We start from the raw sequence: 56587 nt of genomic DNA on the forward strand, positions 1-56587 counted from the left end.
GAGGCCCGTTTTCATGCATGGGTCATCGAAGACCTCGGTGAAATATATTGGTATGCCATAATACAGAATGCAAAGGTTTTCTTCGACAAAGAATATTTCAAGTCAATACGTAAAACCCAACAATCTGATTTTGTTCATTTATTTCCGGTGAGGATCGATTACCGAACGCACCGGGGCAGCGCTTGCGGCAGACGACTCATTGCCGGAATTGGTTTTTGGTATTATGGTATACCAAAATCAGGAACCGGATCCGACCGGACCCGTCACAACGAGGAGAGCGCAATGAGCTTCGAGATTCGCAAGATCGTCACCTACCGGGAAACCACCTACATCGAGGCCGGCAAAGCGGGTGACAAGCCCGTGACCATGGTCGGCGTGGCTGCGGTGGTGACCAACCCCTGGGCCGGGCGCGGTTTCGTGGAGGATCTTTCGCCGGAAATCCGCGGCGGCTGTTCGGAGCTGGGCGAGCTGATCGTCAAGCACGTGCTGGACGAGATCGGCGGGGAACAGGTCGAAGCCTACGGTAAAGCCGCCGTCGTGGGTGCCGAAGGCGAGATCGAACATGCCTCGGCCATCATCCACACCCTCCGCTTCGGCAATCATTTCCGCGAAGCCGTGGACGCCAAGAGCTACCTGAGCTTCACCAACAAGCGCGGCGCGCCGGGCACCTCCATCCAGGTACCGATGATGCACAAGCACGATGAGGGCTTCCGTTCCCACTACATCACCCTGGAAATGCGCATCGAGGACTCGCCCCGCGCCGACGAGATCGTGGTGGTGCTGGGCGCCGCGGACGGTGGCCGCCTGCACCCGCGCATCGGCAATCGCTACCAGGACCTGAAGGAACTGGCTGAAGAAGCCGAACAGGCCGCTCAACAGTGAGCGGCGCGGGAGGACAGATGCAGCTCAACGACGCACACATCAGCCCTTCCGGCACCCGCTACTGGCGCGCCGGCCGGGGCGAACCGGTGGTCCTGATCCACGGCGTCGGCCTGGACGCCACCATGTGGCAGGCGCAAATGACGGCGCTGGCCGCAGATTACGACGTGATCGCCTACGACATGCTGGGCCACGGTGAGAGTCCTCTGCCGGCGGAGAACGCCACCCTGGACGACTACGCCGACCAGTTGGCGACGCTGCTCGACGAGCTGGCGGTTCCTGCGGCAACGGTGGCGGGTTTCTCCATGGGCGGACTGGTGGCGCGGGCGTTTGCCCTGCGTCACCCCAGGCACCTGCGGGCGATGGTGGTACTCTCCAGCGTCTTCGATCGCAACGAACGCCAGCGGTCGGGCGTGCGTCAGCGCCTGGCCCAGACTCTTGAGCAAGGGCCGGCGGCCAACGTCGACGGCGCCCTGGAACGCTGGTTCAGCCCGGCTTTCCGCCAGGCCCAGCCGGAGTGCATTGCCGCGGTCCGCGAACGGGTCACCAGCAACCACCCGGACGGTTATTATCGCAGTTACGCTCTGTTCGGCACCGAGGACGATTTCGGAGCCGACAGGCTGGCGTCGATCCGCGTCCCGGTACTGGTGGCCACCGGCGAGCTGGACCCGGGATCGACGCCCGACATGGCCCACAAGCTGGCGCGGCAGTTGCCCGACGCCCGGGTATACATTCTGGAAGGACAGCGGCACATGGCACCGGTGGAAGCGGCGGATCAGGTCAACGACCTGCTGCTGGACTTCCTCGACACCGTGCACCGCCCTTCCCTGCAAAAGGAGCGTCTTGGATGAAAGAGTCTCGGATGAATCTGGATACGCTGACGATGTTCATCGACGGTGAGTGGCGGGGCGCGCGCTCCGGCGCCACTTTCGACAGCTACAACCCGGCCACCGGCGAAGCCTGGTGCCGCGTACCCAACGCCGACGCCGACGACGTCGAGGACGCGGTCCAGGCGGCGCACCGGGCGTTCGAAGGCCCGGAATGGTCGGGCCTGACCGCCACCGCCCGGGGCAAACTGCTGTACCGGCTGGGCCAGGTGATTGCGGAGAATGCCGAAACCCTGGCGCAGCTGGAAAGCCGCGACAACGGCAAGCTGATCCGCGAAACCCGGGGCCAGGTGGGCTACCTGCCCGAGTTCTTCTATTACAACGCCGGCCTGGCCGACAAGGTGGTGGGCGAGACCCTGCCGCTGGACAAACCGGACCTGTTCGGCGCCACCGTGCGGGTGCCGCTGGGCGTCGTGGCGGCGATCATCCCTTGGAACAGTCCGCTGTACCTGACCGCCATCAAGCTGGCCCCGGCCCTGGCGGCGGGCAACACCATCGTGATCAAGCCGTCCGAACACGCCTCCGCCAGCCTGATCGAGCTGATGCGGCTGGTGGAACGGGCCGGGTTCCCCAAGGGCGTGGTCAACCTGGTGACCGGCTTCGGCCCGTCCACCGGCGCGGCCCTGACCGCCCACCCGAAAGTACGCAAGATTGCCTTCACCGGCGGCGCCGGCGCCGCTCGCCACGTGGTGCGTAACAGCGCCGAGAACTTCGCCAAGCTGTCCCTGGAACTGGGTGGCAAGTCCCCCAACATCCTGTTCGAGGACGCCGACCTGGACAGCGCCATCAACGGCGTGGTGGCCGGCGTCTTCGCCGCCTCCGGGCAGAGCTGCGTGGCCGGCTCCCGTCTGTTGGTGCAGCGCAGCATCCGTGACGACGTGGTGCAACGACTGCGCGAGCGCGCCGCCAGCATCCGCATTGGCGATCCCGCGGATGCCGAAACGGAAATGGGCCCCATCGCCACCGAGGCGCAACTCGGCCAGATCGACCGCATGGTGACCCAGGCCCGAACCGACGGCGCCCAAGTGCTCTGCGGCGGAGAGCGTCTGGGCGAGCGGGATGGCTGGTACTACCCGCCCACCATCCTGGCGTGCGATTCCCACCAGATGCCCATCGTGCAGGAGGAAGTCTTCGGCCCGGTGGTGGCGGTGATCCCCTTTGATAACGAAGCCGAAGCCCTGCGCCTGGCCAACGACACCGAATACGGCCTCGCCGCCGGCATCTGGACCCGCGACGTCGCCCGTGCCCATCGCCTGGCCCGGGACGTGCGCTCCGGCATCCTCTGGGTGAACACCTACCGCGCGGTCTCGGCCATGGCACCGATCGGCGGCTTCGGTGCCAGCGGCTACGGCCGGGAATGCGGTATCGACGCGGTGCGCGACTACACCGATCTCAAAACCCTGTGGATCAACCTGTCCTCAGATCCCATGCCCGATCCTTTCATCATGCGTTAATACGGGAGAGAGCCATGATCGACACACAAGACTACAAGCAGGTCCTGGGCGCCTTCCCAACCGGCGTCACCGTGGTGACGGCCCTCGATGACGACAACCGTCTGGTGGGCTTCACCGCCAGCGCGTTTTCCGCCGTCTCCATGGAGCCGCCGCTGGTGCTGATCTGCCCCAGCCTCAATTCGGATTCCTACCCGGTGATCAAGCGCAACGGTCGTTTCGCGATCCATATCCTGGGGCACGACCAGCAGGCCATCGCCTACCGCTTCGCCGGCAAAGGCCGTGACAAGGGCGAGGGCATCGACTGGCACCGGTCCGAGCTGGAGAACGCCCTGATCGACGGCGCCGCGGCCTATCTCGAGTGCCGCGTCTGGGAGGACTACCCCGGCGGCGACCACGCCATCCTGGTGGGCGAGGTGGAAAAGCTCTGGTGCGGCGGCAACGAGATTGATCCGCTGCTCTATTGCCGCGGCAAGATGGACCAGTTGCCGGAAAACCTGCGCGCCCTGGCGCGCGCCTCCTGAATCCAACGCGACGAGGACATTTCCATGCCGAACGAACGTTTTGACCGCGGTCTGGCCAAGCGCCGCAAGGTGCTGGGCAACGAACACGTCGAGCGCTCCATGCAGAACGCCGACGACTTCACCCAGCCGCTGCAGGAACTGGTCACCGAATACTGCTGGGGCAACGTGTGGCAACGCGACGGCCTCAGCGACCGGGATCGCAGCGTGATAAACTTGGCGATGATTACAGCCCTGAACCGCCCGCACGAGCTGCGCCTGCACGTCCGGGGCGCCATCAACAATGGCATGAGCGTCGACGAAATCCGCGAGGTACTGATGCAGACGGCGATCTACTGCGGCATTCCGGCCGCGATCGACGCCTTCCGCCAGGCCCGCGACGTGCTCAGTGAAATGGGCGAAATCTAGCGAACACGGGTGCGGCCGAAGCACAGGCGGCACCCGCAACAGCCTGCAGCCAGGAGATGAAATGCAACGGACCCCGTTGGACGACAGCCTCAAAGTCACGCGCAACCAGCCGACACTGCGGGAAATGGTGCTCGACAAGCTGCGCCAGGCCATCATGAGTTTTCAACTGCTGCCGGGCGATCGTCTGGTGGAACGTGACCTGTGCGACAAGCTCGGCGTGAGCCGGACCTCGGTGCGGGAAGCTCTGCGCCACCTGGAAGCCGAAGGCCTGGTGGAAAGCGAAGGCGGGCGCGGCCCGCGGGTGGCGGTCATCACGCTGGAGGACGCGCGCGACATCTATGAATTGCGCACCGTCCTGGAAAGCATGGTGGTCCAGCTCTTCACACAGAAGGCGACGGTCCAGCAGATGGCGGAATTCGACCACGCCTGGGAGATCCTCAAGGTCAGCCTGCGCAGCGGCGACACCGTCAGCATCGTCAACGCCGTCAGCGACTTCTACGGCGTGCTCTACGAAGGGGCCGGCAACCGCATCGCCGGCCAGTTCCTGAGCCAGTTGCAGGCGCGGGTGAACTACCTGCGCGCCACCTCGGTGTCGCAGAAGGAACGCTACGTGGACAGCTTCCAGGAAATGACGAAGATCGTCGAGGCCATCAAGGCACGGGACGCGGAAGCCGCCCATACCGCCTGCGTGGAGCATATCCTGGCCGCCTCCCGGGTGGCCCTGGCCGCCCTGGCCGACAAGCAGGGCGAATCGGTCGAACCCGTCACGCCACCCCTGAGCGCGGCGCAAAGCCTGCAGTGAGGCCGCCATGCCGAACCCTGGCCCCCGCTACTGCGCCCAGTGCGGCCACGGCCCGCTAACCCGGGACGTACCCGCCGGCGACACCCACGAGCGCGACATCTGCCGTGCCTGCGGCGGCATCGTCTACGACAATCCCCGCGTCATCGCCGGCGCCATCATCGAACAGGACGGCCGCCTGCTGCTGTGCCAGCGCGGCATCCCACCTCGGGTGGGCACCTGGACCCTGCCGGCCGGTTTCATGGAACGGGGGGAAAGCGTGGAGGAAGCGGCGCGTCGGGAAGTCTGGGAAGAAACCGGCATGGACGTGGACGTCACCACGCCCTACTCCATCTTCAGCGTCCCGCCCACCAACGAGTTGTACATCATCTACCGCGCCCGGATGCTGGCGTGGGACGACAGCCCCGGCCACGAAACCCAGGCGGTGGACTGGTTCCTGCCGGAACAGGTGCCCTGGGAGCTGATCTTCTACCCGGCGATCCGCCAGATACTGGAGCGCTACATCGCCGAGCACGCTGGCGGCAGCTACGGCATCTACACCGGCAGCATGGAGCACGGCACCATTCATTTCATGCGGTGAACGAGCGTTGATCCGGCGGGGCGGCCGGCCATCGCCGCCCCGCACCCACTCATCCGCTCAGGGCTGGACAATGTCCACCACTTCCAGATCAAAGCCCGCCAGGCCCTTGTAGTTCAGCGGCGCGCCCATCAGGCGCAGCTTGCGGATGCCCAGGTCGGCGAGGATCTGGGAGCCGGTGCCTACCCGCGAGTAGCGGATCGACGAGGCGTCCGGCGGCGGCGTGTCCTGCCGTGTCGCCCGGGACAAGAGGCTCTGGGACGACTCCTGGCTGGCCAGGATCACCACCGCGCCACGCCCGGCGCTGGCCACGTTCTCCAGCGCCGACCACAGCGACCAGGCACGCGGCCCCTGGTAATCGGCCCCCACCAGGTCGCGCAGTGGATCCACCGAATGCACCCTCACCAGCGTCGGCGTATCACCGCGCACGTCCCCCATGGTCAGGGCCAGGTGCGCATCGCCGGTGATCAGGTCCTCGTAGGTGTGCAGCACGAACTCCCCATGCGCGGTGGACAGCGGTTGCTGGCCGGTATGTTCGACGGTCTGCTCCCGTGCCAGACGGTACTGGATCAGATCAGCAATGGTCCCGATACGGATGCCGTGGCGGCGGGCGAACGCTTCCAGCTCCGGCCGGCGCGCCATACTGCCGTCCTCGTTCATGACTTCCACGATCACCGCCGCCGGCTCCAGCCCCGCCAGTCGGGTGAGATCGCAGCCCGCTTCGGTATGGCCGGCCCGGCTCAGCACACCGCCGTCCTTCGCTCGTAGCGGAAAGATATGCCCCGGCTGCACCAGGTCCCGGGGATGGGCGTCCGGCGCCACCGCCGCCTGCACCGTGATCGCCCGATCGGCCGCCGATATGCCGGTGGTCACCCCTTCGCGGGCTTCGATCGACACGGTGAAGGCAGTGGCGAAGCTGGCGCCGTTGTTGGTCACCATCGGCGTCAGCTCCAACTGGTCACAGCGCTCGCCGGTCAGGGTCAGGCAAATCAGGCCACGGGCGTGGGTGGCCATGAAATTAATGGCCTCGGGCGTCACCTGTTCGGCGGCCATGACCAGGTCACCTTCGTTTTCCCGGTCTTCGTCGTCCAGCAGGAGCACCATGCGCCCCTGGCGGATATCGTCAATCAGGCTCTCGGTGGAATCGAAATTCGTCATCGTCAGCACTCTTGTTTGTCGGGACTGTTGTTTGTCGGGACTCCTGTTTGTCCGCACTCTGTTTGTCAGCACGTTTGTTTGCCAGCACGCCTGGTCGTCAGCGTTCCCGGTCGTCACCGCTTTCGGGTCGTCGGCCGTCCCGGAGCCCGGCGCTTTGGGTGGTCAACGCGCTGTCCGTGGTTACCGCCGGGCAACGCGCAAGGATTCCCGTTCTTTCACTTCTTGATTTTGGTATACCATAATACAGAATGCCAAGATAAACGAGGAGAGCAAGCATGGCAAAAGGCTACTGGATCGCCCACGTCACGGTGACCGCCCCCGAGGCGTACGCCGCCTATCAGGCCCTGGCCCCGGAGGCCTTCCAGGCCCACGGTGCCCGCTTTGTCGCCCGTGGCGGCCACAACCAGGCGCTCGAAGGCCGGGCAACGCCCCAGCGCACGGTGGTCATCGAGTTTCCCAGCTACCAGCAGGCACTGGATTGCTACCACTCGGACGCCTACCGCAAGGCGCGAGCCGCGCGCCAGGATGCGGCGGAGGTGGATATCGTGATTGTGGAGGGAGTGAGCTAGAGCAACAGGTCGTCAAACGGCGTTGTCAGCAGAGTATCCAGCAAGGCCTGGCCGGCCACCGACAGTCCCCGCTCGGAAGACTGAAGCACCCCGATCGGCCGCTCGATGACGGGATCGCGCAGCGCCAGGCAGCGGGCGCCCAGCTCCCGCATCTGGCCGATACACAGGGCCGGCACAACGCTGACACCGAGGCCGCTGGCGACCATCCGGCCCACCGTCGAGAGCTGGTGGCTCTCGAACTCCACGGGCAGCGTCTGTTCCCGGGAAGCCAGGGCGTCTTCCAGCATGTAGCGCACTGCAGACGGCCGTTGCAGGGCAATGAAGGGGTATTCCAGCAGCTGGCTCCAGACGATGTCACGCGCCGCCGCCAGTGGCGAATCCGCCGGCACCACGGCCACGAAGCGGTCGACGTACAGCGGCGTGAAGGACAAACGTGCGGCGGCCGGTGGCTCGAAGGCCAGGCCCAGTTCCACCTGGCCGATCTGCAACAGGTCGATCACATCTTCATTGATGACGTCCTGGATGGTGACGCCAATCTTGGGGTAGCGCGCCCGGAAATCCTTGAGGATATCGGGCAGCCGGTTACCGGCGAACGAGGGCATGGCGGCCACGGTTACCCGTCCCAGTTCCAGTTCGAAACGCTGGCGTATTTCGTCCCGGGCATTGTCCCAGTCCGCCATCAGCCGACGTGCCAGGGGCAGCAGCGCCTCGCCCTCCGGCGTCAGCCGCACGTTGCGTGTGGTGCGGCTGAACAGGGCACCGCCGAGGCTCTCCTCCAGCGCCTTGATCGACAGGCTCAGGGCCGACTGCGACAGGTGCAGCCGCTCGCAGGCCTGGGCAAAACTCAGTGTCTGGGCCACCGCCAGGAAGGCCCGCAACTGTTTAACGGTCATGACTCATTCCCGGGCTGATTCAACCGGTTAGCGCTTGCGCCTCATAATTATTTTATTAAACCAATTAATTTATCGAAAATACAAACTTAACAAATAAGAAGCCGGCCGCGAGACTCTGGTCAATACAGCAACAACAACACAGAGGAGACGGCACTATGGCCGGATTCGATAAGCGCGTGAGCTCCTACGAAGAGGCCATGGCGGGCCTGGAAGACGGCATGACCCTGCTGGCCGGCGGCTTCGGGCTGTGCGGCATCCCGGAAAACCTGATCGCCGAGATCCAGCGCAAGGGCACTCGCAACCTCACCGTGGCCTCTAATAACTGCGGCGTCGACGGCTTCGGCCTGGGCCTGCTGCTGGAGGACCGCCAGATCCGCAAGATGATCGCCTCCTACGTGGGCGAAAACGCCCTGTTCGAGAAACAGCTGCTCGACGGCGACCTGGAAGTGGAACTTACCCCGCAGGGCAACCTGGCCGAACGCATGCGCGCGGCCGGCGCCGGTATTCCCGCCTTCTTCACCGCCACGGGCTACGGCACCCGCATCGCCGAGGGCAAGGAGACCCGCCGGTTCGGCGACCGCCACTATGTGCTGGAAGAGGCTCTCGGCGGCGATTTCGCCATCGTGAAGGGCTGGAAGGCCGACACCTACGGCAACGTCATCTATCGTCACACCGCCCGTAATTTCAATCCGCTGGTCGCCATGGCGGGCAAGGTCACCGTCGTCGAAGTGGAAGAGATCGTGGCCCCGGGCGAACTGGACCCCGCCGCGATCCATACCCCCGGCATCTACGTCGACCGGCTGATCTGCGGCACCTTCGAGAAACGGATCGAGAAGCGGACCGTGCGCGGCTGAACGCCGGATCATTCCATCGTCCGCCGACCTAATCAGAACAAGAGGAACAGACCATGGCACTGACCCGCGAACAGATGGCGCAACGTGTCGCCGCCGAACTGGAAGACGGCTTCTACGTCAATCTGGGAATTGGCATCCCGACCCTGGTGGCCAATTATGTCCCGACCGGCATTGATGTCATGCTCCAGTCAGAGAACGGCCTGCTCGGCATGGGGCCCTTCCCCACCGAAGAGCAGGTCGATCCGGACATGATCAACGCCGGCAAGCAGACGGTGACCGCGCAGGCCGGCGCCTCCATCGTCGACTCGGCCGACTCCTTCGCCATGATCCGCGGCGGGCACGTCGACCTGACGGTGCTGGGCGCCTTTGAAGTGGATGTGCAGGGCAACATCGCCTCCTGGATGGTACCGGGCAAGCTGGTGAAGGGTATGGGCGGCGCCATGGACCTGGTGGCCGGCGCAGAGAACATCATCGTCACCATGACCCATGCCTCCAAGTCCGGGGAACCCAAGCTGTTGCAGGCATGCACCCTGCCCCTGACCGGGGCCGGCTGCATCAAGCGAGTGCTGACGGATCTGGCCTACCTTGAGATCGAGGGCGGCCGCTTCATCCTCAAGGAACGCGCACCCGGGGTGAGTGTCGAGGAAATCATCGAGAAAACCGGCGGTGAACTGACGGTCCCGGACCATGTGCCGGAGATGACCGTCACCGGATAAACCGGTTGCGGAAGCCAGCGAATCACACCAGCCCCGGACTCCGGGGCTTTCGTGGTTACATTGCCCACATCGCGGCAATGCTGGCGTGTCGCCCCAGCTTTGCGAATCCGACAACGATACAAACACAATAAACGGAGTACCCGACCCATGCTCAATCGCGCATCGAAACCCTTCGTCCGGCTGGTGGAGCGCTACCTGCCCGACCCGTATATTTTTGTCCTGCTGCTCACCCTGGTGGTCTTCGTCGCCGCCATGGGCGTGGAAGGCCAGTCGCCGACGGCCGTCGTCGGCATGTGGGGCGATGGCTTCTGGAACCTGCTGACGTTCTCCATGCAGATGCTGCTGGTGCTGATCAGCGGCTACATGCTGGCCAATACCCCGCTGGTGAAAGGCATCCTCGACCGGATCGCCGCGCTGGCCCGTTCGCCGGGTCAGGCGATCATCCTGGTGACCTTCGTCGCGCTGGTCGCCAGTTGGATCAACTGGGGCTTCGGCCTGGTCGTGGGCGCGCTGTTCGCCAAGGCGCTGGCCCGACGGATCCAGGTCCACTATCCGCTGCTTATTGCCAGCGCCTACTCCGGGTTCATCGTCTGGCACGGCGGCCTGGCCGGCTCAATTCCTCTGACCATCGCCACTGAAGGCCATTTCGCCCAGGACATGATCGGCGTCATCGGCACCGGCGACACCATCTTTGCCTTCTTCAACCTGGCCATCGTCGTCGGTCTGTTCATCCTGGTGCCCGTAGTTAACCGCCTGATGCTGCCGCCGCAGAGCGAGAGCATTTTCGTCGATCCCGGAAAGCTGGACGATGGCCGCGCCGAGAAGCCCACCATCACGCGCCCGGCGGAACACCTGGAGAACAGCCGCATCCTCGCCTGGCTGGTGGGTTTTGCCGGCCTGGCGTTTGCCTTCCAGTACTTCACACAGGGCGGCGGCCTCAACCTGAACATCGTCAACTTCATGTTCCTGTTCCTCGCTATCATCCTGCACCAGACACCGCGCCGCCTGCTGACCAGTCTGAACGAAGCCATCAGCGGCGGTGCCGGCATCGTCATTCAGTTCCCGTTCTACGCAGGCATCATGGCGATCATGACCCAGTCCGGCCTGGCGGGCACCATCTCCAGCGGCTTCGCGTCCATCGCCAGCGCCGAGACCCTGCCGTTCTGGAGCTTTATCAGCGCCGGCGTGGTCAACATTTTCGTGCCCTCCGGTGGCGGTCAATGGGCGGTGCAGGCCCCGGTCATGATACCCGCAGCCCAACAGCTCGGCGCCGACATCCCGCGCGTGGCCATGGCCGTCGCCTGGGGCGATGCCTGGACCAACCTGCTGCAGCCGTTCTGGGCCCTCCCGGTGCTGGCCATCGCCGGCCTCAAGGCCAAGGACATCATGGGCTACTGCCTGTTACTGCTGTTCATCACCGGCGTGCTGATCAGCCTGGGGCTGACGTTCCTGTAGAACGGCCCGAGCCGTTCGCGCCGGGCCTCGCGCCAGCGGGGCCCGGCAGCGTTTCCGGCACTGTGTCCATTACGGGCCGACAACCGTTCATTCGGCCCGCAGCAGTGCCTGACCGGTTTTGGAAGCCGGTTTACGACCCAACTCGCCGCTGATCCAGTGCCCCACCTCAACCAGTTGTGGCAGGCCGACACCGGTGGTTACGCCCATCCCGTTGAGCATGTACACCACGTCCTCGGTGGCGACGTTGCCCGACGCGCCCCTGGCGTAGGGGCAGCCCCCCAGTCCGGCGACGGCGCTGTCCACCGTGGCAACACCCAGTTGCATCACCGCGTAAAGATTGGCCAGCGCCTGGCCATAGGTATCGTGAAAATGTGCCGCCAGGTGCTCAATGGGCACATGGCCGGCGACGGTTTCCACCATCTGCCGGGCTTTCAGCGGGGTGCCTGTACCGATTGTGTCTCCCAGCGATATTTCATAGCAGCCCATGCGGTAGAGTCGGTCCGCCACCTCCGCCACGGCCATGGGGCTGATCTCGCCCTCGTAAGGGCAGCCCAGCACACAGGAGACGTAGCCCCGCACCCGGACACCCGTCTCGCGGGCCGCCTCCACCACCGGTCGGAAACGTTCCAGGCTCTCGACGATGGAACAGTTGATGTTTCGCTGGGAAAAACTTTCCGACGCAGCGCCGAATACCGCCACCTCCTCAACTCCGGCGGCACGCGCCGCCTCGAAGCCCTTGAGGTTGGGCACCAGCGTGGGATAGGACACCCCCGGCCGACGCCGGACCGCTGCAAACACCTCAGCGCTGCCCGCCATCTGCGGCACCCATTTCGGAGACACGAAGGCCCCCGCCTCGACCACCGACAACCCGGTGTCGGCCAGCCGCTCGATCAGCGCCACTTTCACATCCGGGCCAATGATCCCGGCTTCGTTCTGAAGGCCGTCGCGCGGGCCGACCTCCACAATCTTGACCGTCTCTGGAATCGCCATGATATCCCTCTCTCGGTACCCGTTCTGCCGCTGTTCAGGACTGGTTGGCGTACAGTGGTGTGCCTTTGGCAAAGCCGCGGACGTGGAAGATCTGCGACCCACGGCCCTGATCCCAATCGTTGGTAAAAATCAGTAACTCGCTGGTTCCGGGGCGGAACGCCATGCTGGTGGATCGCAGGTTGTGGCCATCGTCCCGCCCCGGAAGCAGAATCTGACCAATAGGCATGCCGTTGCGGTTGAACACCAGAATACGGCCCTGGCCATACATCGCGACGTAGACATTGCCGTCCTGGTCGGTTCGGATCGAATCCGGCGCCGGGCCGGTAAACTGGTAGGGTACCGCCGTGCCGAACGGAGCAATCGTGGTGGCGTCGCTCAAGCCGATACGGTGCAGCCGGCCGGCGCTGAATTCCGTGGTCCACAATACCTTGCCCTGCGGTCCCAGCGCGATACCGTTGGCGATGGCCATGTCAGGCAACACCGGCGTGATCGTGGACCGATCCGGAGAAACGTAATAAACGCCACCGATCTTCTCGGTGGACGTACCCCGGAAATCGGTAAAATAGAAACCACCCTGGGCGTCGAATACGAGGTCGTCCGGAAGATATCCCTGCTCCGGGCCGACCACCGTTTCCATGTCCGAGCCATCCGGCCGGATCGAGACCACGCTACCAGTGTCCCTGAAGTTACCTAACCCGGCGATATAGAGTCGGCCGTTCCGGTGGATCGCTACCCCCGCCGGTGCCAAGTCGTTCTCCCCCAGGATCGTGGACAACTCCCGTTCCGGCGTCAGCTTGAATACGCGACCACCGAACACTTCCACAAAATACAGATTGCCGGCGCGGTCAAATGCCGGGCCTTCCAACTGCAATCCTTCATCCGACACCTTGAACCAGGGCTCGGCGGTAATGGTTTGTAGTCCGCGCTCGCTGGGCGGGATTGGCGCCGGTCCCTGATTACTCGACTGATACGACAGGGTCGGATAGGCCGCATGAGCCACGGCCACGGCACCGACAAGCACCGCGATGACGGCAATCTGAATAATTTTTCGCATGCTGCAGTCCTCTTTCTTTTTGTGGTTTACTCTGCGCCGCCCGGCCCCGCACCGCCGCCAATCGAGCAGCGGTGCAAGCGCGCCTCAGCCGCGCAGGGACTTGAGAATCGCCTCGGCGACGTTCACCCGCACCTTGCCCTGGGCCACCAGTTCCTGGGCCACCTTGTCGACCTCGTCGCCGGTGGCGCCGACCATGACCGCGATGTTCTTCGCGTGCAGGGCCATGTGACCTTTCTGAATACCGGTGGTCGCCAAAGCCTTAAGGGCGGCGAAGTTCTGGGCCAGGCCGACGGCGGCGATGGTGCAGGCCAGTCGTTCAGCGGTCTGGATGCCCATGATGTCCAGCGCAATGCGGGCCGTAGGATGCGAACGCGTGGCGCCGCCGATCAGTCCCACCGCCAGCGGCATCTCGATGGTGCCGGTAAGGTTGCCGTCGGCATCCACTTCCCAGCGAGTCAGCGAACGGTACTGGCCGGAGCGGGCGGCGTAGGCATGTGCCCCCGCTTCCACGGCGCGAGTGTCGTTGCCGGTCGCCAGCACCACCGCGCTGACGCCATTCATGACGCCCTTGTTGTGGGTCGCTGCCCGGTAGGGATCGATGTCGGCGAAGTCGTAGGCCGCCAGGATGCCGTCCCGAACCTCAGCACCGCCGATGTCCTCCAGCGACCAGGTGGCTCGGGCCCGCGCCAGGCGACGATCCGCCAGGTTGGACAGGATGCGCAGGTAGGTACGCCCGCCGGTCCATTCCGCAACCCGCGGTGCCACCGCCTCGGCCATGGAATTGACGGCGTTGGCCCCCATCGCGTCACGGGTGTCCACCACCAGGTGGGTGACCACCATAGGGCCGTCGCGCCCCTCCAGAACGCGCACTTCCACGTCGCGAAAGCCGCCGCCGTGTTTCAGCAACACCGGGTCGGTGTCATCGCAGATCGCCTGAATGTCGGATTTGTGCTCCAAAATCTGCAAGCGGGCAAACTCAGGATTGGTGACGCCCACCAATTGCACCTGGGCGATCATCAGCGAACCGGACATGGCGGTGGTGAACCCGCCGCTGCCACGGCACTGGCGGGCGGCATTGCAGACCGCGGCGACCACCGAGGACTCCTCGGTCGCCATGGGCACCAGCACCTCCTGCCCGTCAACCACCATGTTGGTGGCCACTCCCAGGGGAATGTTGAGGGTGCCGATGACGTTCTCGATCATGGAATCGGCGGTGGCCGCATCCAGGTTGCCGGTATCCGCCAGATGGGCGATGGCGTCGTCACCCAGACCGGCGGTTTCCGCCACCTTCTGCAGGCGCTCCCGGGGGGACAGTTTGTGCAGCCCGGGAATGCGGGATGTGGTCGTAGTCATGGTCAGTCTTCTCCTGTAATCAGGGCCGTGCGGGCTGCGCAATCTGCTCCGGCAGCCAGGTCACGATGTCGGGGAATAGGATGAACAGCGCCAGGGCCAGCAGCTGCAGGATCAGGAACGGCACAATCGCCCGGTAGACGGTCTCCATGCCGATGCCGTCGGGTAGCACGCCCTTGATGTAGAACAGCGTGTAGCCGAAGGGCGGCGTGATGTAGGCCATCTGGGCGGTGATCAGGAACAGGACACCGAACCAAAGCGGATCGAAATCGAAGGCATGGATGATCGGCAGGAACACCGGCACGCACAGCAGGATGATGCCGATCTCATCCAGGAACAGGCCCAGGAACACCAGCACCAGCATCATCGCCAGCAACACCAGCCAGCGGTTGACCTCCAGGTCCTGAATGAACTGCAGCAGGGAATCGGCGCCGCCGGTGCCGGTAAAGATCGACACGAAGATCTTGGCGCCGATGGTGATCCACATGATCATGGTGGTCACCCGCAAGGTATCCATCGCCGCCGCCCGCAGGTTGCCCAGGTTCAGCTCGCGCTGGAAGGCCGCGGAGATCATCGCGCCCACCACACCAACCGCCGCGGCCTCTGTGGGCGTGGCAATACCCGCGTAGATACTACCCAGCACCGCGAACACGATCAGCGTCGGCAGAATCAGCGACTTGAGGGAGGCGAACATCTCGCGCAGGTCGACCGTGCCGTTCAACTCACGAGGGGCCTTATCTGGCTGCAGGGTGGCCCGCAGCACGATGTAGGCCACGTAGAGCCCGGCCAGCACCAGACCCGGAACGATGCCGGCGGCAAACATCTTGCCCACCGAAATCTGCGCCGTGGCCGCGTAGACGATGGTGATGATCGACGGCGGAATCAGGATCCCCAGCGTGCCACCCGCGCATATCGTGCCCAGGGCGAGACGCTGGTCGTAGCCACGCTGGAGCATCGACGGCAGCGCCAGGATGCCCATCGCCGCCACCGCCGCGCCGACGATCCCGGTCATCGCCGCCATCACCGTGCAGATGGCAACGGTACCTACGGCCAGGCCGCCGGGCAGGCGCCGGAACCAGAGTTCCATGGCCCGGTACAGGGCCTCGATGATGCCCGAACGCTGCAACACGCTGGCCATCAGCACATAGAGTGGAATCGCCAGAAGTATGTCCGAGGTCATGGCATCGAAGGTCTGCAGCACCGTCAGGACCAGGGCGTCAGTGCCCCAGAGCGCGATGGTGAAGAGGACCGCCAGCGACGACAGCACGAATGCCAGGGGCATGCCGCTCAACAGTAGCACCAGCAGACCCACGAACATCATCGACAGGACCAGGGTGGAACTCATACCGCCACCTCCCGGCCCAGTGCACGACGTGCCGCCAGTACAGTTTCCGCCAGGGCCTGCAGGAGCAGCAGTCCGAAGGCGACGGGAATCAGCGCCTTCACCGGCCAGATCGCAGGGTTCCAGGCGGTGAAGGAAGTTTCACCGCTGTTGTAGGCGTTCATCGCCACAGGCAGGCTCTGATCGATGAAAATCACCGCGATGACAACAATCAGCGGATAGGTCAGGCAATCGATGGCTCCAGCCATGCGCGGGGACAGCTTGCCGTAGAGGATGTCGACGTTAACGTGCCCCGCCGTGTGCAACAGGTAGGGCCCGGCCAGCATGAAATAAGGGCCGAACAGCAACGTCGACAGCTCCATGGCCCAGACGGTGGGCGCGTCGAAGAAGTATCGGGCCACCACTTCGTAGCTGATCACCGCCACCATGACAAAGACCAGCGCGGAAACGGCACCGGCCACCCAGCGGTTGACCGCCGTAATGCAACGGCAGTAGCCAAGAAGAACAGGCATAGTAAACCTCAGCAGGGGATGGCTGCCCGGCCGGCAGGCCGGGCAGCTACGTCAGTAACGGATGCGATCAGTCGATCAGATCGAGCTCTTTCATGAAGGCGATCTGGCTGTCCAGCACCCGGTTGGCCAGCTCGTCGTCACCGGCAGCCTTACGCCAGGCTTTCATCGCGGTGGGACGGCCCTCGGCGACGATTTCCGGGCTCAGGTGAATCACTTCGACACCCTGCTCCTCGAACTTCTTCAGCGCCACCGCGTCCTGGGCCAGGATATGCTGGCGCAGGGACGAGGAGATTTCCCGTGCAGCCACCGCCAGCGCCGTCTGGTAGGACTCCGGCAGCTTGTTATAAGCGGCCTGGTTGGCCACGTAACTGGTAGCCGTGGTGGGCTGGTGGAAGCCGGGCACCACGACGTAGTCCGCCACTTCCCCCAGACCCGCTTCGAGGTTGGCGGTCAGGTCGCCGCGGTCGGCAAAGTCGATGACGCCCTTTTCCAGGGCCTGATACACCTCGGCAGTGGGCAGGCCGGTGGTGGCAACGCCGAATTCACCCATCACCGCGCTGGCCAGCCCCACGAAACGCCCTTTCTTACCCTTCAGATCGTCCAGGGAGTTGAGCGGGAACTTGGCGTGGATGGGCTCCTGACCGTAGACGGTCGGCGCAATGTAGAACAGACCCGCCTTGGCGTATGCTTCGCGCGCCATCTCCAGACCGCCCTTCTCGTAGAACCAGGCCTCGTACTGGTCCGGCTCGGGGAAACCGAAAGGCACGGTACTGGTGAAAGCAAAGGCCGGGATGGAACCGGCCTCGTAGCCGTCAAAGGTTTTCATCATTTGGAAGGCGCCGGCTCGCACAGCTTCGAACGCCTGGGCCGACGGCGCCAGCTGGCCACCGGCGAAGAGGCGAATCTGGAATTTGCCATCGGTCAGGTCGGCAACCCGCTGGACGAACTGTTTCTCGTACTCGTAGGGCGTGGTCCCGGCGTCCCACAGTGCCTGCATGCGCCAGTTCACGCTGGGCAGCTCGTCGGCTGCAGCCAGTCCCGGCAGGGCCGCGCTCGCGGCAACGAGCAGGGACGCGGCCATCGATTTAAGAAAACTGCGACGGTTGTTATTGGCCTGTAATTTCATGACGTTCTCCGTTGTGAGTGGCGACGTCCTCCGTTCAGGGAATGGCGGACGCGCCACATTTTCTTATCGAACCTGATCTTTTATAGAAGCTGTTTTCCGGTCGCTCCGGGTTGTCCCGGGTGTCCGCCACTGCAGCGACGACCTCCGGAACCCGCGGCCCGACTCGCCCATCGTCTCCGGAGATTATTTCCGGCTGGACTTCTGTGCGGATCCTGTACAAAACTTAGGACAGTGACAAAAACTGAACAAGGTACAATTTGCCAAATTGTCCCATGCACTGTACCCAGAAAAATAAGGGTACAATCCAGGTGAAGGTATGAATCAGCAACCCGCGCGAGCCCAGCAGATCGCGGACACAATCGTCAGCCAGATCGAGAAGGGAGAACTCACCGCCGGCACCCGACTGCCATCGATTCGCAGCGCCGCACAGGGCTTTGGCGTCTCCAAGAACACCATCATCGACGCTTACGACAGACTGGTCGCCACTGGCTATGTCACGCCGCGGCGAGGTTCGGGCTTCTACGTGGAAGCGGCCCGGCCGGCCCATCCGGACATCAAGCCCGAGCACTTCACCGAAGCGGTGGACCTGATCTCACTGTTGCGCGAGCAGTTGAACCAGCATTACGAAGTGCGCGCCGGCGATGGACGTTTGCCCGCCAGCTGGATGGAAAACGCCGATATCCGGCGTCAGTTCAAGCGCATCGCGCCCACCAACGACAACGGTGACGAGTTCGAGTACGGCAACCCACAGGGACTGCTGGGACTGCGCGAAGACATCTCCCGCACCCTGACGGACCGCGCCATCAGCGCTCACCCGGATCAGGTGCTGCTCACCTTCGGTGCCAATCACGCCCTCGACCTGATCGTGCGGCACTTTGTCGACGCGGGGGAACCGGTGCTGGTGGAAACACCCGGCTATTACCCGATGTTCGGCAAACTCCGCCTACAGCGGGCCAGGACCATCGGCGTACCCCGCGGGCCCGCGGGCCTGGACCTGGAACGCCTGGAACAGGCCATTCGCGAGCACAGGCCCCGCTTGCTGTTTGTCCAGCCCATGGCGCACAACCCCACCGGCACCTCGATGCCCCTGCAGAACATGCACGCCGTGCTGCGCATTGCGGAACAGCACGACCTGACCATCATCGAGGACGACCCGTTCGGCGACATTCTGCCCCGTTCCGCGCCCCACCTCGCGTCGCTGGATGCCCTCAACCGCGTGATCTACGTCGGCACCTTTTCCAAGACCCTGTCCGCGAGCCTGCGCTGCGGCTACGTTGCCGCCAGCCGCAAACTGATCCGGTCACTGACCGACATCAAGATGCTGACGGTGGTGAACGGCTCCAGCGTGATCGAGCGAATGATCCACGAGATGATCGTGCGTGGCCGCTACCGCCGCCACATGACCCGACTGCGGGACCGCGTTGCCAAGGCCGGCGCCGAAGCGGTGGCCGCCCTTCAGCAGGCCGGTATCGACAACATCCAGCCGCCAACCGGCGGTTACTACGTCTGGTGCCCGCTACCAGCGCATGTGGACGGCATCGAGCTGGCCCACAAGGCTTCAAACCAAGGCATCTTCCTGGCGCCAGGCCATCTGTTCACGCTGTCGGATCAGGACGCCGGCTCGGCCCTGCGAATCAACATCGCCCACGCCCGGCATCCGCGGCTGCTCGACTTTCTAAGGGAGGAGATCGTCGGACCGGGGCGCCGTTCGTGATGCCCCGGACGATCAGTTAGGACTGGAAAACCGCGCCCGGTAATCCGTTGGCAAAATGGCGAGGTACTTGCGGAAGGTGCGACGCAGCTGCTCATCCGACGAAAAGCCGCAGCGGAAGGCAATGCTTTTCAGGGGCAATTCCGTGTCCTGCAGCAGGCGACGGGCCTTGTCGAGACGCGAGCGCTCGACAAATTCCAGAGGACTCATACCGGTCTCTTTCTGGAACAGCCGCGTGAGATGGCGCAGGCTCATGGCGGCTTCCTCCGCCAGTTCGCTGGACGTGAACGGCGTCTCCAGGTGATCCATGATCCAGGCCTGAATGCGTCGCACGGCGGAGGACTGGGACATCTGACTGGCGAGATCCGCACTGAACTGGGATTGCCCGCCCGGGCGCTTGAGGAAAATCACCAGATCCCGCGCCACCTCCAGCGCCAGCTTGTGACCGCAGTCCCGCTCGACGAAGGCCAGCGACAGGTCGATGGCAGCGCTCACCCCGGCCGACGTCCAGAGGTTGCCCTGCTGGATGAAAATGGCGTCCACGTCCACCTCAACCGCAGGAAACCGCTCCTCCAGTCGTTTCGACATGCGCCAGTGGGTGGTCGCCCGCCGGCCGTCCAGCAAGCCGGCCTGCGCCAGGAAGAAGGTGCCGGTGCACAGGGCGGCAAAGCGTTTGATCCGCGGTGCGGCGGATGTCACCCAGTCGATCACGCCCTGGGCGTTGGCCATGGACCCTTCAATGTCGTGGGCGCCGGCCACCAGGGCGGTGTCAGGCAGATCGTCCGGGTCCAGGGATTGGGCGGCGTCGAGCGTCATCACCGTATCGGACGTCACCGGCCCGGCCACGGCGGCGGCCACGCGGATGTCGTAGAACGGAGCCATTCCCTGGCTTTCCAGGTGCTTGTTAGCATAGGTGAACACCGTCAGCGGGCCGATCGCCTCCAGTGATTTGAACCCCGGATAGATGACCAGATCGACGCGGTGTCTCTGGCGTTCGGACATGCAGAACCTCTTCACTGAATGGCGGATGGTGCGCCGTGTCCAAATTTACAGGCGATGTGTCCCTGATCCGGGGCAATTCGACGGGCAGAGCGCGGCGGCGTGCATTATCCTAATCGAATTGCATGGCACATCGAAATTGAGGAGAAGCTACTGATGAAATCCCGCGCGGCCGTGGCCTTTGGCCCCAACAAGCCTCTGGAAATCGTTGAAGTCGACGTGGAACCGCCCAAGGCTGGCGAGGTGCTGGTGCGCATCGTCGCGACCGGCGTGTGCCACACCGACGCCTACACCCTGTCCGGCGCCGATCCGGAAGGCCTGTTCCCGACCATTCTCGGTCACGAAGGCGGCGGCATTGTCGAAGCCGTCGGCGAAGGCGTGACTTCCCTGGAAGTCGGTGATCACGTGATCCCGCTCTACACCGCCGAGTGCGGCGAGTGTAAGTTCTGCACCTCCGGCAAGACCAACCTGTGCGGCTCCGTGCGCGCCACCCAGGGCAAGGGCGTCATGCCGGACGGCACCAGCCGCTTCAGCTACAACGGCGAGCCGCTGTACCACTACATGGGCACCTCCACCTTCTCCGAGTACACGGTACTGCCGGAAGTGTCCCTGGCCAAGATTCCCAAGGAAGCCCCGCTGGACAAGGTCTGCCTGCTGGGTTGCGGCGTCACCACCGGCATCGGTGCGGTGCTGAACACCGCCAAAGTCGAAGAGGGCGCCACCGTGGCCATCTTTGGTCTGGGCGGCATCGGCCTGGCGGCGATCATCGGCGCCAAGATGGCCAAGGCCGGGCGCATCATCGCGATCGACATCAACCCGTCCAAGTTCAAGATCGCCGAAGAGCTGGGCGCGACCGATTTCGTCAACCCGAAGGACCACGACAAGCCGATCCAGGAAGTCATCGTCGAGATGACCGACGGCGGCGTCGACTACTCCTTCGAGTGCGTGGGTAATGTCGAGCTGATGCGTTCCGCTCTGGAGTGCTGCCACAAGGGCTGGGGCGAATCCATCATCATCGGCGTCGCCGGCGCCGGCGAGGAAATCAGCACCCGTCCGTTCCAGCTGGTCACCGGCCGGGTCTGGAAAGGCTCCGCTTTCGGCGGCGTAAAGGGCCGCACCGAGCTGCCCGGCTACGTGGAAAAAGCCGAGAAAGGCGAGATTCCGCTGGATACCTTCATCACCCACAACATGAAGCTCGAAGACATCAACGAAGCGTTCGAGCTGATGCACGAAGGCAAGAGCATCCGCACCGTCATTCACTACTGATGACGCATCCCCCAGGCCCTCCCCGGGCCTGGGGGCATTTCCCTCAGACCAGCTCCAGCAGCGCAGGCAACCGCCCCAGCGCCGTTCGCCGCTCCTCGTCCCAGGCGTGGGCGAAACTGATCCGCAAGCCGTTCGAGAACGCCCCAACCGCCGAGAACAGTGACCCCGGCGTCAGCACGATGCCTTCCTGCAAGGCCTTCGAATAAGCCGTCAACGTATCCACCCCCTCCGGCAATTCCAGCCACACTGCCAGCCCGCCCTGCGGCTGCGTCATCCGAACCGGCACCCGCCAGTCCCGAAGCATCGAAAGGAGTCGGTCACGGCGTTCGCGCAGCAGCCCGCGTTGGCGCCGTAAGTGGGCCGCATAGCCACCATCTTCCATGAACTCCGCCACGCCCTGTTGCAGGTAGCGACTGCTGGCCAGTTGCGTGACCAGCTTGAGGTGCAGGATCTGACGATGCCAGCGGGCGCCGGAGATCCAGCCCAGACGCAGGTCCCGCGACAGGGACTTGGAGAACGAGCCGCAGAGGATCACCCGGTCGTCCCGATCCAGCGCCTTGAGGGGGTCGGGCACCTGGGCAAAACCGGTCTCGGCGTATATGTCGTCTTCGATGACCGCCAAGTCGTGGCGTCCGGCGAGGTCCAGCAGTTGCCGCCTTGCCGCGTCGGGCATAAGTGCTCCGCCCGGCGTGGCAAACGCCGGGGACACCACACAGGCGCGCACCGGCCAGCGCTCCAACACTTCTGCCAGCGCGGCCATGTCCATGCCGGTTTCCGGCGAGGTCGGCACCTCGACCACCCGCAGATCCAGCTGCTCCAGCAGCTGCAGGACGCCGTAGAAGCCGGGCGACTCCACCGCCACCACGTCGCCGGCCCGGCAGGTTGCCATCAGCGCCAGAAACAGCGCGTGCTGACAGCCGGAGGTGATGCACAGCCGGTCCGGGCTCACCCGCCACCCCCGCCTCGCCGCCTGCGATGCCAGCTGCTCCCGCAGCGAAAGATGTCCCATGGGCTCATCGTAGTACTGGAACTGACCGTCCCGCTGCCGTCGCAGGGCGCGACCGATGGCGCGATTCAGGGCCACGATTCCGGGCGGCGGTTCGCCGGAAGGTGCGTCCGGCAGCAGATCGAAGGCGGCACTGCGCCGCATGATGTCGAGAAACAGATCACTGACCGTCACCGGCAGCGGCGCGCTGATCTGCCCTGCTGCCTGGGGCCGTGGTGGCGCGTCGTCAGGCGTGGTGGTCACAAAATAGCCGGCCTTGGGATAGGCCTCCACCACGCCGCGCGCCTCCAGCCGGTGCAGGGCGTGGAGCACCGTGACCTTGGATCGCCCCTGCTGAGCACACAGTGCCCGAATAGAAGGCAGGCGATCGCCCGGTCGCCATCGGCCGGCACGAATTTGTTCAAGCAGCCAAGTTTCCAGCGCCTCGTAGTGATAGGGAGCCTTTCGCATGGTATCGGGTTCCATCGAATCTGTACCCATTCAGTATTAATTTTTTATACCTGATCCTATTCCCGATGGACAGGTAGGCTTGCCCGCGATGTCCCCGCTCACCCGGAGTGGGTTGTGCTCGTGAGGAACCTCCATGCAAGAAACCGCCATACTCCTGGCCCGCATCCAGTTCGGCTTCACCGTCTCTTTCCACATCGTTTTCCCCGCCATCACCATCGGCCTGGCCAGCTACCTCGCCGTGCTTGAAGGCTACTGGCTCAGGACGCGAAAACCGGTGTACCGAACCCTCTACCGGTTCTGGAGCCACATCTTTGCGCTGAACTTTGGCATGGGCGTGGTCTCAGGCCTGGTCATGGCTTACGAGTTCGGCACGAACTGGAGCGGGTTCTCCAATTTCGCCGGCGGAATCACCGGGCCGCTGCTGGCCTACGAGGTGCTGACGGCCTTCTTCCTGGAAGCCGGCTTCCTCGGCGTGATGCTGTTCGGCTGGAACCGCGTGGGCGAGAAACTGCATTTCTTTGCCACCCTGATGGTGGCCATCGGCACCCTGATCTCCGCCACCTGGATCCTGGCCTCGAACAGCTGGATGCAGACTCCGGCGGGGTACGAGATCGTCGATGGCCGGGCCGTGCCGGTCGACTGGCTGGCCATCATATTCAACCCCTCGTTTCCTTATCGACTGGTCCACATGGGCCTGGCCGCCTTCCTCAGCACGGCCTTGATGGTCGGTGCCAGCGGCGCCTGGCACCTGTTGCGTGGTAACAACACCCGCGCCGTGCGCAAGATGCTGTCGATGGCGGTGGTCATGCTGGCCCTGACCGCGCCCCTGCAGGTCTTCGTCGGCGATCTTCACGGCCTAAACACGCTGGAACACCAGCCCGCCAAGATTGCCGCCATGGAGGGGCACTGGGAGAACGATCCGTCGGACGCGGGCGTGCCGCTCCTGCTGTTCGGATGGCCGGACAACGAGGCGGAAACCACGCACTTCGCGATCGGCATCCCCCATCTTGCCAGCCTGATCCTGACCCACACCTGGAACGGCGAGATTCCCGCCCTCACAGACTTCCCCGCCGACGAACGCCCCAACGCGGCCGCCGTCTTCTGGAGCTTCCGGGTCATGGTTGGCCTGGGCGTGCTGATGCTGGCTCTGGGACTACTCGGCCTGTGGAGACTCCATCGCGGCACCCTCCACGACAGTCGGGGCTACCTTCGTTTTGCACTGGCCATGGGGCCCGCAGGGCTGATCGCGCTGCTGGCGGGCTGGTACACCACCGAACTGGGACGCCAGCCCTGGGTGGTCTATGGCCTGCTGCGGACGGATGATGCCGCCAGCGCCCACGGCGTGCCCGAACTGACGTTCTCACTGGTGCTGTTCGTTGTGGTGTATGCGCTCATTTTCGGATCGGGCATCAAGTACATGCTGCGCCTGATCAAACGGGGGCCGGATCATGGCTGACATTCATCCACACCGTCTCCGCATCGCATCCTTGCTGTTCAACCTGATCCGGGAGTTGTCTGACCATGGGCGTTGATACCGCGTTAATCTGGGCCATGATCATCCTATTCGGCGTCATGCTTTACGTGATTGCTGACGGGTTTGATCTGGGCATCGGGCTGCTGTTTCCTTTCATCCGCGACAAGCGTTCCCGAGACCGCATCATGCACAGCGTGGCCCCGGTCTGGGACGGCAACGAGACCTGGCTGGTGATGGGCGGCGCCGGTCTGCTGGCCGCTTTCCCCCTGGCCTACTCCACCATCCTCAGTGCGCTCTACATCCCGATCCTGCTCATGCTCACCGGTCTGATCCTCCGCGGCGTGGCGTTCGAAGCGCGCCTGAAGGCCCGTGACCGCAGCCTTCACCTGTGGGATAAGGCGTTCTCTGGTGGCTCCCTGCTGGCCACGTTCTTTCAGGGCATCATCCTCGGCGCCTACATCGAGGGCATTCCCATGGAGGGCGACGCCTTCGCCGGCGGCCCCTGGGACTGGATCACGCTGTTCGCCCTGTTTTGCGGCGGGGGCCTGGTGGTGACCTACGCGCTGCTGGGCTCCACCTGGCTGATCATGAAGACCGAAGGTGAGCTGCAGGCCGTCGTCCGCAACGTCAGTCGACCGTTGACTCTGGTTCTGGTCCTGTTCATGGCCGGCGTGTCGGTGTGGACACCGCTCGCGCATCCGAATATTGCCGAGCGCTGGTTCACGCTGCCCAACCTGTACTGGCTCGCCCCACTTCCCGCCGTCACCGGTTTGGCCTGCGTAGGCCTCTACCGCTCAGTACGACATGCCGAAGTGATGCCATTCGTGATGACACTGGTCGTCATCGCCCTGGGCTACCTGGGTCTGATCGTCAGCCTCTGGCCCAACGTGATCCCGCCCGACGTCAGCATCTGGGAAGCGTCATCCCCCGCCGCCAGCCAGGGCTTTGCGCTGGTGGGCACGCTGCTGATCGTCCCCATCATCCTGGTTTACTCGGCGTGGTCCTACTACGTCTTCCGCGGCAAGGTACAAGACGATGAAGGCTACCACTAGGCACACCCTCGGCCGCTGGCTGTGGCTGGTCGGTATCTGGTCGGTGAGCGTGCTGTCGGTGTTCATCGTCAGCGCCCTGCTCAAACTACTGATACCGGGATAATAGGCTATCGCTTCGTGATGTTTGGTAACCACCGGCTCCGGAGGCCGCCATCCGCTCTATAATGGCGGCGAGTGCATCAAGGAAGGTGATTATGAAAGCGTTCACGATTCTGTGCCTTGCCCTGTTGGCAGCGGGCTGCGGCGGCTCTTCGTCTGACAGCAGCGCCTCGGCGTCGACCGGTGATCAAGCCGGACCCGCCCCCGTTACCGGCGGCGACTGGTATCAGCCGGTACCGCTGACCACCTGGCAGTGGCAACTGCAAGGGACCGTCAACGAAAGCTATGCCGTTGAGATGTACGACATCGACCTGTTCGATGCGGACATCTCAGTGATCCAGTCACTCCAGGCCAGCGGCAAGAAGGTGATCTGCTACTTCTCCGGCGGCTCCTACGAAAACTGGCGCGACGACGCCGGGGCGTTCGACGACGCGGATCTGGGTAACGCCCTCGACGGCTGGGACGGCGAACGCTGGTTGGATATCCGCAACCAGAACGTGCGCGACATCATGGCCGCACGGCTGGATGTCGCCGTCGACAAGGGCTGCGATGGCGTGGAACCGGACAACATGGACGGCTACACCAACGATCCGGGGTTCGATGTCACCGCCGCCGACCAGCTCGACTACAACCGCTGGCTGGCCAACGCGGCGCATACACGGGAATTGGCCGTCGCCCTCAAGAACGACCTGGCCCAGGTCGGAGACCTGGTCGACTATTTCGATTTCGCCGTCAACGAGCAATGCTTCGAGTACGACGAGTGCGACAAGCTGCAGCCGTTCATCGACGCCAACAAAGCCGTTTTCAACGCCGAGTACCTGGACGCTTACCGGACCAACACAGCCCAGCGCAACGCCCTGTGCACGGCCAGCGTCAACCGCCAGTTCAGCACCCTCATTCTCGACCTGGAGCTGGACGACAGCTATCGCGAAAGCTGCAACTGAACGCGGAGCCACGTTGACCCCGGCGGCCACCAATCGGACAATTCAACGGCCATCCGCCTTTTACCGACGACGTCGACCGACACAGGCCCTTCGCGATGCCGACCCAACGATTCCGGGCCCCGCTGCTGCTGGCTCTCTCCGCCAGCCCGCTGCTGGGCGCCGCGCAAACCACCGAACTGAACAGCATCACCGTGACCTCCGGCCGCCTGGAGCGGGAACTCTACGACACGCCCGCCGCCACCTCGGTGGTCGAAGAGGACGCCATCGCCCAGGGCCAACAGCGGCTCAAGCTGGACGAATCCCTGGGCCAGGTGCCCGGCGTATTCCTGCAGAACCGGGAGAACTACGCCCAAGGGGAGCGGGTATCGATCCGCGGTTTCGGCGCCCGGGCGGCGTTCGGGGTCCGCGGCGTGACGGTGCTGGTGGACGGCATCCCCTACACCCTGCCCGACGGCCAGGCGCAACTCGATGCCATCGACCTGAACACCGCCGAAAGCATCGAGGTGATCCGCGGTCCGGCGTCGGTGCTCTACGGTAACGCCGCCGGCGGTGTGCTCAGCGTCACCACGCCCGACGGTCGCCGCCAGCCGGATCACACCACCCTGCGACTGGAAGGCGGCAGCGACGGCTATGGCCAGTTTGCCGCCGGCAACAGCGGCGAAAATGGCCCCTGGTCGCACAACCTCAGCGTCTCGGCCCTGAATACCGACGGCTACCGTGATCACAGCCACGTGGAGAAGTACCTGCTCAACGGTAAGCTGCGACGCGATCTGGGCGATGACCGGGCGCTCACTGCCGTATTCAATCTGCTCGACAACCCGCGCTCGGAGGATCCAGGCGCCCTGACCGCCGAACAGGTCGAGGAAGATCGCGAGCAGGCCGGCCGTTTCACCGAGGAGTACGACACCGGCCAGAGCGTCGACCAACAGGTGCTGGGGCTGCAATACCAGGACCTTTCCGCCGGCCCGGGCGAATGGTACGTCAAGACGTTCTACCTGCGCCGTAACTTCAAGCAGCAGCTGCCCTACCCCGGCGACAGCCTGATCCATTACGACCGCGACTACTTCGGCGCCAGCACCGAGTACCGCCAGTCGTTGGCGCTGGGCGGACGGCCGCTGCGCTATGTCGCCGGCGTGGAAGCGCGCCGCCAGCGCGACGATCGCGGCCGCCGCGAGGTCTCCTTCGCCGGCGACATCGGCGGGCTCACCGCCGACGAGGTGCAGACCGCCACCGCCGTCGGCGCCTTCGCCCAGACCGACCTGGACCTGACCGACAAGCTGACCCTGTCCCTGGGCGGCCGTTTCGACCGCGTCGAGCTGGCCGTGGACGACCACTTCCCCAGCGACGGCAACCAGAGTGGTGAACAGACCTTCCGCGAGTGGAGCGGCTCGGCCGGGCTGAGCTACCGCTACCGGCCGTTCCACCAGGTGTACGCCAACGTCAGCACGGCTTTCGAGACGCCCACCTTCTCGGAATTCGCCAACCCCAGCGGCGTGGGCGGCTTCAATCCCGACATCGAGCCGCAGCAGTCGCTCAACCGCGAACTGGGCCTGCGCGGCGATCTCGGCTACGGCGTGGATTACGACGTCACCCTGTTCTGGGTGGACGTGCGCGACGAACTGATCCCCTACGAGCTGCCCGGCGACAACGACCGCACCTTCTACCGCAACGCCGGCGATACCAGCCGCAAGGGCGTCGAGCTGGCTCTGGGCTGGCGCTTCGCGCCCCAATGGCGAGTGGAGTCGGCACTGACGCTGGCGCGCTACCGCTTCGACGACTACACCGCCAACGGCAACGACTACGACGACAACCGCATCCCCGGTCTGCCGGAGCGGACCTGGAACACCGAGCTGCACTGGAACGGCGCCGGCGAGCGTTTTGCCGCCCTCGAGACCCGCTACGTGGGCGATATGAAAGCCGACGACGCCAACACCGTGGAGGTCGATGACTACTGGTTGCTGGGTCTGCGTGGCGGGGATGGCTGGTACGTCGGGCGCGACACCTTACTCAAGGCGTACGCCGGCATCCGCAACCTGCTGGACGAGGACTACTTCGCCAACGTACGCATCAACGCCAGCAACGACCGTTATTTCGAGCCGGCGTCTGGGCGCACCTGGTACGCCGGGATTGAACTGACGTTCTAGTAGTGTCCCGTTAGCCCCTCCAGGCCTCCATCCGCGCCTCCAGTTGCCGGAACCGGCGCGTGTAGTGGATCACCCAGCCACCGATCCAGCCGATCACACTGCCCAGCACGATGTCGAAGAAACGGTCCGAAGAAACGGGTCAGAGCGAGATTATCGGGGGAGGCGGCCGCAGGTGTTGCCAGAGACCAGCCCGGAGCGGACCAGCCGCTCGCCCTGCCGTCGTCGGTGCCCGGAGAATACCCCATGGCATCGACGGATTTGTCGAAGCGCCCTTCACGGAGCGCTGATCGATTTGTATACTGAAGTCGCTTTGCGAACACAAGTTCGTTATTCGAACACGGCAAGCCGTTCAACAACACAACAAGGCCGGAGCCACCCATGAACAAGAAACTCAAGCAATACGTACCCTACGCCCTCGCCCTGTCGCTGGCCGGGACCGCGCTAAGCGCCCAGGCGGCCACCACCCTGCGCGTCGCCCATTTCTTCCCGGCCGCGTCGGACGTCAACCAGAACCTCTTCAAGGCCTGGGCCAATGCCGTCGAGGAAGACTCCAACGGCCAGCTGCGCGTGCAGATGTTCCCATCAGGCACCCTGGCCAAGGCCGACGCCATCTATGAAGCGGCGGCCAACGGCATCGCCGATGTCGGCATCACTGTCCAGGGCTACACCGCCGGACGCTTCCCGCTGACCCAGATCGTCGAGCTGCCGGGCATCGCCCCCACCGCCGCGGCCGGCGCCTGCGTGCTGCAGACCCTCTACGACGAGGGCCACCTGGACGACGAATACGCCGATACCCATCCGCTGTTCATGTTCACCACCGGCCCTGGCTTCGTACACACCAAGGACACCCTGGTGGAAACGCCGGAAGACCTGGCCAGTCTGCGCATCCGCCGGCCCACGTCCCTGGTGGGCGACATGCTGACCGATATGGGAGCCACCCCGGTAGGCATGCCGGCGCCGGACATCTATACCTCCATGCAGCGCGGCGTGATCGACGGTGTCAGCCTGCCCTGGGAAGGCATCAAGACCTTCCGCCTCAATGAGCTGGCCACCCAGCACACCCAGGTTCCGTTCTATTCCCTGGGGCTGATCGCCACCATGAACCAGCGCACCTACGACCGCCTGAGCCCGGAGGAAAAAGCCGCCATCGACGCCAATTCCGGCATGAAGTGGGCGGAGAATGCCGGCGAGGTGTTCAATGAACTGGACCGCCAGGGCAAGGAAGAAGCGGTCGAAGCCGGCCACACCATCCTGGAAATCGAGGAACCGCTGGAGAACCCGGACTGGCAGGGCCCGCTCACGGCGGGCATCGAGAGTTACCTGGGCAAGCTGGAAGAGCGCGGTCTGCCAGCCCGCGAGGTCTATCAGGCAGCCCAGGCCGCCAGCAACGCCTGCACCAGCGGTCAATAACGCACCGCTTCGGAAAGGGGGCGCCCCGCGCCCCCTTCCGTCACGCGTTGCGCCTCCGTGCCGGAGGCCGCGGCGCGCCCTTGTATTCACCCGCCGCCTCTCCTTTATTGAAGGATACCCGACGAGCGTCCGGCGCCGGACGGCTATGACATGTACGTGCCAGCGGCCCGGCCATGGCACCGCCCGACAAGGCCGACGTGGATTTCGAATGGATAATAAGGAAGCATACGATTAGGCGACGTGCGATCCGGGTCGACAGTTTTGTCAATGCGCTCTTCACGAAACACTGAACGATTTGTATACTCGAACTCGGCTTGCGAACATAAGTTCGTTATTCGAACAAAGACAGACCAAACTATAAGAGCAATCTACAAGACCAAAAGGCCGGAGCCACTCATGCATAACAAACTCAAGAAGTACCTACCGTTTGCCCTCGCCCTGTCCGTAGCAGGCGTATCGGCGACCGCCCAGGCGGCCTCCACGCTGAGAATGTCCCATTTCTGGCCCGCCGCATCGGGCATCAACCAGGACATCTTCGAGCAATGGATCGACGCCGTGGAAGCCGACTCCAACGGTGAGCTGCGCGTCCAGAACTTCCCGTCCGGCACCCTGACCAAGGCCGACGATGCCTACGAGGGCGCGGTCAACGGCATCTCCGACATCGCCATCACCGCCCAGGGCTACACCGCGGGCCGTTTCCCGCTGTCCCAGATTGTGGAACTGCCGGGCGTGGCCAGCACCGCCAGCCAGGGTGCCTGTGTGCTGCAGACCCTGTATGACGACGGCCAGATCGCCAGCGAGTACGAAGACACCCACGTGCTCTTCATGTTCACCACCGGTCCGGGCTACATCCATACCCGTGACACGCTGGTCGAGAAGCCTTCCGACCTGGACGGCCTGCGCATCCGCCGTCCCACCGCCGTGGCCGGGGATATCCTGGAGAACATGGGCGCCAGCCCGGTGGGCATGCCCGCGCCGGATATCTACACCTCCATGCAGCGTGGCGTCATCGATGGCCTGAGCTTTCCCTGGGAAGGCATGAAGGTGTTCCGTCTCAACGAGCTGGCCGAATACCACACCGAAGTGCCCTTCTACTCGCTGATCTTCGTGGCCACCATGAACCAGCGCAGCTACGACCGCCTGAGCCCGGAACAGAAGGCTGCCATCGACGCCAACTCCGGCATGAAGTGGGCGGACAAGGCCGGCGCCGTGTTCAACGGTCTGGACAAGGCCGGCAAGCAGGCCGCGAAAGACGCCGGCCACACCATCAAGGTGGTGGAGAACCCGCTGGACGACCCGCAGTGGCAGGCTCCGCTGAAGAAAGGAATCGAAGACTACCTCTCAGGACTCGAGGAGCGCGGACTGACCCAGGCCCACGACGTTTACCAGGCCGCGCTGGCAGCACGCCAGAGCTGCGCCGACTGATATTCCGGAGATAGTCATGCAACGACGGATTGAAAGCTTCAGCCGTCAGCTCGCGACCCTGTGCTGGATCATCGCCGGCATCGCCCTGGTGGCCCTGCTCGGGGTCACCATCGCCGATGTGGCGACGCGCTACCTGTTCCGGCTCACCGACGGCGCCATCGCGCTGCGGGTGACCGGCAGCGTCGAGCTGGTCAGCTACCTGCTGTTGTGTTCCCTGTTGGCGTCCATGGCGGCCAACGTGGAAAAAAGCCAGGTGGTGGTCGAAGCCCTGACACATAACCTGTCGGAGGCCATCAAGTCGCGCCTGCACGGGATTTACCTGCTGGGTTTTGCGGCCCTGGGCCTGGTCATTTTCATCGGCCTGCTCAACTCGGCCGAAGGCGCCGCCAAGCACGGCGAAGTGACCCAGGACCTGCGCCTGCCGATGAGTCCGATCTACTACGCCGCCGCCGCGATGAGCTTCCTGCTGGGTCTGCGCGCGTTGATCGAGTCCATCCTCAGTGTCGTTTTCGGTACCCACGCGGAGGTGTCCCATGGCGAGTGAAATGATTGGCGCCATCGGCCTCGGCGCCCTGCTCGTACTGATGGTGTTGCGGGTCCCCGTTGCACTGACCATGCTGATTGTCGGCTTCGTCGGCTTCGCCCAGGTGATCACCTGGGACGCGGCGATCGCCCAGCTCAAGACGGTACCGGTGGAAGTACTGTCCAACTACAGCTTCAGCGCCATTCCCATGTTCATCCTGATGGGCGTGCTGGCGGCGCATTCCGGCATGGCCGGCAAGCTGTTCCATTCCACGCGCACCATCTGCGGCGGCTGGAAAGGCGGCCTGGCGATCGCGGCCGTGGGGTCGTGCGGAATCTTCTCCGCCATCTCCGGTTCCTCCCTGGCCACGGCCAGCACCATGACCCGCGTTGCCTTGCCGGAAATGGAGCGCTACGGCTATAACCGTGGCCTTGCCACCGGCGCCCTGGCGGCGGGCGGCACCCTGGGTATCATGATCCCGCCCAGCATCGCGCTGCTGATCTACGCCATCCTGACCGAGCAGTCCGTGGGCGACATGTTCATGGCCGGCCTGGTACCAGGCCTGATGGGGCTGGTGCTGTATGCGGTGACCATCAGCGTGGTGATGCGCCTCAAACCATCCCTGGCGGTGGCCGGCGAGCGCACCAGCTGGACCGAGAAGCTGCTGTCCCTGTCCGGGCTGGCGCCGTTCTTCGCGGTGTTCCTGCTGATCATCCTGGGCATCTACTACGGCCTGTTCACCCCCACCGAGGGGGCTAGCGTTGGCGCCTTCGCCACCCTGGTGTACGCGGTCATCAAGGGGCTGCGCACCCGCGAGCTGTGCCAGGCGGTCAAGGAAACCCTGGCGCTGTCCACCGTCGTGTTCTTCATGCTGGTGGGCGCGGAAATGCTGGGCTACTTCATTTCCGTCTCACGCATCTCCTTCTCGATCAGTGACCTGCTGTTCAACGCCGATCTGGCCCCGATGGTGGTCATCCTGTGCATCCTGGCCCTGTACCTGTTGCTGGGCATGTTCATGGACTCCATCGCCATGCTGGTGATCACCGTGCCGGTGGTGTACCCGATCGTTCAGTCCCTGGGCATCGATCCGGTCTGGTTCGGCATCGTCACCGTGCTGACCATTGAGCTGGGGCTGATTACGCCACCGGTGGGCATGAACGTGTTCGTGATCAAGGCCATGGCGCCCCACGTCAAACTGGGGGAAATCTTCCGCGGCGTATCGCCGTTCATCGTCTCGGATTTCCTGCGCCTGGCCCTGCTGCTGGTATTCCCGGCTCTGGTCACCGTCTTCCTGGTCTGATCCGGAAGACACACCCTTCCCCGTTGCGCCCGGGACCTCTGGTTCCGGGCTTTTTTGTGTCCGACGGGCGACCGCCCTACCCTTCGTCGCCATGGCGCAACCGGAACGCCTTGGGCGTCATGCCGGTGAGGCGCTTGAAGAAGCGGGTGAAGTAGGCCGGTTCGGAGAAACCCAGCAGGTCGGACACCTGGCTGATGGTGAGGTTGGTGTAGGTGAGGTTGCGCTTGGCTTCCAGCAGCACCCGTTCGTGCAGAAGCTGCAGGGCGCTGGCGCCGGTCTCGCGACGGCACAGGGCATTGAGGTGGGCGGCGGTGATGCCCAAGGATTCGGCGAACCACTCCACCCGCGGCTGGCTCAGAAAGTGGCTCTCGATCAGGGCCTGGAAGTCGCGCACATGCCCTTCCGAACGCTCCGAGCGACTGCCGGTTTGCGGTGCCGGTTCCATGGCCTGGCCGCCGCGCTCCTTGCGCCGCATCAACTGGGTCACCAGCGCCTGGATCAGGCCGTGCAGCGCCATCTCCCGGCCGGCGGCCGGGTGCCGGTATTCTTCGGCGACTTCCTCCACCAGGCGCTGTATCCGTTCGGCCAAACCGGCCTCGTGCAGCGGATAAAAGCCGGCGCGAGTCAACACCGGCGCTACCGGCCCGGGCCAGGCGACGAGATGTTCCGCCAGTGGTCGCGCCAGGGTAATGATGTGGCCGTCGGTGTCCCGACTGAACCGGAAGCCGTGGATGGTCATGGCCGGAATGACGATGAACACCGGCCCCGCCACCTGATGTTCCAGCCCTTCCAGTTCCAGCGTCAGCTGCCCCTCCCGGATATGCAGCACGTGCACCAGATCAGCGTGGCGGTGGGTGCGGATGTGCCAGTCGTGCAGCCGGCTGCGGGCGGCGATGGATTCGCAGTGCAGTAAATCCGGCGTCGGCCACTGTCGGGTTTCCCCGTACAGCTTGAACACCGGGATCTGCTCCATGTCCGCTGCCGGCCGGACCGGTTTCGTCACCATGCCGCCTCCACGTTCGCTCGTCATCAAATCCCGCAAAAGTCCAATTCTTTGTTCAGATTTTGCCTTATATCCCAGCGCATTTCCCGGAAAACTACAAGCAACAACGAGATCAAGAACGACCGAGGTACACCGATGAAAACAACAATTGCCATCATTGGCGCCGGACCGTCCGGCCTGCTCCTGGGCCAGCTCCTGCAGCGCCAGGGCATCGACAACGTCATTCTGGAACGCCGCAGCGGCGAGTACGTGCTCAGCCGCATCCGCGCCGGCGTGCTCGAACAGGGCACCGCCGATCTGCTGCGCGAAGCCGGCGCCAGCCAGCGCATGGACGCCGAGGGCCTGCCCCACGACGGCGTCGAGCTGGCCTTCAACAACCGCCGCGTGCGCGTCGACCTCAAAGGGCTGACCGGTGGCAAGTCGGTGATGGTCTATGGCCAGACCGAAGTCACCCGCGACCTGATGGAAGCCCGCGAAGCCAGCGGCGGCCAGACCCTCTACGAAGCGGACAACGTGAAGCTGCACGACGTCGACTCCGACGCTCCCTACGTCACGTTCGAGAAAGACGGCGAGAGCCTGCGCCTGGACTGCGACTACATTGCCGGTTGCGACGGTTTCCACGGCGTCTCGCGCCAGAGCATCCCGGAAGACCGCATCCGCACCTTCGAGAAGGTCTATCCGTTCGGCTGGCTGGGCCTGCTGTCCGACACACCGCCGGTCTCGGACGAGCTGATCTACGCCCACCACGAACGTGGCTTTGCCCTGTGCAGCCAGCGCTCGGCCACCCGCAGCCGTTACTACGTGCAGGTGCCGCTGGACGAGAAAGTGGAAGACTGGTCCGACGAGCGCTTCTGGGACGAGCTCAAGCGCCGCATTCCCGAGGACGCCGCCGCCAATCTGGTGACCGGCCCGTCGCTGGAGAAGAGCATCGCGCCGCTGCGCAGCTTCGTCACCGAACCGATGCAGTACGGCCGCCTGTTCCTGGTGGGCGACGCCGCCCACATCGTGCCGCCGACCGGTGCCAAGGGGCTGAACCTCGCCGCCAGCGACGTCCACAGCCTGTACCATCTGCTGATGAAAGTGTGCCACGAAGGCCGCACGGACCTGATCCCCAACTACTCCCGGGCCTGCCTGAGCCGGGTCTGGAAGTCCGAGCGTTTCTCCTGGTGGATGACGTCCCTGCTGCACCGCTTCGAGGGCCAGGACGAGTTCGAATACCGCCTGCGCCAGGCGGAGCTGGACTACCACACCAGCACGGAAGCCGGCCTTCGGGTCATTGCCGAGAACTACGTGGGCCTGCCCTACGAGTCCATCGAGTAATCCGTAACGCGGCGCACGGCATCAGGCTGTGCGCCGCTCCCCATCAGACGCCGCCTGCCCCCCGGCTTCCGCTTTCCGCCGCGTGCCATAGGTTCGATGCAGGATCAGGTAGGCCGCACTGCCGATCACCACGCCCCAGAACGCCGAGGACAGACCGAACAGCGACATGTTCGACGCGGTGGCGATGAAGGTGATGGCCGCCGCCTCGCGGTGACTTTCCTCTCCCAGCGCCGACACCAGGTTGCCGGCGATCGCGCCGATCAGCGCCAGCCCCGCCAGCACGGTGACGAAGGCGTCCGGCAGGGATGTGAACAGACTCACGATGGAACCGGCGAACAGCCCGCCCACCAGATAGAACAGCCCGTTGGCGATGCCCGCCACGTAGCGTTTGTCCGGGTCCTGGTGCGCGTCCCTGCCGGTACACAGCGCCGCGGTGATCGCAGCAACCACCGTGGTGATGCCGCCAAACAGGGCGAACGGCAGGGACACCAAGCTGGTGACGCCAATGATCGGCCGTGCTGGTGTGCGATAGCCGGCGCCGCGCAGGATCGCCATGCCGGGCAGGAACTGACCGGTGAGGCTGACCAGCACCAGCGGCAGCGCCAGGCTCAGGGTGGCGTGCAGGGTCCACTCCGGTGCGATCACCTGGGGCACCGCAATCGACCACTCAACCGCCGACAGGGAGGCACCTTCCAACGTGACGGCCAACGCAACCCCCGTCACCAGCAGCAGGACCAGCGCGTAGCGCGGCGCCAGCCGCCGGAACACCAGGTAAGCCAGTACCATGCCCACCGCCAGGGCCGGCGTGGTTTCGATGGCCTGGAAGGCGCCCAGCCCGAACTGGAACAGGATGCCCGCCATCATGCCGGCGGCGATGCCTTTCGGAATACGGCGCACCAGCCCGTCGAACAGACCGGTCACGCCGATCAGGAAGATGATCACGGCGGCGGTGATGTAGGCCCCCACCGCTTCGTTCAGGGACAGGGACGGAAACAGCGTCACCAGCAGCGCGGTGCCAGGCGCCGACCAGGCGGTCACCACCGGCACCTTGAGCCAGACGCTGAGCAGGATGCCGGACAACGCCGCGGCGATGGAAATGGCCCAGACCCAGGACGTCATCATGGCCGGTGAAATGCCGGCGCTGTCACCGGCCTGGAAAAAGATGGCCAGCGGCCCGGAATAGGATATCAATACCGCCAGGAAACCGGCGGTCACCGCTGAGATCGACCAGTCTCGAAACATCGGGTTCACTCTCCTCGGGTCAGAAACGAAAACGGCCCCGGAGGCCGTGAAACCGCCGGGGCAAAGTGGGGCTTGCGAACAAAGAGGAGCCCCAGTGACCGTCAGGTATTGCCGGACAGGGCGGTCGCCGGCCGCACGTCGGGCGTCGCCGGCTTGCGTTCACGATCCACCAGCAGCATGGCCAGGGTGGCGATCGCGCCCGGCACCGCCAATGCCAGGAAGTTCATGTGATGCGGCAGGGCCAGCGCCAGCAGCGCGCCACCCAGCAGCGGCCCGACGATGGCGCCGTTGCGGCCGATGCCGGAGGCCCAGCCCAGGCCGGTGGAACGGATCGCCGCCGGGTAGTATTGCGCCACATAGGCGTAAAGCAGGATCTGCGAGCCGATGGTGGTGGCCCCGGCAATGCCGACCAGCGTGTACAGCAGCCACATCGGGCTTTCGTGGCCCAGCATGATCAGCGACGCGGAGCCGAGGACGAAAAAGCTGACCAGCACCTTGCGCAGGGACAGACGATCCGCGAGCCAGCCGCCACCCACCGCACCGACGATGGCGCCGACGTTGAGGATCATCAGGAACATCAGGCTGGAGCTGAGACCGTAGCCGGCCATGGACATCAGCTTGGGCAGCCAGGAGCCCAGTGCGTAGACCATCAACAGGCAGGTGAAGAAGGCGGTCCAGAACATCAGGGTGCTCATGGTACGGCCGTTGCGGAACAGCTCCACCACCGGCGCCTGGTCGGATTCGGCTGGCGGCAGGGCCAGGGTGTCCTGTTCACGGATGTTGGATTCCGGCGAAATGGCCCGGACGATGGCGCGCACCTCGTCCTCACGGCCCTGTTTCTTCAGGAACGCCACCGAATCCGGCAGGTAGCGCATCACCAGCGGCAGCATCAGCAGCGGCACCACGGCCAGGTAGAACATCACTTCCCAGCCGAAGGTGGGGACGATCCAGATGCCCAGGCCGGCGGACATCATGCCGCCCACGGCATAGCCGCTGAACATCAGCGCCACCAGGGTGCTGCGCTTGCGTTTCGGGGCGTACTCGGTCATCAGGGCGACCACGTTGGGCATCACCCCGCCGATGCCGAGCCCGGCGATGAAGCGCAGGATGCCGAACTGCCAGGGCGTGGAGGCAAAGCCGTTAACCACCGTGGTGACACTGAACAGCACCACGCACAGGATAATCACCTTCTTGCGCCCCCAGGCGTCGGACAGCATGCCGAAGCCCATCGCGCCGAACATCATGCCGAACAGGGCGGCACTGCCCAGGGCGCCAGCGGCCATGGGGCTGAGTTGCCACTGTTCCATCAGCAGCGGCAGGACGACCCCGTAGATCACCAGGTCGTAACCGTCGAAAATGATGATGAGGGTGCACCAGAACAGTACGTTCCAGTGGAACTTGGTAAAGCGCGCGTGGTCGACCACGCGGTTGACGTCGATCGTATTCATTTCTGTTGTGCTCCACTACTTGTTGTTGTCGGGAGCCCGCCCGCAGGCGGGGAACAGCTTGGTTTGTCGGATGCGTTGTGTTTTCCGGGTCTCTCTCACGTCCCGCCGGTCAGCCCAGGTCTCCCCCGGCCACCGGCAGGACCGTTCCGGTGATGTAGCTGGCGTCGTCCGAGGCCAGGAACAGGATGGCTCCGGCCTGCTCGTCGAGCGTGCCGTAGCGATGCATCAGGCAGGACGCTTTGGTCTGGTCGATATGGGCCTGGAACCAGGCTTTTTCCTGCGCGTTCGTGGCTTCCGGCGTACCGCGCGAGATCCGCCGCGGCGGCGCTTCGGTACCGCCCGGCGCGGTGGCCACGACGCGGATGCCGTGCTCGGCATACTCGAAGGCCAGCGACGCGGTAATCGCGTTGACTCCCCCCTTGGCGGCCGAGTACGGAATCCGGTGGATGCCCCGGGTCGCGGCGGAGGAGACGTTGACGATCACGCCGCCCTGCTGGGCGACCATGGCCGGCAGCACCGCCCGGCAGCACCACAACGTGGGCATCAGCGAGCGGGTGATCTCGGCGCTGATCTCGGTGTCGGAAAACTCGGTGAACGGCTTGAAGTTGATCGCCCCGCCCACGTTGTTCACCAGCACGTCGATCCGGCCGAAGTGGGACAGGGCCCTGTCGGCAATCCCGTTGGCGCCGTCCCAGGTTTCCAGATCGGCCTGCAGGGCAATGGCCTCGGCCCCGGTTTCGGTCAGCTCGGCGACCAGCTCGAGGACCAGATCGGAGCGGTCCACCAGGGCCAGTCGCGCGCCCTCGGCGGCGGCCCGCTCGGCGACCCGCCGCCCGATCCCCTGGGCGGCGCCGGTGATCACCATCACCTTGTCCTGGAAACGCAGGCTCATGCGACTTTCTCCTTGGCGGCCGGTGCGCTCGGGGTGAACTTCTCGTAGTGGAACGAGTTGGGTTCAATGCCCTCGTCACGGAAGTACCCCAGCACCGCGTCCACCATCGGCGGCGGCCCGCACAGGTAGACGTCCACATCGCCATCGGCCAACGGCGCGCCGTCCATATGCTGGGTGACGTAGCCCTTGCGCGGGTGGTCGCTGGCCTCGCCCGACACACAGGTGGTGTAGGTGAAGTTGTCCAGTTCGGCGGCGAACGCATCCAGGGCATCAAGGCCAACCAGATCGTCGTCGTTGGTGACGCCATAGATCAGGTGTACCGGCTGGTCGCTGGGGTTCGCTTTAAGGTGCTTGAGCATCGACAGCAGCGGCGCCAGACCGGTCCCACCGGCCAGCATCAGCACCGGGCGCTCCACCGCGCGCAGGTAGAAGCTGCCCATGGGGCCGGTGAGCGTGAGCGTATCGCCGGTGCGGGCGGTGCCCACCAGGTAGCTGCTCATCAGGCCGCCCGGCACGTTGCGGATCAGGAAGCTGAGATCGCGACTGCCGGGCTCGGAACTGAACGAGTACGCCCGGGTCTCCTCGGTGCCTGGCACCTGGATATTGACGTACTGGCCCGGCAGGAAGCCGATGTCGTCATCGGCGCTGAGCTTCAGCTCGATGGTGGTACTGGACACCAGGTTGACTTCCGCCACGGTCGCCGCCACTTCGGCGATGCCGGTCTTGCACAGGGTCGAGGCCGCCGGCACCTCCACCACGCAGTCGCTGGAGGGCACCATCTGGCAGGTCAGCACCATGCCCTGCTCGGCTTCCTCGTCGGACAGGGCTTCGTCGATGTACTCGTCGCCCATGTCGAACGCGCCCTGGTGGCAGCGGCCCTTGCAGGTGCCGCACACGCCGTCGGAGCAATCCATCGGCAGGTTGATCTGGTTGCGGTAGGCCGCATCCAGCACGGTTTCCCCGTCGTTGCAGTCGATGAAGCGGGTGACCCCGTCTTCGAAGTTAAGCGCGATGTTGTAACTCATGATGTTGCCCTCCCATCAATCCAGGCTGGTTGACGCCCTCACAGGTGATAGACGTCGAGTACCTGGTTGATGCAGTCATTGATCAGAACGATCCGCTTCTCGCGGATCAGCGGCCGCTCGCCGGTAACGTCCAGGGTGTAGAAGGACGTGCCGTAGTATTCGGCGGACTGCTTGTAGCGATAGGCCTTGGTCAGCCAGTTGAAGCGCAGCTTCACCTCGTTGTCGTCCTGGGACAGGATCTCCAGGTTGCTGGTGAAGTGCGTGGTGCGCGGCTCCGGCAGTGAGCTGGCACCCGAGCGCTCGGTCTTCAGGCGGAATACCCGGTCTTCCAGGCCGTCCTTGTTCGGGTAGTAGATCAGCGAGATCTCGGTCTGCGGGTCCTCGGTCAGCTCGTCGTCGTCGTCCCAGGCCGGCATCCAGTAGGTGACGTCCGGGTGGTAGCACTCGAGCCACTTGTCCCACTCGCGGTCGTCCAGGAAACGGGCCTCGCGGATGATGAACTGCTCGATGTCGTGGTAACTCAGGCTCATGCCGTGCCCTCCTTTTCACCTTCTGTTTCACCGTCGGATGCCGCCATCGGGATGAAGCGCGCCTTCTCGGCCGCAATCGCCCGGCTCATTTCGTCCTGCCAGTGCTGGTGGTGGTTGACGTAGAGGCCCTCGTCCTCCGGCTTGGCACCGCTCATGATCGGTTTCATGTCGAGCTGGTTGGCGTGCTCGTCCGGGCCGTCGATCCAGTGCGCCGCGCCACGACTCATGTCGTTCCAGCGCATATCGCGGGCTTCATAGCCGTTCTGGCAACCGCGGAACTCTTCCAGATCGTCCGGCGTGCCCATGCCGGACACGTTGAAGAAATCCTCGTACTGCCGGATGCGCTTGGCGCGCAGCTCGGCCGGCTCGTTCCTGGGGCCGAAGGCGTAGATGGTGATCTCGGTCTTGTTGACGTCGATCGGACGGGCCACCCGGATCTGGGTGGAGAACTGGTCCATCAGGTACACGTTCGGGTACAGGCACAGGTTCTTGGTAGTGCGCACGATGGAGTCGGCACGGGCCTCGCCGTAGGTCTCCTGCAGACGCTCAAGCTGGCTGAAGATGGGCCGCACCTCCGGGTTCAGCAGGCGCGTCCAGAGCATCATGTGGCCGTGCTCGAAGGAATAGAAACCGCCCTCGGCGGACCAGCTCTTGGCGTCCACCGCTTCGGTGCCGCCCTTGTCGTAGTTGCGCTGGCCCATGGTGGACAGGTAATTCCAGTGCACCGTGGAGACGTGGTAGCCGTCGGCGCCGTTCTCGGCGGTCAGCTTCCAGTTGCCCTCGTAGGTGTAGGTCGAGTTGCCGCGCAGGATCTCCAGGCCGTCCTCGGACTGGTCGACGATGTTGTCGATGATCTTGGTGGTCTCGCCCAGGTGCTCTTCCAGCGGCACCACGTCCGCATTCAGGCTGCCGAACAGGAAGCCACGATAGTTCTCGAACTTCGGCATCTGCTTCAGGTCGTGGGAGCCATCGGTGTTGAACTGCTCCGGGTAGCCGCCTTTCTTCTGGTCCTTGGCCTTGAGGAGCTTGCCGTCGTTGCGGAAGGTCCAGCCGTGGAACGGGCAGGTGAACGAGGTCTTGTTGCCGCGCTTCTTGCGGCACAGGGTCGCGCCCCGGTGCGAGCAGGTATTGAGGATCGCCTTCAGCTCGCCGTCTTTGGTGCGGGTGATCACCACCGGCTGGCGTCCCACCGTGACGGTGAAGTAATCGCCGGGCTCGCGGATCTGGCTCTCGTGCGCCAGGTAGACCCAGTTACCCTCGAAGATGTATTTCATCTCCAGTTCGAACAGGTCGCGGTCGGTGAAGATGCCGCGGTCGCACTGGTAACGGCCGGTTTCCGGGTCGGCGACGACCGCGTTGCGGACTTTCTCTTGCAGTTGATCAAGCTTGTTCGTCATCTCATCTCTCCTCTTGTTCTTGTGATGGCCGGGCGGGCCTGGCTGTTTTTCGGCGTAGAGGCCCCCTGTCGGCCTGCCGGGGCAGGCCGTCGCAATCACAAAACAGGGACGGTCCGGTTTACGGGAAAATCAGCCAGCCTCACCTTCGAGCGCACGGGCCCGGGTGTGACGATCCTGAAGGGTCGCGTCGTCGGTCGAGACCAGGTCGACGTTGAACACGACTTCGGTGAAGGGGCCGTTGAGGCCATAGGCTTCCGCCCGCGACGGGTCCTCGACGCGCTCGGCGTCGATCACCAGCTCCTCGCGGGTGGCGAAGGCGAAATCGTCGTAGACGTATTTGTCGCCGGCCAGGTTGATCTGGGTGGTCAGATGGCGATAGCCCGGTTTGGACACGAAGTAATGGATATGGGCCGGACGATTACCGTGACGCCCCAACTGGTTCAGTACCGCCTGGGTGGCGCCTTCCGGCGGACAGCCATAGCCGGACGGGACAATGCTGCGGGCGACGTAGCGGCCGTTCTCGTCGGTGCGGATGCGACGACGCAGGTTGTATTCGCTCTGGCTGGTGTCGAAGTAGGAATAGCCACCCTTGGTGTTCGCGTGCCAGATGTCGACCACCGCCTCTTTCAGGGGCTGGCCGTTCTGGTCGCGCACAACACCGGTCACGATCATGGTTTCGGCGTCTTCGCTGCCGTCGTCCATGCGGGCATAACCGTCGCTGATCGGTGCACCGGCCACGTACAGCGGGCCTTCGATGGTGCGGGGCGTGCCGCCAGTCAGGCCGCGTTCGGCGTCCTCGGCGTCCATGCGGATGTCCAGGTAGTGGTCGAAGCCCAGCCCCGGCGCCAGCAGCGGCGCTTCGCCGTTCTGGCCCAGACGGTTGACGTAGTTCACCGCGTGCCAGAACTCATCCGGGGTGACATCGAAGTCCTCGATCAGTCGGTACACATCGCCGACCAGTCGATGGATGATTTTCTTGTAGCGGTCGTTACCGCCCTGCTGGTCGAATCCCGCGACCTTTTCCAACAGCTCCTTGACGTCCTGTGTGTGCATTGTTTTGACAGTCATCGTTAGCTCCTCGGTCTTTGTTCTTATTGCTCGTTTCATCAGGAGGGGACTGATTGGCCCCGCCGTTCGTTAACGGTCGTCCTCATGGATCGAAGACGGGTGGCGGCACAGGGCCGTCACGTTGATGTCCATGTACGGGAACAGCGGCAGGCTGCTGACCAGCTGGTGCAGTTCGGCGTTGTCGGCCACGTCAAAAACGCTGACGTTGGCGTAGCTGCCGCTGATGCGCCACAGGTGACGCCACTTGCCCTGAGTCTGCAGCTCCTGGGCGTAGGCCTTTTCCCGGGCCTTGATGTCGGCCGCCGTGGCTTCCGGCATGTCCGCCGGGAGGTTCACCGTCATTTCTACTTTGAACAGCATGCGTGTCTCCGCTTGATGCAATGGTTGATTCGATCGGCGACGGTACTCAGCCCTTGCGGCGGTACTCGGCCAGCTTGTCCTCGTCCAGCGCCACACCCAGGCCCGGTCCCGCCGGCAGGTCGACGCCGTTGTCGTGGTAGTTCAGGGGCTGCACCACGATGTCGTCCTTCATCAGCAGCGGGCCGAACATCTCGGTGCCCCAGTGCAGTTCTTTCAGGGTCGACCAGGCGTGCAGCGCGGCGGCGGTGCCAATGGTGCCTTCCAGCATGGTGCCGCCGTAGAGTCCGACGCCTGCCGCTTCCGCCACCCGCGCCACATTGAGCGCAGCGACCGGGCCGCCGGCCTTGGCGATTTTCAGGGCATAGGCGCCGGAGAAACCGGCCGCCGCCAGGTGGTAGCCGTCGGTGGCATCGCTGATCGCCTCGTCCGCCAGCAACGGGATGTGGAAGCGGTGCGACAGGCGCACCAGCGCCCCCAGCTCCTTGGCCGGCGTGGGCTGCTCGACCAGGTCCACCCCGGCGGCCTGCAGCTCGGCCATGCCCTTGGCGGCGGTGACCTCATCCCAGGCCTGGTTGACGTCGACCCGCACGCTGGCGCGGTCGCCCACCGCGGCCTTGATCGCCGCGACGTGACGCACGTCGTCCATCAGCGGACGCGAGCCGATCTTGAGTTTGAAGTCGCAGTGGCGGCGGGATTCGATCAGGGTCTGGGCCTCGTCGATGTCGCGCGCAGTGTCGCCGCTGGCCAGTGTCCAGAGCACCGGCAGGTGGTCGTGACAGGCACCGCCCAGCAGATCCGCGACGGACCGGTTAAGACGCTTGCCAGCCAGATCCAGCAGTGCGGTTTCAATGGCCGACTTGGCCAGCGGATTACCTCGCACCGCCTGCCCCAGAGATACCTTCAGAGCATTGATATTTCGCGAAGATTTCCCGATCAGCAATGGCGTGATGTAGGTATCGATGGTCAGCTTGATGCCCTCCGGACTCTCCGGCCCATAGCTCAGGCCACCGATGGTGGTCGCCTCGCCCAAACCCTCGAGCCCCTCCGAGTCCCGCAGACGCACGATTACCATGCTCTGACAGCCCATTGTCGTCATCGACAGCTTGTGCGGACGGATGGTCGGGATATCGACCAGGATGGCTTCGATGCTGTGAATGGTGGCGGACATGGTGACTCCGTATGCGCTGCAAAGTGATCGTTAAGCAGACAGTACGGAGTTACACTTAGGCGCACCAATATTGATTTAGTGGGGAGCAATACCCTGGAGGTATGATGGAGTTAAGGCACCTGCGGTACTTCTGCGTGGTGGCGGAAGAGCTGAACATGACCCGGGCGGCGGAGAAGCTGTTCATTGCACAGCCGCCGCTGACACGGCAGATCAAGCAACTGGAAGAGGAAATCGGCGCCCCGCTTTTCATTCGCGAGGCGCGGGGCCTGAGTTTGACGCCGGCGGGCAAGTTTTTCCTGGAACAGGCCCGGCAGATTCTGGACAAGGTCAACACCACGGTATCGGATACCCGGCGGATAGCCTCGCACGGCAAAGTGATTTTCGGGATTGGCTTCGTGCCCAGCGTGTTCTATGGCCAGCTACCGATCCTGGTGCGGCGCCTGCGTCAGAACAAGAACCTGGAAATCGTGCTGCACGAACTCAAGACCGGGGATCAGGTGGAAGCCCTGAAAACCGGGCTGATCGACATCGGTTTCGGGCGCCTGCGCATCGACGACCCGGAAGTGGATCAGGAGCTGCTGTTCAATGAACCCATCATCGCCGCCCTCCCCGCCAGCCACCCACTGGCGCAGAAGCGCCCGTCCCTGAAGGAGCTGTCGGAGATTCCGATGATCTGCTACCCCGCCGGCCGGGCCCCCAACTTCGTGGATATTTCCCTGGGGCTGTTCCACCGGCGCGGGCTGCGCATCAACGTCGCGCAGCAGGTCAATGACGTGCAGACGGCACTGGGTCTGGTGGCGTCGGAGATGGGCTTCTGCCTGGTGCCGGAACAGGTGCGGCGGGTGCACCGGGAGGACATCGCGTTCGTGCACCTGGACGACGACAACATCACCTCGCCGGTGCTCTGCTGCCGTCGCCGGGAGCCGCCCAACGCGGTGATGCGGCTGAGCAACGTGATTCTGGAGGAACTGGTGGAGAACCGGCGGACCGGCCGCTACCCACCGGCTACCGAGCGTGACGGCGGATCGCCTCGGCGACCTCCCGAAGGTGCGGAAGATAGCGTTCCATAAGCGTATCCATATCCACCCGTGCCGCGTTGGTACTGATGTTGATCGCCCCCAGCGGTTCGCCGTTGGCGGCGTAGACTGGCACCGCCGCCGAGCGCAGTCCCAGGTCCAGCTCCTGGTCGACAATTGAATAGCCCTGCTCGCGCGCTTCGACGATGCGCTGGCGCAGGGTATCCCGGTCTACGATGGAGGTGGGCGTATGACGCTCCAGCTTCACGTTATCCAGCCAGGCGTCCAGTTCGTCGTCGTTCAACTGGGCCAGCAAGACCCGTCCCATGGAGGTGTAGGCGGCCGGCAGACGCGTGCCCACCGAGAGTGTGATGGCCATCAGCCGATGATGGGCGGACGAGCGCACCACATACACCACATCGTCCCCGTCCAGGACCGCCAGCGACGACGATTCCCCCAGTTCGCGGGTAATGTCTTCCAGATAGTGCTGGATCATCGGCCGGTACTGGTTCGACGCCTGGTAGGCGTAGCCCAGCTGCAACACCTTGGGCGTCAGTTCAAACTGTCGCCCCAGCCGCTTGACGAACCCCAGCGCGTGCAGCGTCAGCAGGAAACGCCGGGCCTTGGCCCGGTCCATGCCGGTGCGGGTCGCCACTTCGCTGAGGGTCATGCGCCGGTGGTCGGCGTCGAACGCCTGCAGCACGTCCAGCCCCGCGGCCAGCGCGCCGACGAAATCCCGGTCGCCGGGCTTGAGAATCGCTTCATCCATCGAATGGCCTGCTCTGTTTCCGTGACAACGCGACGAGACACACGTCTCGCCGGTTTATGGCTTTCGCGCATCCTACCAGCTCGTTCGGCCTCCGAACATACGTTCATTATTCAACAGTTGATGAAAATTTGCACTTGACGACACCTGTGAAGGGTATCAAGATGTTCGTTATATAAACTTATGTTCGCATGTCGAACTTTCAGCAACAATGACTCAAAAACCGGAATGAGGACATCCCCATGGCCGAATTTCTCTCGCTAAAGGAAGCGGTCAGCCGCCATATCAGCGACGGCGACACCGTTGCGATGGAAGGCTTCACCCATCTGATCCCCTTCGCTGCCGGACACGAAATCATCCGCCAGAAGAAGCGTGACCTGACCCTGATCCGCATGACGCCTGACCTGGTCTACGACCAGATGATCGGCGCCGGCTGTGCCAGCAAGCTGATCTTCTCCTGGGGCGGCAACCCGGGCGTGGGCTCGCTACACCGTCTGCGGGACGCGGTCGAGAGAGGCTGGCCCAACAAGCTGGACATCCTCGAGCACAGCCACGCCGCCATGGCATGCGCCTATGAAGCCGGCGCCGCGGGTCTGCCGCTGGCGGTCCTGCGCGGCTACGTGGGCAGCGACCTGCCCAAGGTCAACGACCAGATCAAGTTCATCGAATGCCCCTTCACCGGCGAGAAACTGGCGGCGGTGCCGTCGGTCCGTCCGGACGTTTCCGTGGTTCACGCCCAGCGTGCCGACCGCAAGGGCAACGTGCTGGTGGAAGGCATCATCGGCATCCAGAAGGAAGCCGTACTGGCCGCCAAGCGCAGCATCGTCACCGTTGAGGAAGTGGTGGACGACCTGGGCGCCTCCGTGAACGCCTGCGTCCTGCCGTCCTGGGCCGTGACCGCCATCGCCGAAGCGCCCAAGGGCGCCAAGCCATCCTACGCGCTGGGCTACTACGATCGCGACAACGCTTTCTATAAAGAGTGGGACGGCATCGCCCGCGATCGCGACGTGTTCCAGAAATGGCTGAACGACAACGTATTCGAGAACGGAGGTGCCTGAGATGAGCCTGGAATTTACCTCTTCGGAAATGATGAGCGTCACCGCGGCGCGGGCCCTGACCAACGACATGACCTGCTTCGTCGGCATTGGCCTGCCCAGTGAGGCCGCCAACCTGGCGCGCCTGACCCACGCCCCGGACGTCACCCTGATCTACGAATCCGGCACCCTGCAGACCAAGCCGGACGTACTGCCCCTGTCCATCGGCGACGGCGAGCTGTGCGAATCCGCCCTGACCACCGTGTCCGTGCCGGAGATGTTCCGCTACTGGCTGCAGGGCGGGCACATCAGCGTCGGCTTCCTGGGCACCGCCCAGATCGACCGCTACGCCAACCTCAACACCACCCTGATCGGCGACTACCGCGAGCCGAAAGTCCGCCTGCCGGGCGGTGGCGGGGCGCCGGAAATCGCCACCAACGCCCACGAAGTCTTCATCACCGTGAAGCACTCCAAGCGCACCTTCGTCAAAGACGTGGACTTCGTCACCACCGTCGGCTTCGGCCGCGATGGCAAGGCGCGGGACAATGTGCCCAACATCGGCCGCGGCCCCACCGTGGTGATCACCGACCTGTGCATCCTCAAGCCGGATCCGCAGACCAAGGAGCTGGTGGTCACCTCCCTGCACCCGGGTGTCACCCGCGAGCAGGTCATCGAGGCCACCGGCTGGGAGATCCGTTTCGCCGACGAACTGGAAACCACCCCGGAGCCGAGCGCGAAAGAGCTGGAAGTACTGCGCGACCTGAAAGCGCGCACCAACGCCCACCATGCCGGCCAGCAATAGCGGTGAACCAAGACTGAAGAGGTGAATCATGACTGACGTCTATCTCTGCCATCCGCGCCGTTCCGCCGTGGGCCGCTTCGGCGGCACGCTGGCGGCGGTCCGCCCGGACGATCTGGCCGCCGACATCTTCAAGGCGGTGCTGGCCGAAGCCCCGGACCTGGATCCGGCCGCCATCGAGGAAGTGATGATGGGCTGCGCCAACCAGGCCGGCGAAGACAACCGCAACGTGGCCCGCATGTCCGCGCTGCTGGCGGGCCTGCCCACGTCCGTGCCGGGCACCACGATGAACCGCCTGTGCGGCTCGGGTATGGACGCCATCGGCACCGCCTTCCGCGCCATCCGTGCCGGGGAAATGGACCTGGTGCTGGCCGGCGGCGTGGAATCCATGTCCCGCGCGCCCTATGTGTTGGGCAAGGCCGACAGCGCCTTCTCCCGCGGCCAGAAAATCGAAGACACCACCATCGGCTGGCGCTTCGTCAATCCGCTGATGAAGCAGCAGTACGGCATCGATTCCATGCCGGAAACCGCCGAGAACGTGGCCGAGCAGTACAACGTCTCCCGCGAGGACCAGGACCGGTTCGCCGTGCGCTCCCAGGAGAAAGCCGAGGCCGCCCGCGAAGCCGGTCGTCTGGCCGAGGAAATCGTGCCGATCAGCATCCCGCGTCGCAAACAGGAGCCGCTGGTGTTCGACACCGACGAGCATCCCCGTGCCGGCACCACCCTGGAGAAACTGGCCAAGCTGCCCACTCCGTTCCGCGAGAACGGCTCGGTCACCGCCGGTAACGCCTCGGGCGTGAACGACGGCGCTGGCGCCATGCTGGTGGCCAGCGAAGCCGCGGTGAAAGCCCATGGCCTCAAGCCCATCGCCCGCATTCGCGGCATGGCCACTGCCGGCGTCGAGCCCCGCGTGATGGGGATCGGCCCGGTGCCGGCCACCCAGAAACTGCTCAAGCGCCTGGACATGACGGTTGATCAGCTGGACGTGATCGAGCTGAACGAGGCCTTCGCCGCCCAGGGCCTGGCGGTCCTGCGTGAACTGGGCATCGCCGATGACGATCCCCGCGTGAACCCCAACGGTGGCGCCATCGCCCTGGGCCACCCGCTGGGCATGTCCGGCGCGCGCATCATCCAGAGCGCCGCCCACGAGCTGCAACGCAGCGGTGGCCGGTTCGCCCTGTGCACCATGTGCGTGGGTGTCGGCCAGGGTATCGCCACGCTGATCGAACGGGTCTGAGGAGCGTCGCACCATGGCATTTCTCAAGCACAACGGTCGCACCGTGGCCTACCGCCTGCTCGGTGCGCCCGACAAACCGCTGATAGTACTCGCCCACCCGCTGGGAATGAGCCAGGCGGTCTGGGACGATCTGCTGCCGTCGCTGCTGGGTCAATTCCGGGTCCTGACCTGGGATCTTCCCGGCCACGGCGCCAGCGCCGCCTGGCCCGCCTCTGCCGGTCCCATTACCCCGGAAGCGCTGGCGGCGGAAACCCTGGCACTGGTACAGCAGGCCGATGCCGAGTCGTTCCACTTCATCGGCACGTCCATCGGTGGCGTGATCGGCCAGCAGCTGCTGATCGGCCACGGCTCGCGGCTGCTCTCCGCCACGCTGACCAACACCGGCGCCGTGATCGGCACACCGCAAGCCTGGCAGGACCGGGCCGGCAAGTGTCGTGAACTCGGGGTCGATGGGATTGCCGCCGACATCGTGCCGCGCTGGTTCGGCCCGGCCGCGACACAACGGCAACCGGCCCTGATCGAGGGCTGGACCGTGCAGATGGGGCGCGGCGACAGCGAGAGTTACGCCCTGCTGTGCGAGATGCTGGGACGTGTCGACTTTAGCGACCGGCTGCCCGACGGCCCCACGCCGGTACGCCTGATTGCCGGCGCCGACGATCTGGCCACGCCGCCGTCCGCCCTGGAAAACCTGGGTAGGCACCTGGGCGGTGTCGCCGTGTCGGTGCTGGGAGGCGTCGGCCATGTTCCATCCGAGGAAGCGCCGGAGATCTTCCTGAAGGAGTTGCTCTAAACTCCCGTTTGCCCTTGCCCCGCGCCCGTCGCGGGGCCTTCTTTTTCTTACCCTCCGCTTGTACGCCGCCTTCCCGGCATCGGTGCCGCACCCTCCCGGCCAACACAAAGTGGATAACGCTGTGCAGTCATTGGATAGGCCGTTCTCGCATCCCGGTTTAGGGTCTGAACACCGAAAGATGACGACAGCGAGATCGCGATGCCTCAAGAGATTGCCCCTCAGGTTCGGCCGACCTGGTTGAAACCCGCTGCGCTGGTGCTGATGGTTGCACTGCTGGCCCTGCAGTGCCTCCTGCTGACGTTACCGGATTGGGCCCCCGTGGCCTTGAGCCCGATGGCCGCCCTCGCCGCCATGGCCCTGGCGATCACCCTGGCATGGCGACTCCCCGCGACACGCACGGTGGAAGTTCCGGTCGAGGTAACGGTGCCCGCTCCGGAACCCACAACCTCCCACGCACCGATCGCGGATACACCCGCAACGCCGCAGCCCGATCTGGCGCCGGTGCGCGAACACGTCGAGCAGCTTTCCGCCAACGCGGCGTTCATTCTCGAGGAAATGGACGAGGCCGGGCGCCTGGCACGACAATCGGGCGAACGCGTTGCCGCCAGTGCCACCAGCATCACGGGGGCGGAAACCGGCGTGCGTACACTGGCCGCTGATATGCGCCGCATCGACGCCGTATTCGACCAGCTGGGCCAGCAGGCGGAACAGATCCAGGCCATCGTGAGCGCCATTCTCGACATCGCCAAACAGACCAACCTGCTGGCCCTGAACGCCTCCATCGAAGCGGCCCGCGCCGGGGAGCACGGGCGCGGGTTCGCGGTGGTGGCGGACGAAGTCCGCACCCTGTCCCACCGGGTCAACGACTCCAGCGAACAGATACGCGGCATCGCGGAGGGCCTCAACGCGTCCTCCCACGAGGCCCGCAGCGGCATGGCGCGGATCAACGCGGCCTGTGACCACTGCCTGGGACAGGCCGCCACCGCCCTCTCCGCGATGGAAGACATCCAGTCCGGCGCCCAGGCCCGGATGGAGGTGGTGCAACGCATCACCGCCCGCATCGACGATCAGCGTCGTCTGGCAGACTCGATCCGTGCCGAACTGGAGCCTGGCTGACGGAGTCTCCTGCCATCGAACCATAGCCGCGGCTCCAGCCCTTGCCCAGATGACTTTCTTTCTCTGGGCTTTTTTCGGTCCGGGATCGGAGCCTGCAATCCCGGGACACCGACGTGCAGAAAACGGATATTCGCCGGCCCCGCCTGCCGCCTCTAATGACATCACCGCACAACAACAATCCGAGGTGATGACATGAATCGAATCAAGACGCTGGCCGGCGCCACGCTGGCCACCCTGTCGCTGAGCGTGGCGCCGTTGGCGGCCAGTGCCGCCGACACCGTCAAAGTGGGCATCATGCTGCCGTTCAGCGGCATCTACGCCCAGCTCGGCGAGGCCGGGCGCGACGGCCTCAAGCTGGCGCTGAAACAGCAGGCCTCCAACCTGAACGGCGCGCAGATCGAATACATCGAAATGGACACCGAGGCCAAGCCCGCCCGCGCGCCGGAGCTGTCCTCGGCCATGCTCAGCCAGCACCAGGCCGACTTCGTCATCGGGCCGGTTCACTCCGGGGTGGCCATGGGCATGATCAAGGTGCTGCGCGGCAAGGACACGGTGATGATCATCCCCAACGCCGGTGCGGCGGCGGCCACCGGTCCGCTGTGCTCGCCCAACATCTTCCGCACGTCGTTTTCCTCCTGGCAGCCGTCCTACCCGATGGGGCAGGTGGCGCTGGATAAGGGCTACGACAAGGTCTACGCCATCAGCTGGAACTACGGCATGGGCCGGGAAAGCCTGGACGCCTTCGAGGAATCCTTCACCGCCGGTGGCGGCGAGATCGTCAAGAAGGTGCTGATGCCCTTCCCGTCCACCAACTTCCAGCCCCACATCAGCGACATCGCCGCCACCCAGCCGGATGCGGTGTTCGTGTTCTTCGCCGGCGGCGGGGCCATCAAGTTCGTCAAGGACTACGACGCCATGGGCCTGCGCGGCAAGATCCCGCTACTGGGTTCGGGCTTCCTCACCGAGGGCACGCTCGAGGCCCAGGGCGAGGCGGCCGAAGGTGTGGAAACGACCCTGCACTACGCCGAGCAGCTGGACATCCCGGCCAACCAGAGCTTCCGCGCCGCCTTCAACACCGAGTACGGCCACTACCCGGACATCTACGCGGTGCAGGGGTACGACGCCGGCCTGGCCATCGCCCAGACCCTGTCCCAACTGGACGGCGACGCCAGCGACAAGCAGGCGCTGATCGACACCATGGCGCAGTTGACCATCGACAGCCCGCGTGGCGAGTTCACCTTCTCGCGGGCCCATAACCCGGTGCAGGACATCTACCTGCGCAAGGTCGACAACGGCGTCAACGTGGTGGAACGGGTGGCCGCCGCCGCCCTGGAAGATCCCGCCCGCGGCTGCCAACTGTAATCCCTGTCCCCGCCCGGCCGGCTGAGACAGCCCGGCCGGGCGGTCACCACCGAGAAAGACTATGTCCACCGAACTCTTCGTCGTGCAACTGATCAACGGGCTGCAGTACGGCCTGTTGCTGTTCCTGATCGCGTCGGGGCTGACCCTGGTCTTCGGCGTCATGGGCATCCTCAACCTGGCCCATGGCTCGATGTACATGGTCGGCGCCTACCTGGTGTGGTACTTCGTGACCGTCACCGGCAGCTTCACACTGGCGGCGTTGCTGTCGGCGGCCATCGCCCTGGCCCTGGGCATCCTCATTGAGCGCGTGCTGATCCAGCGCCTGTACCACCGCAACCACCTGGACCAGGTGCTGCTGACCATCGGCATGATCTTCGTGTTCAACGCGCTGCAAAGCATCCTGTGGGGCAACGATCCCTACGGCGTGGCGGTGCCGGCGGCACTGGACGCGTCCATTCCGTTCACCGAGAACTCCAGCTACCCGGTCTACCGCATCTTCGCGGCGGTGCTGTGCATTGCCATCGCCGCGGCACTCTACTTCATGGTCAGCCGGACCCGACTGGGCATGCTGATCCGCGCCGGCGAGTCCAACCGCGAAATGGTCGAGGCGCTGGGGGTCAACATCAAGAGCCTGTACACCATCGTGTTCGCCATCGGCGTCATGCTGGCCGCAGTCTCGGGGATCATCGCCGCGCCCATCCGCTCGATCGTGCCGGGCATGGGCGAGAGCGTGCTGATCACCTGCTTCGTGGTGGTCGTCGTCGGCGGCATGGGCTCGATCCGCGGCGCCTTCGTCGGCGCCCTGCTGGTGGGCCTGATCAGCACCTTCGCGGCGGTGCTGATGCCCGGTCTGTCCAACATGATCATCTACATCTTCATGATCCTGGTGTTGCTGGTGAAGCCCCAGGGCCTGTTCAGCCATTAACGGGAGCTACGCATGATTTTCGAAAAGCGCACCGAGCGCATCGTCATCCCGGTCTTCTTCATCCTGGCCCTGTTGTTACCGCTGTTCCTGGAGGGCAACGCCTTCTTCGTCGGCAAACTCACCACCATCGTGATCCTGTCGATCTTTGTGATGTCGCTGGATTTCCTGGTCGGCCGGGTGGGTCTGATCACCCTGGGCCACGCCCTGTTCTACGGGCTGGGCGGCTACCTGTTCGTGATTCTGGCGCCGGAGTACGAGGCCGTGAACTTCTGGCTCTACACCGTCTACATCTGCGGTCTGTCGGCCCTGATCGCACTGGTGGTGGGGATCGTGGTGCTGCGCACCTCCGGCATCTACTTCATCATGATCACCCTGGCCATTTCCCAGATGGCCTATTACTACTTCTTCGACTCGCTGGATTACGGCGGCGACGACGGCGTGTTCATCTTTATGAAACCGGACACCCACCTCTTCGGACTGAAGTTTTTCAACCTGGATAACGGGGTCCACTTCTATTACCTGGCGCTGCTCTCGCTGCTCAACACCCTGCTGTTTTTCAAGCTGATCCTGCGTTCGCGCTTCGGCCGCATTGTCGAGGCCACCAAGCACAACGCCCAGCGCACCGAAGCCCTGGGCTACAACACGTTCGTCTACCGGCTGATCTGCTACGTCATCGGCAGCACGCTGGGGGCCTACGCCGGCTTCCTGTTCGCGCTGCAATACGGTTTCGTCAATCCATCCTTCCTGACCTGGGAGATGTCCGGCACGGCGCTGGTGATGTCGATCCTGGGCGGGCTGGGGAGCCTTTACGGCGCGATTCTCGGTACGTTCACCTACGAGGGCCTGCAGTTCCTGTTCGAACACCTCACCCAGGACTGGCTGCTGCTGATGGGCGGCGCCATCATCCTGATGGTGCTGGTACTGCGGCACGGCATCGCCGGTTACCTGGAAAAGCTGCTGGAGAAAAAACAATGAACCAAGACGCCATCCTGGAAACCGAAGCCCTGTGCAAACACTGGGGCGGCATCAAGGCGCTCAACAACCTGTCGCTGACCTTCCACGACCGCCAGCTACACGGGGTGGTGGGCCCCAACGGCGCGGGCAAGAGCACCCTGCTGAACATGCTGTGCGGCACGCTGTCCCCCACCAGCGGCTGCATCTTCCATCAGGGTCAGCGCATCGACCGCATGAAACCCTGGCGTTTCGTGCGGCGCGGCATTGGCCGGAGCTTCCAGAAGACCAACATCTATCCCGATGTCACCTGTCTGGAAAACTGCGCCATCGCCGCCCAGCGACGTTTCGGTGGCAACTTCAACCTGTTCGCCTCGCGCCACAGCAATCGCATGGTGGCCCAGGCCGCGGAGCAGGCCCTGGCGCAGGTGGGCCTGGAGAGTCGGCGCGATACCGTGGCGGCGGAGATCTCCTACGGCGAGCAGCGCCAGCTGGAGATCGCCATGGTGCTGGCTACCGCGCCCTGCATCCTGCTGCTGGACGAACCCATGGCGGGCATGGGCCACGAGGAATCCCAGCGCATCATCGCCCTGCTCAAAGAACTCAAGGAACGCTACTGCATCGTGCTGGTGGAACACGACATGGACGCCATCTTCGAGCTGTCCGACCAGTTGACGGTGCTGGACAACGGCACCCATCTGATCACCGGCAGCGTGGACCAGGTGCGCAACGATCCGCGGGTGCGCGCCGCGTATCTGGGTGCCGACGACGAAGACGAGGAGGCCGCCGCATGAGCCGGAATCTGCTGGAGGTGACGAACCTCAACACCCTGTATGGACGAAGCCATATCCTGCACGACCTGTCGTTCCGGCTCGGCCAGGGACAGTCCATGAGCCTGATGGGGCGCAACGGCATGGGCAAGACCACCACGCTGAAGTCGATCCTGGGGATTGTGCCGCCGCGCTCGGGCCAGGTGTTCTTCGACGGCGAGGACATCAGCCGCCTGCCCACCTGGAAGCGCATGCGCCGGGACATCGCCTACGTGCCCGAGGGGCGCGGCATGTTCCACAACCTCACGGTGAAGGAACACCTGCAAATGGCCGCCCGCGCCGGCAGCGATGGCCAGAGCGGCTGGGACTACGAGCGCGTGATGGAGATCTTCCCGCGGCTGCAGGAACGCCTGTCCAATCTGGGCACCGAACTGTCCGGCGGCGAGCAGCAGATGCTGGCCATCGGCCGGGCGCTGGTCACCAATCCCCGGCTGATGATCCTGGACGAAGCCACCGAAGGGCTGGCGCCGCTGATTCGCCAGGACATCTGGAACGTGATCGCCACGGTGCGCGAGTCCGGCATCTCGACCCTGGTGGTGGACAAGAACATCAAGGCGCTGAAGAAGCTGTGCGACCGGCACGTGGTGATCGTCAAGGGACGGGTCCACTTCGACGGCGGCTCGCGGGAGCTGGACGACAACCTGGAAAAAGTCGAAACCGCCCTGAGCGTCTGACCCCGATCCGCCGCTCCGAAAGGTGTACAGAATACGGATAACGATGTTCATTTACCGGATATTGGAGGCCCGCTGAATCCCCGATAGTTCAAGTGCCTAACAACAAGGAGAAGGTACATGAACTATCGCAATTCCCTGCTGGCTCTGGCCGTCGCGACGGCGGCCGGAACCGCTCCCGCCCACGCCATCGACCTCGGCACCTTCAAGGGCACCGACCTCAGCTTCGGCGGCTACATCAAGGCCGAGGGCATCTTCGAAGACCCGGAAGGCGAAGACTCCCACTTCTATGG

General features: G+C 64.4%; 55 protein-coding genes and 1 pseudogene (1 of these 56 running past the window's edge). 35 read left to right on the plus strand and 21 right to left on the minus strand.

Annotated features, from left to right (window positions below; translation table 11 throughout):
* Positions 1–282: 282 nt before the first annotated feature.
* The 7 genes from GQB00_RS19430 (at position 283) to GQB00_RS19460 (ending at position 5525) form a co-directional block, all read left to right on the plus strand.
* Positions 283–882: an amino acid synthesis family protein gene (locus GQB00_RS19430; RefSeq protein WP_165857509.1), complete on the plus strand. Its 600-nt coding sequence runs from the start codon at positions 283–285 to the stop codon at positions 880–882.
* Positions 883–899: 17 nt separating this feature from the next.
* Positions 900–1730: an alpha/beta fold hydrolase gene (locus GQB00_RS19435; protein WP_165857510.1), complete on the plus strand. Its 831-nt coding sequence runs from the start codon at positions 900–902 to the stop codon at positions 1728–1730.
* 11 nt (positions 1731–1741) lie between these two features.
* The gene (locus GQB00_RS19440; RefSeq protein ID WP_165857616.1) at positions 1742–3220 is read left to right on the plus strand and encodes an aldehyde dehydrogenase; all 1479 of its coding nucleotides are present in this window, start codon (positions 1742–1744) and stop codon (positions 3218–3220) included.
* Positions 3221–3234: 14 nt separating this feature from the next.
* Positions 3235–3741 carry a flavin reductase family protein gene (locus GQB00_RS19445; protein WP_111497998.1) on the plus strand — a complete coding sequence of 169 codons (507 nt, stop codon included), beginning with the start codon at positions 3235–3237 and terminating at the stop codon, positions 3739–3741.
* 24 nt (positions 3742–3765) lie between these two features.
* Positions 3766–4146 carry a 4-carboxymuconolactone decarboxylase gene (pcaC, locus tag GQB00_RS19450; RefSeq protein ID WP_111497999.1) on the plus strand — a complete coding sequence of 127 codons (381 nt, stop codon included), beginning with the start codon at positions 3766–3768 and terminating at the stop codon, positions 4144–4146.
* A gap of 61 nt (positions 4147–4207) precedes the next feature.
* Complete coding sequence (locus GQB00_RS19455) at positions 4208–4948, plus strand: GntR family transcriptional regulator (protein WP_111498000.1); 741 nt, start codon at positions 4208–4210, stop codon at positions 4946–4948.
* 7 nt (positions 4949–4955) lie between these two features.
* Entirely contained in the window at positions 4956–5525 is a 570-nt protein-coding gene (locus GQB00_RS19460; protein ID WP_111498001.1) for an NUDIX hydrolase, read from the plus strand.
* Between the two features lie 57 nt (positions 5526–5582).
* Here GQB00_RS19460 and ribBA read toward each other — a convergent pair whose 3' ends face one another.
* Positions 5583–6680 carry a bifunctional 3,4-dihydroxy-2-butanone-4-phosphate synthase/GTP cyclohydrolase II gene (ribBA, locus tag GQB00_RS19465; RefSeq protein WP_111498002.1) on the minus strand — a complete coding sequence of 366 codons (1098 nt, stop codon included), beginning with the start codon at positions 6678–6680 and terminating at the stop codon, positions 5583–5585.
* Between the two features lie 275 nt (positions 6681–6955).
* Here ribBA and GQB00_RS19470 point away from each other — a divergent pair, with 275 nt between their 5' ends.
* Complete coding sequence (locus GQB00_RS19470) at positions 6956–7249, plus strand: DUF1330 domain-containing protein (protein ID WP_165857511.1); 294 nt, start codon at positions 6956–6958, stop codon at positions 7247–7249.
* On the opposite strand, the gene GQB00_RS19475 is transcribed toward GQB00_RS19470, so the two are convergent.
* On the minus strand, positions 7246–8142 hold the full coding sequence (locus tag GQB00_RS19475) for a LysR family transcriptional regulator (protein WP_111498004.1): 897 nt from the start codon (positions 8140–8142) through the stop codon (positions 7246–7248). The two genes, GQB00_RS19470 and GQB00_RS19475, sit on opposite strands and share 4 nt — an antisense overlap.
* A 155-nt stretch (positions 8143–8297) precedes the next feature.
* Between GQB00_RS19475 and GQB00_RS19480 the strand changes: the two genes are divergently transcribed.
* The 3 genes from GQB00_RS19480 (at position 8298) to GQB00_RS19490 (ending at position 11167) form a co-directional block, all read left to right on the plus strand.
* Positions 8298–8996, plus strand: coding sequence for a CoA transferase subunit A (locus GQB00_RS19480; protein ID WP_165857512.1), 699 nt, complete (start codon positions 8298–8300; stop codon positions 8994–8996).
* A gap of 53 nt (positions 8997–9049) precedes the next feature.
* Positions 9050–9712 carry a CoA transferase subunit B gene (locus GQB00_RS19485; protein WP_165857513.1) on the plus strand — a complete coding sequence of 221 codons (663 nt, stop codon included), beginning with the start codon at positions 9050–9052 and terminating at the stop codon, positions 9710–9712.
* A 147-nt stretch (positions 9713–9859) separates the two neighbouring features.
* The gene (locus GQB00_RS19490; protein WP_165857514.1) at positions 9860–11167 is read left to right on the plus strand and encodes a short-chain fatty acid transporter; all 1308 of its coding nucleotides are present in this window, start codon (positions 9860–9862) and stop codon (positions 11165–11167) included.
* A gap of 87 nt (positions 11168–11254) precedes the next feature.
* On the opposite strand, the gene GQB00_RS19495 is transcribed toward GQB00_RS19490, so the two are convergent.
* From GQB00_RS19495 to dctP, 6 genes are all read right to left on the minus strand, one after another.
* Positions 11255–12157, minus strand: a complete 903-nt coding sequence (locus GQB00_RS19495) for a hydroxymethylglutaryl-CoA lyase (protein WP_111498008.1) — start codon at positions 12155–12157, stop codon at positions 11255–11257.
* Positions 12158–12191: 34 nt separating this feature from the next.
* Positions 12192–13211, minus strand: a complete 1020-nt coding sequence (locus GQB00_RS19500) for an SMP-30/gluconolactonase/LRE family protein (RefSeq protein ID WP_111498009.1) — start codon at positions 13209–13211, stop codon at positions 12192–12194.
* A gap of 84 nt (positions 13212–13295) precedes the next feature.
* A complete protein-coding gene (locus GQB00_RS19505; protein ID WP_165857515.1) occupies positions 13296–14564 on the minus strand; it encodes a hydroxymethylglutaryl-CoA reductase, degradative in 1269 nt (422 codons plus the stop codon).
* Positions 14565–14583: 19 nt separating this feature from the next.
* The gene (locus tag GQB00_RS19510; protein ID WP_111498011.1) at positions 14584–15906 is read right to left on the minus strand and encodes a TRAP transporter large permease; all 1323 of its coding nucleotides are present in this window, start codon (positions 15904–15906) and stop codon (positions 14584–14586) included.
* Complete coding sequence (locus GQB00_RS19515) at positions 15903–16415, minus strand: TRAP transporter small permease subunit (protein WP_111498012.1); 513 nt, start codon at positions 16413–16415, stop codon at positions 15903–15905. The genes GQB00_RS19510 and GQB00_RS19515 overlap by 4 nt, the downstream gene beginning before the upstream one ends.
* 67 nt (positions 16416–16482) lie before the next feature.
* Positions 16483–17541: a TRAP transporter substrate-binding protein DctP gene (gene dctP, locus GQB00_RS19520; protein ID WP_111498013.1), complete on the minus strand. Its 1059-nt coding sequence runs from the start codon at positions 17539–17541 to the stop codon at positions 16483–16485.
* A gap of 316 nt (positions 17542–17857) precedes the next feature.
* Here dctP and GQB00_RS19525 point away from each other — a divergent pair, with 316 nt between their 5' ends.
* Complete coding sequence (locus GQB00_RS19525; protein ID WP_111498014.1) at positions 17858–19255, plus strand: PLP-dependent aminotransferase family protein; 1398 nt, start codon at positions 17858–17860, stop codon at positions 19253–19255.
* Between the two features lie 12 nt (positions 19256–19267).
* Here GQB00_RS19525 and GQB00_RS19530 read toward each other — a convergent pair whose 3' ends face one another.
* Positions 19268–20254: a GlxA family transcriptional regulator gene (locus tag GQB00_RS19530; RefSeq protein ID WP_165857516.1), complete on the minus strand. Its 987-nt coding sequence runs from the start codon at positions 20252–20254 to the stop codon at positions 19268–19270.
* Between the two features lie 150 nt (positions 20255–20404).
* Between GQB00_RS19530 and GQB00_RS19535 the strand changes: the two genes are divergently transcribed.
* Complete coding sequence (locus GQB00_RS19535) at positions 20405–21517, plus strand: S-(hydroxymethyl)glutathione dehydrogenase/class III alcohol dehydrogenase (RefSeq protein WP_204355878.1); 1113 nt, start codon at positions 20405–20407, stop codon at positions 21515–21517.
* 43 nt (positions 21518–21560) lie between these two features.
* On the opposite strand, the gene GQB00_RS19540 is transcribed toward GQB00_RS19535, so the two are convergent.
* A complete protein-coding gene (locus tag GQB00_RS19540; protein WP_165857517.1) occupies positions 21561–22973 on the minus strand; it encodes a PLP-dependent aminotransferase family protein in 1413 nt (470 codons plus the stop codon).
* Between the two features lie 133 nt (positions 22974–23106).
* Between GQB00_RS19540 and GQB00_RS19545 the strand changes: the two are divergent.
* From GQB00_RS19545 to GQB00_RS19585, 9 genes and pseudogenes are all read left to right on the plus strand, one after another.
* Positions 23107–24426, plus strand: a pseudogene (locus GQB00_RS19545) (cytochrome ubiquinol oxidase subunit I); the annotation flags it as partial.
* Positions 24427–24494: 68 nt separating this feature from the next.
* Positions 24495–25499: a cytochrome d ubiquinol oxidase subunit II gene (gene cydB, locus GQB00_RS19550; RefSeq protein ID WP_165857519.1), complete on the plus strand. Its 1005-nt coding sequence runs from the start codon at positions 24495–24497 to the stop codon at positions 25497–25499.
* Complete coding sequence (locus GQB00_RS19555; RefSeq protein WP_165857520.1) at positions 25483–25602, plus strand: DUF2474 family protein; 120 nt, start codon at positions 25483–25485, stop codon at positions 25600–25602. The genes cydB and GQB00_RS19555 overlap by 17 nt, the downstream gene beginning before the upstream one ends.
* A 91-nt stretch (positions 25603–25693) precedes the next feature.
* The gene (locus tag GQB00_RS19560) at positions 25694–26542 is read left to right on the plus strand and encodes an endo alpha-1,4 polygalactosaminidase (RefSeq protein ID WP_165857521.1); all 849 of its coding nucleotides are present in this window, start codon (positions 25694–25696) and stop codon (positions 26540–26542) included.
* A gap of 95 nt (positions 26543–26637) precedes the next feature.
* The gene (locus tag GQB00_RS19565; protein WP_165857522.1) at positions 26638–28686 is read left to right on the plus strand and encodes a TonB-dependent receptor family protein; all 2049 of its coding nucleotides are present in this window, start codon (positions 26638–26640) and stop codon (positions 28684–28686) included.
* Positions 28687–29064: 378 nt separating this feature from the next.
* Positions 29065–30096 carry a TRAP transporter substrate-binding protein gene (locus tag GQB00_RS19570; RefSeq protein ID WP_165857523.1) on the plus strand — a complete coding sequence of 344 codons (1032 nt, stop codon included), beginning with the start codon at positions 29065–29067 and terminating at the stop codon, positions 30094–30096.
* A 396-nt stretch (positions 30097–30492) separates the two neighbouring features.
* Complete coding sequence (locus GQB00_RS19575; protein WP_165857524.1) at positions 30493–31521, plus strand: TRAP transporter substrate-binding protein; 1029 nt, start codon at positions 30493–30495, stop codon at positions 31519–31521.
* 16 nt (positions 31522–31537) lie between these two features.
* A complete protein-coding gene (locus GQB00_RS19580) occupies positions 31538–32065 on the plus strand; it encodes a TRAP transporter small permease subunit (RefSeq protein ID WP_111498022.1) in 528 nt (175 codons plus the stop codon).
* A complete protein-coding gene (locus GQB00_RS19585; RefSeq protein WP_165857525.1) occupies positions 32055–33344 on the plus strand; it encodes a TRAP transporter large permease in 1290 nt (429 codons plus the stop codon). The genes GQB00_RS19580 and GQB00_RS19585 overlap by 11 nt, the downstream gene beginning before the upstream one ends.
* Before the next feature lie 76 nt (positions 33345–33420).
* Here the strand turns inward: GQB00_RS19585 and GQB00_RS19590 are convergent, their stop codons facing one another.
* Positions 33421–34350, minus strand: a complete 930-nt coding sequence (locus tag GQB00_RS19590) for a helix-turn-helix domain-containing protein (protein ID WP_207950880.1) — start codon at positions 34348–34350, stop codon at positions 33421–33423.
* A 132-nt stretch (positions 34351–34482) separates the two neighbouring features.
* Between GQB00_RS19590 and pobA the strand changes: the two genes are divergently transcribed.
* Positions 34483–35667, plus strand: coding sequence for a 4-hydroxybenzoate 3-monooxygenase (gene pobA / locus GQB00_RS19595; RefSeq protein WP_165857526.1), 1185 nt, complete (start codon positions 34483–34485; stop codon positions 35665–35667).
* Positions 35668–35688: 21 nt separating this feature from the next.
* Here pobA and GQB00_RS19600 read toward each other — a convergent pair whose 3' ends face one another.
* From GQB00_RS19600 to GQB00_RS19640, 9 genes are all read right to left on the minus strand, one after another.
* The gene (locus GQB00_RS19600; protein ID WP_322873920.1) at positions 35689–36918 is read right to left on the minus strand and encodes a benzoate/H(+) symporter BenE family transporter; all 1230 of its coding nucleotides are present in this window, start codon (positions 36916–36918) and stop codon (positions 35689–35691) included.
* Between the two features lie 92 nt (positions 36919–37010).
* On the minus strand, positions 37011–38357 hold the full coding sequence (locus tag GQB00_RS19605) for an MFS transporter (RefSeq protein WP_165857527.1): 1347 nt from the start codon (positions 38355–38357) through the stop codon (positions 37011–37013).
* A 109-nt stretch (positions 38358–38466) separates the two neighbouring features.
* Positions 38467–39249, minus strand: a complete 783-nt coding sequence (gene benD, locus GQB00_RS19610; protein ID WP_165857528.1) for a benzoate diol dehydrogenase BenD — start codon at positions 39247–39249, stop codon at positions 38467–38469.
* Positions 39246–40274, minus strand: a complete 1029-nt coding sequence (benC, locus tag GQB00_RS19615; protein WP_165857529.1) for a benzoate 1,2-dioxygenase electron transfer component BenC — start codon at positions 40272–40274, stop codon at positions 39246–39248. Before benC ends, benD begins: the two co-directional genes overlap by 4 nt.
* Positions 40275–40312: 38 nt before the next feature.
* Positions 40313–40804 (minus strand): benzoate 1,2-dioxygenase small subunit, encoded by a 492-nt coding sequence (gene benB, locus GQB00_RS19620; protein ID WP_111498029.1) that lies wholly within the window; start codon positions 40802–40804, stop codon positions 40313–40315.
* The gene (locus tag GQB00_RS19625; RefSeq protein WP_165857530.1) at positions 40801–42201 is read right to left on the minus strand and encodes a Rieske 2Fe-2S domain-containing protein; all 1401 of its coding nucleotides are present in this window, start codon (positions 42199–42201) and stop codon (positions 40801–40803) included. The genes benB and GQB00_RS19625 overlap by 4 nt, the downstream gene beginning before the upstream one ends.
* A gap of 129 nt (positions 42202–42330) precedes the next feature.
* Entirely contained in the window at positions 42331–43269 is a 939-nt protein-coding gene (gene catA, locus GQB00_RS19630) for a catechol 1,2-dioxygenase (protein ID WP_165857531.1), read from the minus strand.
* Positions 43270–43338: 69 nt separating this feature from the next.
* A complete protein-coding gene (gene catC / locus GQB00_RS19635; RefSeq protein ID WP_111498032.1) occupies positions 43339–43629 on the minus strand; it encodes a muconolactone Delta-isomerase in 291 nt (96 codons plus the stop codon).
* Between the two features lie 46 nt (positions 43630–43675).
* Positions 43676–44797, minus strand: coding sequence for a muconate/chloromuconate family cycloisomerase (locus tag GQB00_RS19640; RefSeq protein WP_111498033.1), 1122 nt, complete (start codon positions 44795–44797; stop codon positions 43676–43678).
* A gap of 104 nt (positions 44798–44901) precedes the next feature.
* Between GQB00_RS19640 and GQB00_RS19645 the strand changes: the two genes are divergently transcribed.
* Positions 44902–45867 carry a LysR family transcriptional regulator gene (locus tag GQB00_RS19645; RefSeq protein ID WP_165857532.1) on the plus strand — a complete coding sequence of 322 codons (966 nt, stop codon included), beginning with the start codon at positions 44902–44904 and terminating at the stop codon, positions 45865–45867.
* Here GQB00_RS19645 and GQB00_RS19650 read toward each other — a convergent pair.
* Positions 45803–46582 (minus strand): IclR family transcriptional regulator domain-containing protein, encoded by a 780-nt coding sequence (locus GQB00_RS19650; protein ID WP_111498035.1) that lies wholly within the window; start codon positions 46580–46582, stop codon positions 45803–45805. The two genes, GQB00_RS19645 and GQB00_RS19650, sit on opposite strands and share 65 nt — an antisense overlap.
* A gap of 239 nt (positions 46583–46821) precedes the next feature.
* Here GQB00_RS19650 and GQB00_RS19655 point away from each other — a divergent pair, with 239 nt between their 5' ends.
* The 11 genes from GQB00_RS19655 to GQB00_RS19705 form a co-directional block, all read left to right on the plus strand.
* On the plus strand, positions 46822–47637 hold the full coding sequence (locus tag GQB00_RS19655; protein WP_165857533.1) for a CoA transferase subunit A: 816 nt from the start codon (positions 46822–46824) through the stop codon (positions 47635–47637).
* Between the two features lies 1 nt (position 47638).
* Positions 47639–48415 carry a CoA-transferase subunit beta gene (locus GQB00_RS19660; protein WP_165857534.1) on the plus strand — a complete coding sequence of 259 codons (777 nt, stop codon included), beginning with the start codon at positions 47639–47641 and terminating at the stop codon, positions 48413–48415.
* A 25-nt stretch (positions 48416–48440) separates the two neighbouring features.
* Positions 48441–49649 (plus strand): 3-oxoadipyl-CoA thiolase, encoded by a 1209-nt coding sequence (pcaF, locus tag GQB00_RS19665; protein ID WP_322873921.1) that lies wholly within the window; start codon positions 48441–48443, stop codon positions 49647–49649.
* A gap of 13 nt (positions 49650–49662) precedes the next feature.
* On the plus strand, positions 49663–50439 hold the full coding sequence (locus tag GQB00_RS19670) for an alpha/beta fold hydrolase (protein WP_165857535.1): 777 nt from the start codon (positions 49663–49665) through the stop codon (positions 50437–50439).
* Positions 50440–51099: 660 nt separating this feature from the next.
* Positions 51100–51555 (plus strand): methyl-accepting chemotaxis protein, encoded by a 456-nt coding sequence (locus GQB00_RS22165; protein WP_407657889.1) that lies wholly within the window; start codon positions 51100–51102, stop codon positions 51553–51555.
* A gap of 192 nt (positions 51556–51747) precedes the next feature.
* Positions 51748–52917, plus strand: coding sequence for an ABC transporter substrate-binding protein (locus tag GQB00_RS19680; RefSeq protein WP_165857537.1), 1170 nt, complete (start codon positions 51748–51750; stop codon positions 52915–52917).
* A gap of 61 nt (positions 52918–52978) precedes the next feature.
* Positions 52979–53842, plus strand: coding sequence for a branched-chain amino acid ABC transporter permease (locus GQB00_RS19685; RefSeq protein ID WP_165857538.1), 864 nt, complete (start codon positions 52979–52981; stop codon positions 53840–53842).
* A gap of 12 nt (positions 53843–53854) precedes the next feature.
* The gene (locus GQB00_RS19690) at positions 53855–54817 is read left to right on the plus strand and encodes a branched-chain amino acid ABC transporter permease (protein WP_165857539.1); all 963 of its coding nucleotides are present in this window, start codon (positions 53855–53857) and stop codon (positions 54815–54817) included.
* Positions 54814–55587 carry an ABC transporter ATP-binding protein gene (locus GQB00_RS19695; RefSeq protein WP_165857540.1) on the plus strand — a complete coding sequence of 258 codons (774 nt, stop codon included), beginning with the start codon at positions 54814–54816 and terminating at the stop codon, positions 55585–55587. Before GQB00_RS19690 ends, GQB00_RS19695 begins: the two co-directional genes overlap by 4 nt.
* Positions 55584–56297, plus strand: coding sequence for an ABC transporter ATP-binding protein (locus GQB00_RS19700; RefSeq protein WP_165857541.1), 714 nt, complete (start codon positions 55584–55586; stop codon positions 56295–56297). Before GQB00_RS19695 ends, GQB00_RS19700 begins: the two co-directional genes overlap by 4 nt.
* A 117-nt stretch (positions 56298–56414) precedes the next feature.
* Positions 56415–56587, plus strand: the start of a protein-coding gene (locus GQB00_RS19705) for a porin (RefSeq protein WP_165857542.1). Its footprint extends 823 nt past the window's final position; the window shows 173 of its 996 coding nt (coding positions 1–173); the start codon lies at positions 56415–56417; its stop codon lies off the right edge, out of view.

The organism is Marinobacter sp. JSM 1782161 (assembly GCF_011421605.1).
Taxonomy (GTDB): domain Bacteria; phylum Pseudomonadota; class Gammaproteobacteria; order Pseudomonadales; family Oleiphilaceae; genus Marinobacter_A; species Marinobacter_A bohaiensis.

Bases quoted from the DNA above. Each gene is read 5' to 3' on its own strand.
- GQB00_RS19690 (WP_165857539.1), top strand. From the start codon at position 53,855: ATGATTTTCGAAAAGCGCACCGAGCGCATCGTCATCCCGGTCTTCTTC.
- GQB00_RS19430 (WP_165857509.1), top strand. From the start codon at position 283: ATGAGCTTCGAGATTCGCAAGATCGTCACCTACCGGGAAACCACCTAC.
- GQB00_RS19500 (WP_111498009.1), bottom strand. From the start codon at position 13,211: ATGCGAAAAATTATTCAGATTGCCGTCATCGCGGTGCTTGTCGGTGCC.
- GQB00_RS19625 (WP_165857530.1), bottom strand. From the start codon at position 42,201: ATGACGAACAAGCTTGATCAACTGCAAGAGAAAGTCCGCAACGCGGTC.
- GQB00_RS19455 (WP_111498000.1), top strand. From the start codon at position 4,208: ATGCAACGGACCCCGTTGGACGACAGCCTCAAAGTCACGCGCAACCAG.
- GQB00_RS19585 (WP_165857525.1), top strand. From the start codon at position 32,055: ATGGCGAGTGAAATGATTGGCGCCATCGGCCTCGGCGCCCTGCTCGTA.
- GQB00_RS19655 (WP_165857533.1), top strand. From the start codon at position 46,822: ATGGCCGAATTTCTCTCGCTAAAGGAAGCGGTCAGCCGCCATATCAGC.
- benD (WP_165857528.1), bottom strand. From the start codon at position 39,249: ATGAGCCTGCGTTTCCAGGACAAGGTGATGGTGATCACCGGCGCCGCC.
- GQB00_RS19530 (WP_165857516.1), bottom strand. From the start codon at position 20,254: ATGTCCGAACGCCAGAGACACCGCGTCGATCTGGTCATCTATCCGGGG.
- GQB00_RS19475 (WP_111498004.1), bottom strand. From the start codon at position 8,142: ATGACCGTTAAACAGTTGCGGGCCTTCCTGGCGGTGGCCCAGACACTG.
- GQB00_RS19605 (WP_165857527.1), bottom strand. From the start codon at position 38,357: ATGAATACGATCGACGTCAACCGCGTGGTCGACCACGCGCGCTTTACC.
- pobA (WP_165857526.1), top strand. From the start codon at position 34,483: ATGAAAACAACAATTGCCATCATTGGCGCCGGACCGTCCGGCCTGCTC.
- GQB00_RS19445 (WP_111497998.1), top strand. From the start codon at position 3,235: ATGATCGACACACAAGACTACAAGCAGGTCCTGGGCGCCTTCCCAACC.
- GQB00_RS19485 (WP_165857513.1), top strand. From the start codon at position 9,050: ATGGCACTGACCCGCGAACAGATGGCGCAACGTGTCGCCGCCGAACTG.
- GQB00_RS19685 (WP_165857538.1), top strand. From the start codon at position 52,979: ATGTCCACCGAACTCTTCGTCGTGCAACTGATCAACGGGCTGCAGTAC.
- GQB00_RS19515 (WP_111498012.1), bottom strand. From the start codon at position 16,415: ATGCCTGTTCTTCTTGGCTACTGCCGTTGCATTACGGCGGTCAACCGC.
- GQB00_RS19660 (WP_165857534.1), top strand. From the start codon at position 47,639: ATGAGCCTGGAATTTACCTCTTCGGAAATGATGAGCGTCACCGCGGCG.
- GQB00_RS19470 (WP_165857511.1), top strand. From the start codon at position 6,956: ATGGCAAAAGGCTACTGGATCGCCCACGTCACGGTGACCGCCCCCGAG.
- GQB00_RS19570 (WP_165857523.1), top strand. From the start codon at position 29,065: ATGAACAAGAAACTCAAGCAATACGTACCCTACGCCCTCGCCCTGTCG.
- GQB00_RS19435 (WP_165857510.1), top strand. From the start codon at position 900: ATGCAGCTCAACGACGCACACATCAGCCCTTCCGGCACCCGCTACTGG.
- GQB00_RS19540 (WP_165857517.1), bottom strand. From the start codon at position 22,973: ATGCGAAAGGCTCCCTATCACTACGAGGCGCTGGAAACTTGGCTGCTT.
- GQB00_RS19440 (WP_165857616.1), top strand. From the start codon at position 1,742: ATGAATCTGGATACGCTGACGATGTTCATCGACGGTGAGTGGCGGGGC.
- GQB00_RS19680 (WP_165857537.1), top strand. From the start codon at position 51,748: ATGAATCGAATCAAGACGCTGGCCGGCGCCACGCTGGCCACCCTGTCG.
- dctP (WP_111498013.1), bottom strand. From the start codon at position 17,541: ATGAAATTACAGGCCAATAACAACCGTCGCAGTTTTCTTAAATCGATG.
- GQB00_RS19495 (WP_111498008.1), bottom strand. From the start codon at position 12,157: ATGGCGATTCCAGAGACGGTCAAGATTGTGGAGGTCGGCCCGCGCGAC.
- catA (WP_165857531.1), bottom strand. From the start codon at position 43,269: ATGACTGTCAAAACAATGCACACACAGGACGTCAAGGAGCTGTTGGAA.
- GQB00_RS19555 (WP_165857520.1), top strand. From the start codon at position 25,483: ATGAAGGCTACCACTAGGCACACCCTCGGCCGCTGGCTGTGGCTGGTC.
- GQB00_RS19560 (WP_165857521.1), top strand. From the start codon at position 25,694: ATGAAAGCGTTCACGATTCTGTGCCTTGCCCTGTTGGCAGCGGGCTGC.
- GQB00_RS19650 (WP_111498035.1), bottom strand. From the start codon at position 46,582: ATGGATGAAGCGATTCTCAAGCCCGGCGACCGGGATTTCGTCGGCGCG.
- catC (WP_111498032.1), bottom strand. From the start codon at position 43,629: ATGCTGTTCAAAGTAGAAATGACGGTGAACCTCCCGGCGGACATGCCG.
- GQB00_RS19640 (WP_111498033.1), bottom strand. From the start codon at position 44,797: ATGTCCGCCACCATTCACAGCATCGAAGCCATCCTGGTCGATATCCCG.
- GQB00_RS19575 (WP_165857524.1), top strand. From the start codon at position 30,493: ATGCATAACAAACTCAAGAAGTACCTACCGTTTGCCCTCGCCCTGTCC.
- benC (WP_165857529.1), bottom strand. From the start codon at position 40,274: ATGAGTTACAACATCGCGCTTAACTTCGAAGACGGGGTCACCCGCTTC.
- GQB00_RS19510 (WP_111498011.1), bottom strand. From the start codon at position 15,906: ATGAGTTCCACCCTGGTCCTGTCGATGATGTTCGTGGGTCTGCTGGTG.
- GQB00_RS19580 (WP_111498022.1), top strand. From the start codon at position 31,538: ATGCAACGACGGATTGAAAGCTTCAGCCGTCAGCTCGCGACCCTGTGC.
- GQB00_RS19670 (WP_165857535.1), top strand. From the start codon at position 49,663: ATGGCATTTCTCAAGCACAACGGTCGCACCGTGGCCTACCGCCTGCTC.
- GQB00_RS19505 (WP_165857515.1), bottom strand. From the start codon at position 14,564: ATGACTACGACCACATCCCGCATTCCCGGGCTGCACAAACTGTCCCCC.
- pcaC (WP_111497999.1), top strand. From the start codon at position 3,766: ATGCCGAACGAACGTTTTGACCGCGGTCTGGCCAAGCGCCGCAAGGTG.
- GQB00_RS19525 (WP_111498014.1), top strand. From the start codon at position 17,858: ATGAATCAGCAACCCGCGCGAGCCCAGCAGATCGCGGACACAATCGTC.
- GQB00_RS19460 (WP_111498001.1), top strand. From the start codon at position 4,956: ATGCCGAACCCTGGCCCCCGCTACTGCGCCCAGTGCGGCCACGGCCCG.
- GQB00_RS19490 (WP_165857514.1), top strand. From the start codon at position 9,860: ATGCTCAATCGCGCATCGAAACCCTTCGTCCGGCTGGTGGAGCGCTAC.
- GQB00_RS22165 (WP_407657889.1), top strand. From the start codon at position 51,100: ATGCGCCGCATCGACGCCGTATTCGACCAGCTGGGCCAGCAGGCGGAA.
- GQB00_RS19695 (WP_165857540.1), top strand. From the start codon at position 54,814: ATGAACCAAGACGCCATCCTGGAAACCGAAGCCCTGTGCAAACACTGG.
- benB (WP_111498029.1), bottom strand. From the start codon at position 40,804: ATGAGCCTGAGTTACCACGACATCGAGCAGTTCATCATCCGCGAGGCC.
- GQB00_RS19700 (WP_165857541.1), top strand. From the start codon at position 55,584: ATGAGCCGGAATCTGCTGGAGGTGACGAACCTCAACACCCTGTATGGA.
- GQB00_RS19645 (WP_165857532.1), top strand. From the start codon at position 44,902: ATGGAGTTAAGGCACCTGCGGTACTTCTGCGTGGTGGCGGAAGAGCTG.
- cydB (WP_165857519.1), top strand. From the start codon at position 24,495: ATGGGCGTTGATACCGCGTTAATCTGGGCCATGATCATCCTATTCGGC.
- ribBA (WP_111498002.1), bottom strand. From the start codon at position 6,680: ATGACGAATTTCGATTCCACCGAGAGCCTGATTGACGATATCCGCCAG.
- GQB00_RS19480 (WP_165857512.1), top strand. From the start codon at position 8,298: ATGGCCGGATTCGATAAGCGCGTGAGCTCCTACGAAGAGGCCATGGCG.
- GQB00_RS19590 (WP_207950880.1), bottom strand. From the start codon at position 34,350: ATGGTGACGAAACCGGTCCGGCCGGCAGCGGACATGGAGCAGATCCCG.
- GQB00_RS19565 (WP_165857522.1), top strand. From the start codon at position 26,638: ATGCCGACCCAACGATTCCGGGCCCCGCTGCTGCTGGCTCTCTCCGCC.